The organism is Limnohabitans parvus II-B4, from assembly GCF_003063455.1.
GTDB classification, from domain to species: domain Bacteria; phylum Pseudomonadota; class Gammaproteobacteria; order Burkholderiales; family Burkholderiaceae_C; genus Limnohabitans_A; species Limnohabitans_A parvus.
The window spans coordinates 1-57671 of the sequence record NZ_NESN01000002.1 but is presented as its reverse complement, the minus strand read 5'-3'; the positions used below and the strand labels follow the sequence as shown (position 1 = coordinate 57671).

The 57671-nt window shown below is 58.8% G+C and carries 35 protein-coding genes and 1 tRNA gene (1 of these 36 running past the window's edge); 25 read left to right on the top strand and 11 right to left on the bottom strand.

Annotated elements, in window-relative coordinates; all coding sequences use genetic code 11:
• The 7 genes from B9Z37_RS04840 to B9Z37_RS04810 all read left to right on the top strand — a co-directional run.
• Positions 1 to 34, top strand: partial view of a ribonuclease catalytic domain-containing protein gene (locus tag B9Z37_RS04840; protein ID WP_108311933.1) — the end only. It extends 2021 nt beyond the left edge of the window; the window shows 34 of its 2055 coding nt (coding positions 2022-2055); the start codon falls outside the window, past its left edge; it ends in the stop codon at positions 32 to 34.
• Complete coding sequence (locus B9Z37_RS04835) at positions 6 to 947, top strand: energy transducer TonB (protein WP_240606627.1); 942 nt, start codon at positions 6 to 8, stop codon at positions 945 to 947. Before B9Z37_RS04840 ends, B9Z37_RS04835 begins: the two co-directional genes overlap by 29 nt.
• Before the next feature lie 33 nt (positions 948 to 980).
• On the top strand, positions 981 to 1715 hold the full coding sequence (mtgA, locus tag B9Z37_RS04830; protein ID WP_108311932.1) for a monofunctional biosynthetic peptidoglycan transglycosylase: 735 nt from the start codon (positions 981 to 983) through the stop codon (positions 1713 to 1715).
• A gap of 29 nt (positions 1716 to 1744) precedes the next feature.
• Positions 1745 to 2293, top strand: coding sequence for a crossover junction endodeoxyribonuclease RuvC (gene ruvC, locus B9Z37_RS04825; RefSeq protein ID WP_108312517.1), 549 nt, complete (start codon positions 1745 to 1747; stop codon positions 2291 to 2293).
• Positions 2294 to 2343: 50 nt separating this feature from the next.
• Positions 2344 to 3498 (top strand): rod shape-determining protein RodA, encoded by a 1155-nt coding sequence (gene rodA / locus B9Z37_RS04820; protein ID WP_108311931.1) that lies wholly within the window; start codon positions 2344 to 2346, stop codon positions 3496 to 3498.
• Positions 3499 to 3570: 72 nt separating this feature from the next.
• The gene (gene tldD / locus B9Z37_RS04815; protein ID WP_108312516.1) at positions 3571 to 5031 is read left to right on the top strand and encodes a metalloprotease TldD; all 1461 of its coding nucleotides are present in this window, start codon (positions 3571 to 3573) and stop codon (positions 5029 to 5031) included.
• Positions 5032 to 5274: 243 nt separating this feature from the next.
• Positions 5275 to 6396 carry a 3-deoxy-7-phosphoheptulonate synthase gene (locus B9Z37_RS04810; RefSeq protein WP_108311930.1) on the top strand — a complete coding sequence of 374 codons (1122 nt, stop codon included), beginning with the start codon at positions 5275 to 5277 and terminating at the stop codon, positions 6394 to 6396.
• Between the two features lie 103 nt (positions 6397 to 6499).
• Here B9Z37_RS04810 and mpl read toward each other — a convergent pair whose 3' ends face one another.
• Positions 6500 to 7867 (bottom strand): UDP-N-acetylmuramate:L-alanyl-gamma-D-glutamyl-meso-diaminopimelate ligase, encoded by a 1368-nt coding sequence (mpl, locus tag B9Z37_RS04805; protein WP_108311929.1) that lies wholly within the window; start codon positions 7865 to 7867, stop codon positions 6500 to 6502.
• A 62-nt stretch (positions 7868 to 7929) separates the two neighbouring features.
• Here mpl and B9Z37_RS04800 point away from each other — a divergent pair, with 62 nt between their 5' ends.
• The 6 genes from B9Z37_RS04800 to B9Z37_RS14640 all read left to right on the top strand — a co-directional run bounded on the left by B9Z37_RS04800 (position 7930) and on the right by B9Z37_RS14640 (position 12787).
• Positions 7930 to 8514: a hypothetical protein gene (locus tag B9Z37_RS04800; RefSeq protein WP_108312515.1), complete on the top strand. Its 585-nt coding sequence runs from the start codon at positions 7930 to 7932 to the stop codon at positions 8512 to 8514.
• Between the two features lie 14 nt (positions 8515 to 8528).
• Positions 8529 to 9071, top strand: a complete 543-nt coding sequence (locus B9Z37_RS04795) for a TlpA family protein disulfide reductase (protein ID WP_240606626.1) — start codon at positions 8529 to 8531, stop codon at positions 9069 to 9071.
• A 161-nt stretch (positions 9072 to 9232) separates the two neighbouring features.
• The gene (gene accB / locus B9Z37_RS04790) at positions 9233 to 9685 is read left to right on the top strand and encodes an acetyl-CoA carboxylase biotin carboxyl carrier protein (protein WP_108311927.1); all 453 of its coding nucleotides are present in this window, start codon (positions 9233 to 9235) and stop codon (positions 9683 to 9685) included.
• 15 nt (positions 9686 to 9700) lie between these two features.
• Complete coding sequence (accC, locus tag B9Z37_RS04785) at positions 9701 to 11050, top strand: acetyl-CoA carboxylase biotin carboxylase subunit (RefSeq protein WP_108311926.1); 1350 nt, start codon at positions 9701 to 9703, stop codon at positions 11048 to 11050.
• Between the two features lie 6 nt (positions 11051 to 11056).
• Entirely contained in the window at positions 11057 to 11953 is an 897-nt protein-coding gene (gene prmA, locus B9Z37_RS04780; RefSeq protein ID WP_108311925.1) for a 50S ribosomal protein L11 methyltransferase, read from the top strand.
• Positions 11954 to 11992: 39 nt separating this feature from the next.
• A complete protein-coding gene (locus tag B9Z37_RS14640) occupies positions 11993 to 12787 on the top strand; it encodes a zinc-ribbon and DUF3426 domain-containing protein (protein WP_108311924.1) in 795 nt (264 codons plus the stop codon).
• 103 nt (positions 12788 to 12890) lie between these two features.
• On the opposite strand, the gene B9Z37_RS04770 is transcribed toward B9Z37_RS14640, so the two are convergent.
• From B9Z37_RS04770 to B9Z37_RS04745, 6 genes are all read right to left on the bottom strand, one after another.
• The gene (locus B9Z37_RS04770; RefSeq protein WP_108312514.1) at positions 12891 to 13442 is read right to left on the bottom strand and encodes a histone H1-like repetitive region-containing protein; all 552 of its coding nucleotides are present in this window, start codon (positions 13440 to 13442) and stop codon (positions 12891 to 12893) included.
• A 192-nt stretch (positions 13443 to 13634) separates the two neighbouring features.
• Entirely contained in the window at positions 13635 to 14762 is a 1128-nt protein-coding gene (locus B9Z37_RS04765; protein ID WP_108287785.1) for a ribonucleotide-diphosphate reductase subunit beta, read from the bottom strand.
• A 141-nt stretch (positions 14763 to 14903) separates the two neighbouring features.
• Positions 14904 to 17789, bottom strand: coding sequence for a ribonucleoside-diphosphate reductase subunit alpha (locus tag B9Z37_RS04760; protein ID WP_240606656.1), 2886 nt, complete (start codon positions 17787 to 17789; stop codon positions 14904 to 14906).
• 467 nt (positions 17790 to 18256) lie between these two features.
• Positions 18257 to 18844: a 1,6-anhydro-N-acetylmuramyl-L-alanine amidase AmpD gene (gene ampD / locus B9Z37_RS04755; RefSeq protein ID WP_108311923.1), complete on the bottom strand. Its 588-nt coding sequence runs from the start codon at positions 18842 to 18844 to the stop codon at positions 18257 to 18259.
• A 13-nt stretch (positions 18845 to 18857) separates the two neighbouring features.
• Positions 18858 to 19094, bottom strand: coding sequence for a PP0621 family protein (locus B9Z37_RS04750; protein WP_108311922.1), 237 nt, complete (start codon positions 19092 to 19094; stop codon positions 18858 to 18860).
• The gene (locus B9Z37_RS04745) at positions 19091 to 19894 is read right to left on the bottom strand and encodes a cytochrome C assembly family protein (RefSeq protein ID WP_108311921.1); all 804 of its coding nucleotides are present in this window, start codon (positions 19892 to 19894) and stop codon (positions 19091 to 19093) included. The genes B9Z37_RS04750 and B9Z37_RS04745 overlap by 4 nt, the downstream gene beginning before the upstream one ends.
• 77 nt (positions 19895 to 19971) lie before the next feature.
• On the opposite strand from B9Z37_RS04745, the gene ffh reads away from it, so the two are divergent.
• Together ffh and B9Z37_RS04735 are read left to right on the top strand one after the other, a co-directional pair.
• Positions 19972 to 21357 carry a signal recognition particle protein gene (gene ffh / locus B9Z37_RS04740; protein WP_108311920.1) on the top strand — a complete coding sequence of 462 codons (1386 nt, stop codon included), beginning with the start codon at positions 19972 to 19974 and terminating at the stop codon, positions 21355 to 21357.
• 20 nt (positions 21358 to 21377) lie between these two features.
• The gene (locus B9Z37_RS04735) at positions 21378 to 21782 is read left to right on the top strand and encodes a gamma-glutamylcyclotransferase family protein (RefSeq protein WP_108312512.1); all 405 of its coding nucleotides are present in this window, start codon (positions 21378 to 21380) and stop codon (positions 21780 to 21782) included.
• A gap of 12 nt (positions 21783 to 21794) precedes the next feature.
• Here B9Z37_RS04735 and miaB read toward each other — a convergent pair whose 3' ends face one another.
• Positions 21795 to 23132 (bottom strand): tRNA (N6-isopentenyl adenosine(37)-C2)-methylthiotransferase MiaB, encoded by a 1338-nt coding sequence (gene miaB, locus B9Z37_RS04730; protein ID WP_108311919.1) that lies wholly within the window; start codon positions 23130 to 23132, stop codon positions 21795 to 21797.
• A 162-nt stretch (positions 23133 to 23294) separates the two neighbouring features.
• A complete protein-coding gene (locus tag B9Z37_RS04725; protein WP_240606625.1) occupies positions 23295 to 23879 on the bottom strand; it encodes a DUF2889 domain-containing protein in 585 nt (194 codons plus the stop codon).
• Between the two features lie 60 nt (positions 23880 to 23939).
• Here B9Z37_RS04725 and B9Z37_RS04720 point away from each other — a divergent pair, with 60 nt between their 5' ends.
• On the top strand, positions 23940 to 25499 hold the full coding sequence (locus B9Z37_RS04720; protein WP_205872547.1) for an acyl-CoA synthetase: 1560 nt from the start codon (positions 23940 to 23942) through the stop codon (positions 25497 to 25499).
• A 37-nt stretch (positions 25500 to 25536) separates the two neighbouring features.
• Complete coding sequence (locus B9Z37_RS04715; protein ID WP_108312510.1) at positions 25537 to 26028, top strand: GNAT family N-acetyltransferase; 492 nt, start codon at positions 25537 to 25539, stop codon at positions 26026 to 26028.
• Positions 26029 to 26049: 21 nt separating this feature from the next.
• On the opposite strand, the gene B9Z37_RS04710 is transcribed toward B9Z37_RS04715, so the two are convergent.
• Positions 26050 to 26331, bottom strand: a complete 282-nt coding sequence (locus tag B9Z37_RS04710) for a hypothetical protein (protein ID WP_205872546.1) — start codon at positions 26329 to 26331, stop codon at positions 26050 to 26052.
• 137 nt (positions 26332 to 26468) lie between these two features.
• Between B9Z37_RS04710 and B9Z37_RS04705 the strand changes: the two genes are divergently transcribed.
• The 3 genes from B9Z37_RS04705 to B9Z37_RS04695 all read left to right on the top strand — a co-directional run bounded on the left by B9Z37_RS04705 (position 26469) and on the right by B9Z37_RS04695 (position 29331).
• A tRNA-Met gene (locus tag B9Z37_RS04705) sits at positions 26469 to 26545 on the top strand.
• A 167-nt stretch (positions 26546 to 26712) separates the two neighbouring features.
• On the top strand, positions 26713 to 28578 hold the full coding sequence (locus B9Z37_RS04700; RefSeq protein WP_108311917.1) for a sensor histidine kinase: 1866 nt from the start codon (positions 26713 to 26715) through the stop codon (positions 28576 to 28578).
• A gap of 54 nt (positions 28579 to 28632) precedes the next feature.
• Positions 28633 to 29331 carry a response regulator transcription factor gene (locus B9Z37_RS04695; protein ID WP_167394328.1) on the top strand — a complete coding sequence of 233 codons (699 nt, stop codon included), beginning with the start codon at positions 28633 to 28635 and terminating at the stop codon, positions 29329 to 29331.
• Between the two features lie 78 nt (positions 29332 to 29409).
• Here B9Z37_RS04695 and B9Z37_RS04690 read toward each other — a convergent pair whose 3' ends face one another.
• Positions 29410 to 29994, bottom strand: a complete 585-nt coding sequence (locus B9Z37_RS04690) for a hypothetical protein (RefSeq protein ID WP_108311915.1) — start codon at positions 29992 to 29994, stop codon at positions 29410 to 29412.
• Positions 29995 to 30054: 60 nt separating this feature from the next.
• Between B9Z37_RS04690 and B9Z37_RS04685 the strand changes: the two genes are divergently transcribed.
• From B9Z37_RS04685 to B9Z37_RS04665, 5 genes are all read left to right on the top strand, one after another.
• Positions 30055 to 30810, top strand: coding sequence for an energy transducer TonB (locus B9Z37_RS04685; protein WP_108311914.1), 756 nt, complete (start codon positions 30055 to 30057; stop codon positions 30808 to 30810).
• A 139-nt stretch (positions 30811 to 30949) separates the two neighbouring features.
• The gene (locus B9Z37_RS04680; RefSeq protein WP_240606624.1) at positions 30950 to 31486 is read left to right on the top strand and encodes a MotA/TolQ/ExbB proton channel family protein; all 537 of its coding nucleotides are present in this window, start codon (positions 30950 to 30952) and stop codon (positions 31484 to 31486) included.
• 2 nt (positions 31487 to 31488) lie between these two features.
• Positions 31489 to 31893: an ExbD/TolR family protein gene (locus tag B9Z37_RS04675; RefSeq protein WP_240606623.1), complete on the top strand. Its 405-nt coding sequence runs from the start codon at positions 31489 to 31491 to the stop codon at positions 31891 to 31893.
• 196 nt (positions 31894 to 32089) lie between these two features.
• A complete protein-coding gene (locus B9Z37_RS04670; protein ID WP_167394327.1) occupies positions 32090 to 33769 on the top strand; it encodes a ShlB/FhaC/HecB family hemolysin secretion/activation protein in 1680 nt (559 codons plus the stop codon).
• Positions 33770 to 33781: 12 nt separating this feature from the next.
• Positions 33782 to 57671, top strand: a 23890-nt coding sequence (locus B9Z37_RS04665; protein WP_108311910.1) for an autotransporter-associated beta strand repeat-containing protein, incomplete at its 3' end; no start/stop codon positions are given.

The following is a 57671-nucleotide window of genomic DNA, read 5'->3' as shown; positions in this document are numbered from 1 at the left end:
CCTGAATGACAGCACGCAAAGCGATGGCTCTTGAAGGCAATCAGCCTTCTTTGGCGGGCTTTTTTGCCCACCTGAGCCAGTCGTTCAGGCGTCGCACCTTGGTGTGGGCCTTGGGGTTTTCTGTGGCCCTTCATGCCGCCTTGATCGGCTGGCGTTTTGCCGATCCTGAAAGCTTCAACCGTGTTTTTGAGGATGCATCGCTGGAGGTGATCCTGGTGAACGCCCGCAGTGACTCAGCGCCGGATCGGGCTGAGGCCTTGGCCCAGGTCCGGCTGGCGGGGGGCGGTGACCCCTTGCAAGCGCAACGCGCCAGTTCGCCCTTGCCGCCAGCGGTGCACAACGAGTCCGGCACGGACATCAGCGCCATGCAGCGGCAGATAGAAGCACTCAAGCTGCAGCAAACGCGCTTGCTGACCCAGCTCCAGCAGGAGTTGTCGGCCTTGAGCCAGGACAACGCCGGTGAAAAAGCCCAGGCCCCCGATCGACTGGCCCGACAAGAGCGCCAGCAGCAGCTGACACGGCAATTGGCCCAGATTGAGCAGAGGGTGCAAAAAAGCCAGGGTGCTCCCCGAAAACGGTACATCAGTCCGGCCACGCGAGAAGCTGTCTATGCTTTGTATTACGACAAATTGAGGCGCACCATCGAGATGCGAGGCACGCTCAATTTCCCTCAAGTGGGCGGAAAAAAACTCTATGGCCAACTCACCATGGTGATCACGGTCGATGGCCGTGGACGCCTTGTTCAGACCGAGGTGGCCAAGCCTTCAGGTCAGCCTTTGCTGGACCAGCGGGCCGTGGCGATTGTGCGCAGTGCCGCGCCTTTTGATGCGTTCAGCGCTAACATGCGGCGGCAAGCCGATCAGATGGTGGTGGTCACGCGCTTTCAGTTTTCCAAAGACGGCACGCTGGAAACGCGCATGTTGGCCGCAGAGCCCCAGCGGCCCTGACCTCCCTTCAGATCATTCAGACAAAGGATATTGATGCGCGCTTTCGGTCGTTGGTGTTTGTTGGTGGTGCTGGCCTTGTTGGGTTTGCAGTTGTTTTTTGCTTTGCGCATGGCCAGCATGGCCGTGGTCGCGCCCCAATCCACCAGTTTTGAGCGTTCGCAGATCTGGCAGATCGTGACCCGACAAGGGCGACTGCCTTGGCGGCAAGAGTGGGTGGCGCGTCAAAACATCTCCCCCAGCCTGCTGCGGGCGGTCATCGCCTCTGAAGACGGTGCGTTCACCCAGCACAACGGTGTTTGGTGGGCGTCTCTGGAGAAAGCTTGGGAAAAAAATGCCAAGGCCAAAGCCGTGGCCGAGCAACGCGCCCAGCGGCGGCCCGATGCCAAGATGCCCAACGTCAAAATTGTGGGCGGGTCGACCATCACGCAGCAACTGGCCAAAAACCTCTTTTTGTCCGGTGAACGCACCTTGTTGCGCAAGGGGCAGGAGATGCTGATCACTTTGACGCTGGAGGCCTTCTTGTCCAAGCAGCGCATTCTGGAGATTTACCTCAACAGTGTGGAGTGGGGCGAAGGCGTTTTTGGTGCCGAGGCGGCTGCCCAGCATTACTTCAGGAAAAGTGCCGCCCGACTGAACGATTGGGAGGCCGCTCGCCTGGCCGTCATGTTGCCCCGCCCCCGCTATTTTGAGCAACGTGCGCAATCGGCCTATCTGGCGAGCCGCGCCGAAACCATCATGGCCCGCATGGGCGACGTGGTGCTGCCATGAGCTCATTGACCACGCCTGCCCCGCAAACCCTGCGCATTTTGGGCATTGACCCGGGCTTGCAGACCACGGGCTTTGGGGTTCTGGACATGACCGGTTCGCGATTGCAATACGTGGCGAGCGGCGTGATCGAGACCACCCGCGAAGAAATGGGCAATTTGCCCGCCCGATTGAAGGTGATTTACGACGGCATTCGCGAAATCAATGCCCGTTACCAGCCTGATGTGGCCTCGGTCGAAATCGTGTTTGTCAACATCAACCCGCAAGCCACCCTGCTCTTGGGGCAGGCCAGGGGCTGTTGCGTGACCGCGCTGGTGTCGTGCGATTTGCCGGTGGCCGAGTACACCGCTTTGCAAATGAAGCAATCTGTGACAGGGCATGGGCGCGCTGCGAAGTCGCAGGTTCAGGAAATGGTCAAACGCTTGCTGCAACTGCCGGTGGTGCCGCGTCAGGATGCCGCCGATGCTTTGGGCATGGCCATCACCCATGCCCATGCCAGTCCCTCCATGAACAAGCTGGCCGCCCAAGGCGCGCTCAACCGCAAAACCCATGGCATGTTCCGCAGTGGACGAAGCCATTGACGGCATCGCTGCGGCACATTTCCAAAATTCAGCCTGAGATAATCTGCGCCATGGGTTCAGTCATTCAAAAACCGACGTTGTTTCAGCGCGTGAGGTATCTGCTCAAGGGTTTTGACGGGCCCTTGGCATTTGCCGTGTTCATGCTCGCCTGCGCGGGTTTGTTGATCATGTTTTCTGCTGGCCATGACCATGGCACCCGGTTTGTGGACCACGGTCGCAACATGGTGCTGGCCGGCGCCATCATGTTTGTAGTGGCCCAGGTGCCGCCTCAAAAACTCATGGCCTGGGCTGTGCCGGTTTACACGCTGGGTGTGGTGCTGCTGATTGCCGTGGCGATTTTTGGCATCACCAAAAAAGGGGCCCGACGCTGGGTCAATTTGGGCGTGGTGATCCAGCCCAGTGAAATCCTGAAGATCGCCTTGCCCCTGATGCTGGCGGCCTGGTTCCAAAAGCGCGAAGGCCAACTGAGGCCATTTGATTTTGCCGTGGCACTGCTCATTTTGGGAGTCCCGGTCGGCTTGATCATGAAGCAGCCTGATTTGGGGACCTCCTTGCTCGTGCTGGCTGCGGGCCTGGCGGTGATCTTTTTTGCCGGCCTCAAATGGCGCTGGATATTGCCACCTGTGGTGTTGGGCCTTGTCGGGGTAGTGGTTCTGGTCATCATGGAGCCCACTTTGTGTGCCGACGATGTGGATTGGCGGGTCCTGCACGAATACCAGCGGCAGCGCATTTGCACTTTGCTCGACCCGGCGCGTGACCCCTTGGGCAAAGGCTTTCACATCATCCAGGGCATGATCGCCATTGGCTCGGGTGGTTTCTTGGGCAAAGGTTTCATGCAAGGCACGCAAACCCACCTGGAGTTCATTCCCGAGCGCACCACCGACTTCATTTTTGCCGCCTATGGCGAAGAGTTCGGGTTTGTGGGGGGCTTGTTCCTGATTTTTTGGTTTTTCTTTCTGGTCTACCGCGCCTTGGTCATCGCTGCACAAGCACCCACCCTGTTCAGCCGTTTGCTGGCGGGCAGCATGGCGATGATTTTCTTCACCTACGCTTTTGTGAACATGGGCATGGTCAGTGGCATCTTGCCCGTGGTGGGCGTGCCGCTGCCTTTCATCAGCTACGGCGGCACGGCCATGGTCACCTTGGGTCTGGCGTTGGGCATTCTCATGTCGATTGCCAAAGCCAAACAACTGGTGCAAACATGACACCTGCCGCTTGAGCGGCAAGGCTAAAGAACACACAGGCAAGGGGCTTGATCAGTCTCTACAATGGCTCTCATGATTTCACGCGAACCCACCATCGAACGCTTAGCCACGGCCCGCGCCCTCTTGTTGGAGCCTTTTGGCCTCGACGAAACCCACCTGACGCAAGCCCTGAACGCCATCAAGGCCCATGCGGTCGATGACGCCGACCTGTACTTTCAGTACACCCGCTCCGAAGGCTGGAGCCTGGAGGAGGGCATCGTCAAAACCGGCAGCTTCAGCATCGACCAGGGCGTGGGTGTGCGGGCGGTGTCGGGCGAAAAAACAGCTTTTGCTTACTCGGACGACATCTCCGAAGCCTCTTTGATGGACGCGGCCATGACGGTGCGCTCCATTGCTTCGGTCGCGCAAAACAAGCGCATCAAGGTGCCTGCGCGCAAGGTGTCGGCCAGCCGCTCGCTCTACCCCTCGCTCGACCCGATGTCCACGCTGGACAGCACGGCCAAGGTCAATCTGCTGGGCCGCGTCGAAAAAATGGCCCGCGCCAAGGACCCGCGTGTGGTGCAGGTCATGGCCGGTCTGGCCACCGAGTACGACGTGGTCATGGTCGCCCGCGCCGACGGCACCCTGGCCGCCGATGTGCGCCCTTTGATCCGCCTGTCGGTCACGGTGATCGCCGAGCAAAACGGCCGCCGCGAAGTGGGCAGCGCTGGCGGTGGTGGCCGCTTTGGCCTGGCTTACTTTGACGACGCCATGGTCGAGAGCTATGTGCAGGAAGCCGTGTCGGCCGCGCTCATCAACCTCGAAGCTCGCCCTGCGCCTGCAGGCGAGATGACCGTGGTGCTGGGCAATGGTTGGCCCGGCGTGTTGCTGCACGAAGCTGTTGGCCATGGGTTGGAAGGCGACTTCAATCGCAAGGGCTCCAGCGCCTTCAGCGGCCGTATTGGCCAGCGCGTGGCCGCCAAAGGTGTCACCGTGCTGGACGACGGCACCATCGCCGACCGCCGCGGTTCGCTCAACGTGGACGACGAAGGCCACGCCAGCCAGAAGAACGTGCTGATCGAAGACGGCATTTTGCGTGGCTACATCCAGGACGCGATGAACGCCCGCCTGATGGGCGTCAAGCCCACGGGCAACGGCCGCCGCGAAAGCTACGCCCATGTGCCCATGCCGCGCATGACCAACACCTACATGTTAGGCGGCGACAAGAGTCCCGAGGAAATCGTGGCCAGCATCAAAAAAGGCCTGTACGCCACCAACTTTGCGGGCGGTCAGGTGGACATCACCAGCGGCAAGTTTGTGTTCTCGGCCAGCCAGGCGTATTGGGTGGAAAACGGCAAGATCCAGTACCCCGTCAAGGGCGCGACGCTGATCGGCAGCGGCCCCGAGTCGCTCAAGAAGATCAGCATGATCGGCAACGACATGAAGCTCGACTCGGGCGTGGGCACCTGTGGCAAGGAAGGCCAGAGCGTGCCGGTGGGCGTGGGGCAGCCGACCTTGCGCATTGACGGCCTGACGGTCGGCGGCACGGCCTGAATTTGAAACAAGGGCCTGCGGGTTTGTCCCCGGATCGGCCTGGCAGGAACTGTCATCCAACTGTGCTACATTGAATCCATGTTTTCGCGCATCGCTACCTTTTACTTTTTTTATTTTTGGTTCTCAGTCCCCGGCGGACGAGAGGCGAGCGCATAAGCACCCGAACATCTCGATACACACCGCCGGAGCCCCAAAGCCCGGCGGTTTTTTTTCACCTGTCTTTTTTCAATCTAGGAGTCCACGATGAACGCCAAAACCACCGCCCCAGAAGCTTGGTATCCCCATGCCATCGACCGCACCGGCCAGACCGACGACGAACGCATCAAGGACATCACCGTGCTCCCGCCTCCAGAACATTTGATCCGTTTCTTCCCGATCGCCGGCACGGCCACCGAAACACTGATTTCCCAAACCCGCAAATTGATCGCCAACATCGTGCACGGCCAAGACGACCGCCTGTTGGTCATCATCGGCCCCTGCTCGATCCACGACCCGGCCGCTGCGCTGGACTACGCCCGCCGCCTGAAGCCCTTGCGCGACAAGTACGCCGACAGCCTCGAAATCGTGATGCGGGTGTACTTCGAAAAGCCGCGCACCACGGTGGGCTGGAAGGGCCTGATCAATGACCCCTACCTGGACGAGAGCTACCGCATCGACGAAGGCCTGCGCATTGCCCGCCAGTTGCTGATCGAAATCAACCGCCAGGGCCTGCCCGCAGGCAGCGAGTTCCTCGACGTGATCTCGCCCCAGTACATCGGCGACCTGATCAGCTGGGGCGCCATTGGTGCGCGCACCACCGAGAGCCAAGTTCACCGCGAGCTGGCTTCGGGCCTGTCGGCGCCCATCGGCTTCAAGAACGGCACGGACGGCAACATCAAGATCGCGACCGACGCGATCCAGGCGGCGGCCCGTGGCCACCACTTTCTGTCGGTGCACAAAAACGGCCAGGTCGCCATCGTCCAGACCCAGGGCAACAAGGACTGCCATGTGATTCTGCGCGGCGGCAAAGCGCCCAACTACGACGCCGACAGCGTTGCCGCAGCCTGCAAGGAACTGGAAGCCGCCAAGCTGCCCGCCACCTTGATGGTGGACTGCAGCCATGCCAACAGCAGCAAAAAGCACGAGCGTCAGATCGACGTGGCCAAAGACATTGCGGCCCAAATCAGCGGTGGTTCACGCCAGGTGTTCGGCGTCATGGTCGAAAGCCATCTGGTGGACGGCGCCCAGAAGTTCACGCCCGGCAAGGACGATGTGACGAAACTGGCCTACGGCCAGAGCATCACCGATGCCTGCATCGGCTGGGATGACAGCGTGGGCGTGTTGCAGGTGTTGTCGGATGCGGTGAAGGCGCGTCGGGCACGCTGATGCGTGCTTTTTTGTAGGTCGGAGCTTCAGCTCCGACGATGTGGCCTTTGGTGCAGAGCCAAGTCGAGGCTAAAGCCGCCGACCTACAAATACAAGGCGGAAATCAGCCAGCCAAGGCTTCCAGCAGCTTGGTATGAATCCCGCCAAACCCGCCATTGCTCATGCACAGCAGGTGGTCGCCGGGCTGTACTTGCGCCAGCACTTGGGCGATGACCTCGTCTATGTTGGCCCCCACTTGCGCTTTGGCTCCCATGGGTTCTAGCGCGGATGCGGCGTCCCAACCCAAGCCGCCGGAGTGACAAAACGCGAGGTCGGTCTCTTCCAGGCTCCAGGGCAGCTGGGCTTTCATGGTGCCGAGCTTCATGGTGTTGCTGCGCGGCTCGAAGATGGCCAGGATGCGGGCCTTGCCCACTTGGCGGCGCAATCCGTTGACGGTGGTGCGGATGGCCGTGGGGTGGTGGGCAAAGTCGTCGTAGACGGTGATGCCATTGACCGTACCGCGCACTTCCATGCGCCTTTTGACGTTCTCAAAAGTGGCCAGGGCTTGCGCCGCCACAGCCGGGCTCACCCCGACATGTTCGGCAGCGGCGATGGTGGCCAGCGCGTTGAGCTGGTTGTGCACGCCGCCAATGGACCATTGCACGTCGGCCACAGGTTTGCCTGACTGCTGCACTTTGAAGTGCGAAGGCTCGCCCTCGGCCACAAAGTCGCTGACGGCCGAACCGAAGGTGCGCACTTCGCTCCAGCAGCCTTGACCCAGCACGCGAGTCAGGCTTTCTTCGAGGCCATTGACGACCACGCGGCCGGAGCCAGGCACGGTGCGCACCAAGTGGTGGAACTGGCGCTCAATCGCCGCCAGGTCGTCAAAGATGTCGGCGTGGTCGAATTCCAGGTTGTTCAGGATGGCGGTGCGCGGGCGGTAGTGCACGAACTTGCTGCGCTTGTCGAAGAAGGCGGTGTCGTATTCGTCGGCTTCGATCACGAAATACTTTCCGTTGCCCAGGCGGGCCGACACGCCGAAGTTGAGCGGCACGCCACCGACCAGAAAACCGGGCTCAAGTCCGGCCTGCTCCAACACCCAGCTGAGCATCGAGGTGGTGGTGGTCTTGCCGTGGGTGCCCGCGACAGCCAGCACATGTTTGCCTTGCAGCACGTGTTCGGCCAGCCATTGCGGGCCGCTGGTGTAAGGCGCCCCGGCTTCCAAAATGGCTTCCATCAGCGGGAATTTGGGGCTGCCGTCGGCCAGGCGGCTGCGGCTGACCACGTTGCCGATCACGTACATGTCGGGCTTGAGATCCATTTGATCGGCACTAAAACCTTCAATCAGCTCGATACCCAAAGCCCGCAGCTGGTCGCTCATGGGGGGGTAAACGCCGGCGTCACAACCGGTGACCCGATGACCAGCTTCGCGTGCCAGTGCTGCCAAACCACCCATGAAGGTGCCACAAATGCCCAGAATATGAATATGCATGGGAGGAGATTTTAGGTGGTGCAGGCGTGGGTCATGCAGCCGCCCGGGCACAATCGGCATCCATGAACGATCTTGCCCTCGAAATTGCTGCGACAGCCGCCCGATTGGTGGTGGAAGAAGGCTTGGCTTTTGGTCCGGCCAAGCACCGTGCGCTGAAAGAGTTGGGTTTGCCTGGTCGCACAGCTTTGCCGACCAACGACGTGGTCGAATCAGAGGTGCGGGACTATATCGCCCTGTTTTGTGCCGACACGCAGCCTGGGGAGTTGCAGGCTTTGCGCGAGTTGGCAAGTGTCTGGATGCAGCGACTGGCCGAGTTTCGCCCACACCTGGGCGGTGCGGTCTGGCAGGGGTGGGCCACGCGCTTGTGTGATATTGACCTGGCCTTGTTTTGTGATGACCCGAAGTCGGCCGAAATCGCGTTGATCAACCGGAACGAGCGCTACGAAGTTCAGACCGTTCGTGGCTTGCACGGTGATGATGTGGATGTGCTGAGTTTGCACAGCTTTTGCGCCCCGTTGAACGAGGATGTGGGTGTGCACCTGCGCATTTACGATCTGGACGATTTCCGCGGGGCCTTGTTGCCCGACATGCAAGGCCGCTCGCCCCGGGGGGATTTGACCGCATTGGAGCGCCTGCTGGCGGCATGAAAGACAATCCGGGCATGAAACATCAAAGCTCTGGCGCTTCGCGGCGCAACGTGATTTTGGGGGCTGGCGCGGCGGCTGCGGTGGCGGGCATGGGTTTGGCCTTGTGGCGTTGGGAGCCCAAAGCGGTTATGGATGCGAGCCATCACCCGGTCTGGTCAGGGCAGTTTGAAACCCCTTCGGGCGAAGGTTTGCGCATGTCGACTTTCCACGGCAAACCCTTGCTGCTGAACTTTTGGGCCACCTGGTGCCCGCCATGTGTCGATGAATTGCCCATGATTGATGCTTTTTGGCGTGAACATGCGCTCAATGGTCATCAAGTGGTCGCTTTGGCCATTGACCAACCCAGTGCGGTGCGCCGCTTCCTGGACCGTCACCCCCTTGGTTTTTCGGTCGGTATGGCGGGTTTGGCAGGCACTGAGTTGGCCAAATCTTTGGGCAATGCTGCAGGCGGGTTGCCATTTACCGTGTTTTTCAAGGCAGATGGCAGTATTTGGCGGCAAAAAATGGGGCAATTGACGAAAGATGACTTGATTCAGTGGCGTGCTGCTGCCGTTTGAGTTGGCTGGAAGCTTCCTTGTTTCTGTTTTTGACAGGTGAATTGGCCAAATCGCGGTGAATTTCTGCTTCTGTTGTCTTCAATGGCTGCAGTTTCGGGGTGTTTTACTGAAAATTGGTGTAAATTCGATCCATTACATGTGCTCAACGCGATGGAGGATCTATGGATTTGCGCAAACTCAAAACACTGATTGATCTGGTGTCCGATTCGAATGTTTCTGAACTCGAAATCACCGAGGCAGAAGGCAAGGTTCGCATTGTCAAAAGCATGGGCGTTGCTGCGCCTGTGGTCATGCAGCAGGCGGCACCTGTCGCTGTCGCCAGCGCACCCGTCGCAGCGCCTGCGGTGGCAGAAGCCCCTGCCGCGCCAGTCGCACCTGCTGGCCATGCGGTCAAATCACCGATGGTGGGCACTTTTTACCGCTCGTCCAGTCCAGGCGCTGCACCTTTCGTCCAGATCGGCTCCGTGGTCAAGGAGGGTGACACCCTGTGCATCATTGAAGCCATGAAGATCCTCAACGAGATCGAGTCCGACAAGTCCGGCACCGTCACACAGATCCTGTGTGAAAACGGTCAGGCTGTGGAATACGGTCAGCCTTTGTTCATCGTCGAATAAGCAAACGGGGATTTCATGTTCAAGAAAATCCTGGTGGCCAACCGCGGTGAGATCGCTTTGCGAATCCAGCGCGCATGCCGAGAGTTGGGTGTCAAAGCGGTCATGGTGTATTCCGAGGCTGACAAAGACGCGAAATACGTGAAGCTGGCCGAAGAAGCGGTGTGCATTGGTCCAGCGGCTTCGCCGCTGAGTTACCTCAACATGCCCGCCATCATTTCGGCCGCCGAAGTGACCGATGCCGAGGCGATTCATCCTGGTTATGGCTTTTTGAGTGAGAACGCCGACTTTGCCGAGCGCGTCGAGAAAAGTGGCTTCCAGTTCATTGGCCCGACGCCCGACTCCATCCGCATCATGGGTGACAAGGTCTCGGCCAAGCAGGCCATGATCCGCGCAGGTGTACCTTGCGTGCCTGGCTCCGAAGGTGAATTGCCCGACGACCCGGTGCAAATTCGTCGCATTGCCAAATCGGTGGGTTACCCGGTGATCATCAAGGCCGCTGGTGGTGGTGGTGGTCGTGGCATGCGCGTGGTGCACACCGAAGCGGCGCTGATCAATGCGGTGCAGATGACCAAGGCCGAAGCAGGGGCTGCTTTTGGCAATCCTGCGGTCTACATGGAGAAATTCCTGCAGAACCCACGTCATATTGAAATTCAGATTCTGGCCGACAAGCACAAGAATGCGGTTTACCTGGGTGAGCGCGACTGCTCCATGCAGCGCCGTCATCAAAAAGTGATCGAAGAAGCGCCAGCGCCAGGCATTCCCCGCAAGCTGATCGATAAGATTGGTGAACGCTGCGTGGCTGCCTGCAAGAAGATCAACTATCGTGGTGCTGGGACTTTCGAGTTTTTGTACGAAAACGGTGAGTTTTATTTCATTGAAATGAACACCCGCGTGCAGGTTGAACATCCCGTGACCGAATGGGTGACCGGTGTGGACATCGTGAAGACGCAGATCATGGTCGCTGCGGGTGAGAAATTGCCATTCACGCAGCGACAAATCGAAATTCGTGGCCATGCCATCGAATGCCGCATCAACGCCGAAGACCCGTTCAAGTTCACTCCCTCGCCCGGACGCGTGACGTCTTGGCACATGCCCGGCGGACCCGGTGTGCGGGTGGACTCACACGTCTACAACAACTACTTCGTGCCCCCGAACTACGACTCGATGATCGGCAAGTTGATTGTTCACGGCGATACCCGCGAGCAGGCCTTGGCCCGCATGCAGACGGCCTTGAACGAGACGGTGATCGAAGGCATCAACACCAACATTCCGCTGCACCGCGAGCTGATGGTGGATGCCAAATTCATGCAGGGTGGCACCAACATCCATTACCTGGAACACTGGCTGAGCCAGCACAAACGCTGATACGCCATGTTTGAACTGAGCTTGCTGTGCCCGGAAGACCGGGTCGATGTCCTGAGTGATGCCCTGGATGCCCTGGATGCATTGAGTGTGTCGGTCGAAGACGCCGATGCGCAAACGCCTGCAGAGCAGGCTTTGTTTGGCGAACCCGGCATGCCACCCCCCAAAGACGGTTGGCAGCGTTCGCGCATGGTGGCGTTGTTTGCGCAAGAGACTCAAGCGCAAGAAGCGCTTCAGCTGCTGTCTGCGCAGGATTTTTTTGAGGGCTGTCGCATTTTGGGCGTGCAGTTGCTTGCCGACCAGGACTGGGTTCGTTTGACCCAATCGCAGTTTGCACCGGTAGAAATCACCCCTGATTTCTGGATTGTGCCGACATGGCACGAGCCGCCCGCACAGGCCAAGCAGATCATCCGGCTGGATCCTGGTCTGGCCTTCGGCACGGGCACGCACCCGACCACCCGCATGTGCTTGCGCTGGATCGCGCAGCATGGCGTACAGGGTCAACGCGTGCTGGATTACGGTTGCGGCTCGGGCATTTTGGCCATCGGTGCGGCCAAATACGGTGCATCGTCCATTGATGCGGTGGACATCGACGAGGCGGCGGTCACATCGACCGAACTGAATGCCGAGGCCAACCATGTTCGCTTGCTGGCGGGGTTGCCTGACAAGGCCAAGGGCCAATACCAGACGGTGCTGGCCAATATCCTGGCCACCCCGCTCAAAGTGCTGGCGCCTTTGTTGTGTTCTTACGTGGCGTCAGGCGGCTCATTGGTGCTTGCCGGCATTTTGGAGCGGCAGGCCGATGAACTCAAGGCGGCTTATGCCCCCTGGATTCAGTTGGAAGTCGCTGACAGCGAAGATGGCTGGATTCTGATGACTGCCCAATCGGTCGCTGCTTTGGCCTGATCGGCAAGCAAAGGTGCTGGCCATGACCCTTGCCGCTGCATGACCTGGATTGTCCGCTGCCCTGAATGCGGCACGATCTTCAAGTTGGTGCCCGATCAGCTCAAGATTGCCCAAGGCTGGTTGCGTTGCGGACAGTGCCAGCATGCCTTTGACAGCACGGGTTTGGTGGTCGCGTGGCCTGAGGCATCCCTGATGGAACGCGAGACGGCCGATCCTGTTGGCGAACGGCTGGTCATTGATGAATTGCTCAAGCAAGAAGACAGGTCTGGGCCTGAGATTCAAGCGCTGACACCCGTGTCCGCATTTGAAGAAGCGCTTGCCACTTTCAAACCGGAGCCTTTGACGCCTGAGCAGAGCCCAAACCCCAATGGGCGGCAGCATGCCTGGTTGCCCAAGTTGGGCGTGCTGGTCTTGTTGTTGGCCCTTGCGCTTCAGTGGCTTTGGATTGAGCGCCGCACGCTTGCCGCTGCTGAGCCTGGTGTCGCAAGGGTTTGGCAGACGCTTTGCCGAACATGGGGCTGCGAAATTTCTCTGCTGCAAGTACGCGATGGCATCGTCATTGAGAGCTCCAGTTTGACGCAGCGTGACGGTGGCGGCTTTTTGCTCAGCTGGTCTTGGCGCAATGCCACATCGCAGCCCTTGCAGACCCCCGCTTTGGAGTTGACGCTTTTGAGTCCGCAAGACAAAGCTTTGGTGCGTCGGGTGGTGCCTGTTGCCGAGCTGGGTGCGCCGCTGTCATTGGCGGCCGGGCAAACGTGGGATGGGCAATTGCAGATCACCCCTGAAGAGGGTCTGATGCCATCGGGCTACCGGCTTCTCAGCTTCTACCCCTGACCCGATACGGGTGGCTTCGCACACCCTGCAGATGGGCCATAAAAAAAAGCCCAACACCGTTGCCGGTGTCGGGCCTTAGCGCTACTTGCGTCTAACTTTTGAATCAGGGCTTGGCGGCCGAAGGAAACGGCCATGCAGCTTGTGGATTCAGTGTTGTCTGTGCAGCGGGGGCAGCGGGTGCTTTAGATGCCTTCTTTGCAGCAGGTTTTTTAGCAGCCTTTTTCACAGCCGGCTTTTTGGCGGCTGGCTTTTTAGCAGCAGTTTTCTTGGCGGCTGCTTTTTTAGCTGGAGCAGCTTTTTTGGCTGCAGGCTTTTTGGCGGCTGCTTTTTTAGCTGCAGGCTTTTTAGCGGCAACAGCTTTTTTGGCTGGAGCTGCTTTTTTAGCTGCTGGCTTCTTTGCTGCTACTTTTTTAGCGGCTGGCTTTTTGGCGGCAACAGCTTTTTTGGCTGGAGCTGCTTTTTTAGCTGCTGGCTTCTTCGCTGCTACTTTTTTGGCAGCTGGCTTTTTGGCCGCAACGGCTTTCTTAGCTGGAGCTGCTTTTTTAGCGGCGGGTTTCTTGGCTGCGGCTACTTTTTTAGCAGCAGGTTTCTTGGCCACAGCGGCCTTCTTTGCGGGAGCAGCTTTTTTTGCCGCTACTTTTTTTGCAGTTGCCATGATTTTCTCCTTGATCAAGTTGAGAACTCAACGGAAAGGGAACGCTTGGTGCTTGTTGGATTGCACAAAGCGATCCATGGCGCTGAGGAAACCCCCAACACCATGAACGCGGGAAAGCCACAGCTCCCAACACCCGAAGGCGTTGCGAAGTGTGGCTTGAAGAGGGGTTGCATTGACGGGGTGTTCAGAAGATCAGTCCCAGGACAAGGCCCCGCCGGATTGGTATTCGATGACCCGGGTTTCAAAGAAGTTGCGTTCTTTTTTCAGGTCAATCATCTCGCTCATCCAAGGGAATGGATTTTCCTCGTTCGGGAACAAGGCTTCCAAGCCGATCTGGGTGGCACGGCGGTTGGCGATGTAGCGCAAATAGCCTTTGAACATGGACGCGTTCATACCGAGCACGCCGCGCGGCATGGTGTCTTCGGCGTAGCGGTATTCGAGCTCGACTGCTTTGAGGAACAGTTCCTTGATTTCGGCCTTGAACTCGGCTGTCCACAGCTGTGGGTTTTCGAGTTTGACGGTGTTGATCAGGTCAATGCCGAAGTTGCAGTGCATGGATTCGTCGCGCAGGATGTACTGGTACTGCTCTGCCGCGCCGGTCATCTTGTTTTGGCGACCCAGGGCCAGAATCTGTGTGAAGCCCACGTAGAAGAACAGGCCTTCCATCAGGCAGGCGAACACGATCAGCGACTTGAGCAAGGTCTGGTCGGTTTGCAGCGTGCCGGTATGGAAGTTAGGGTCCATGATCACGTTGATGAAAGGGATCAGGAACTCGTCCTTGTCGCGGATGGACTGGACTTCGTTGTAAGCGTTGAAGATTTCGCTTTCGTCCAGACCCAACGATTCCACAATGTATTGGTAAGCGTGGGTGTGGATGGCTTCTTCGAAGGCTTGACGCAGCAAGAACTGACGGCATTCCGGGGCTGTGATGTGGCGGTAAGTGCCCAGCACGATGTTGTTGGCAGCCAGCGAGTCGGCGGTGACGAAGAATCCAAGGTTGCGCTTGACGATGCGGCGCTCGTCTTCTGTCAGACCATTGGGATCTTTCCACAAGGCGATGTCGCGGTTCATGTTCACTTCCTGCGGCATCCAGTGGTTGGCGCAGGTGGCCAGGTATTTTTCCCAGGCCCATTTGTATTTGAAGGGAACCAGCTGGTTGACGTCGGTCTGGCCGTTGATGATGCGTTTGTCTGCCGCATTCATGCGGCGTGGGCTGGCTGTTGAAGATGCAGCAGCAGGCGCTGTTGTTTCACCAGCGCCGGAAAAAGAGGGCATCACGGGTTGAGATGCGGGTTTGACTTGATCGTCCCAGGACAACATAAAAAATTCCAGTTCTCAAATTATGAAAGCAAGCGCGCGAAATTCAAAGAAGCGATGCACTTTTTCGATCTGCGCAACCGTGAAGTGTTGTTCAATTGCATCGCACTTGGCATATCACAGCCAAGTGCAATGTTTTTCAAATCACTGGCAAGCCTCACAACCTGGATCATCGATCGCGCAAAACTTGACATCGGTGGCTGGTGTCGCGTTCATCTGTGCTTGCGCTGAAGCCGCCGCGGCGTCCAATGCGCTCATGCCTGACGATGGCGCACCCGATGAAGAGACTGCGTTGTGCGAGCCTGCTTGCACGGTTGATTTTTCCACTTGCGTTGCGCTGGATGTGCGCAGGTAGTACGTGGTTTTGAGACCGCGCAACCAAGCCAGTTTGTAGGTGTCGTCCAGCTTCTTGCCCGAAGCACCGGCCATGTAGATGTTGAGCGACTGTGCTTGGTCAATCCACTTCTGACGACGTGCAGCTGCTTCAACCAACCAAGTGGTTTCCACTTCAAACGCAGTGGCGTAAAGCGCTTTCACTTCTTGCGGCACGCGGTCGATCGGGCGCAGTGAGCCGTCGAAGTGTTTGAGGTCCATGACCATCACGTCGTCCCACAGACCCAGGCGCTTCAAGTCACGCACCAGGTAGCCGTTGATCACGGTGAACTCGCCTGACAAGTTGGACTTGACCGACAAGTTGCCAAAGCAAGGCTCGATCGAGGCATCCACACCAATGATGTTGGAGATGGTGGCTGTCGGGGCAATGGCCACGCAGTTGGAGTTGCGCATGCCGTCCGCGGCGATTTTCTTGCGCAGCGTGTCCCAATCCAGGGTGGACGAGCGGTCAACTTCAACATAACCACCGCGCTCGCGTTCTAGCAGGTTGAGGGTGTCCAGAGGCAAGATGCCTTGATCCCAGAGAGAGCCTTTGTAGGTGGCGTACTGGCCGCGTTCTTTGGCCAGCTCGGTCGATGCCCAATAGGCGTAGTAGCAAATCGCTTCCATCGACTGGTCGGCAAATTCCACCGCCGCTTGTGAGGCGTAAGGGATGCGCATTTCGTACAGCGAATCCTGGAAACCCATCAAGCCCAGGCCGACAGGACGGTGGCGCATGTTGGAGTCACGGGCCTTCTTGACGGCGTAGTAGTTGATGTCGATCACGTTGTCCAGCATGCGCATGGCGATCGTGATGGTCTTTTTCAATTTGTCGTGGTCAATGACTTTGCCGGTGGCGCTATCTTTGAGGTGGCGCGACAAGTTGACCGAGCCCAGGTTGCACACAGCGGTTTCGGTGTCGCTGGTGTTGAGCGTGATTTCGGTGCACAGATTGGACGAGTGGACCACGCCGACGTGCTGCTGAGGCGAGCGCACGTTGCAAGGGTCTTTGAATGTGATCCAGGGATGACCTGTTTCAAACAGCATCGACAGCATCTTGCGCCACAGGTCGGTGGCCGGCACGGTCTTGCTGGGTTTGATCTCGCCGCGTTCGGCTTTTTGTTCGTAAGCCACATAGGCTTTTTCGAAGGCCAGTCCGAACAAGTCGTGCAGATCGGGAACATCGGATGGCGAGAACAAGGTCCAGCTGCCTTTTTCCATCACGCGGCGCATGAACAGGTCGGGGATCCAGTTGGCCGTGTTCATGTCGTGGGTGCGGCGGCGGTCATCGCCGGTGTTCTTGCGCAGCTCCAGGAATTCTTCGATGTCCAGGTGCCAGGTTTCCAGATACGTGCAGACTGCGCCCTTGCGCTTGCCGCCCTGGTTCACGGCCACGGCCGTGTCGTTGACGACCTTGAGGAAAGGCACCACGCCTTGTGACTCGCCGTTGGTGCCCTTGATGTGCGAACCCATGGCGCGCACGCGTGTCCAGTCGTTGCCCAGACCGCCCGCAAATTTGGACAGCAAGGCGTTTTCCTTGATCGATTCGTAGATGCCGTCCAGATCGTCGGGCACGGTGGTCAGGTAGCAGCTTGACAGTTGTGAGCGCAAAGTGCCGCTGTTGAACAGGGTCGGTGTCGAGGACATGAAGTCAAACGAAGACAGGATCTCGTAGAACTCAATGGCACGGGCTTCGCGGTTGATTTCATTGAGTGACAGGCCCATGGCCACGCGCATGAAGAAGGCTTGCGGCATCTCGATGCGTTGCTTGCGCACGTGCAGGAAATAGCGGTCATACAGTGTTTGCAAACCGAGGTAGTCAAACTGGAGGTCGCGTTCGGGCTTGAGTGCCGAGGCCAGTTTTTGCAGATCAAACTGCAGCAGTTTTTCGTCGAGCAAGTCGTTGTCAACGCCTTTTTTGATGAATTTCGGGAAGTAGTTGATGTACTCCGCACCCATCTGGTCTTGTGTCACCTCCTTGCCCAGGATCTCCTTGGCAATGGTGTGCATCAACAAGCGGGCGGTCACATAGGTGTAGTCCGGATCCTTCTCGATCAAGGTGCGCGAAGCCAGGATGGATGCTTTGTAAACCTCTTCCATGGGCACGCCGTCATACAGGTTGCGCATGGTTTCGGCCACGATGGGTTCCGGGCTGACGTCTTTGCCAAGGCCTGCACAGGCGTTGACCATCAAGGATTTCAGGTAGTCCAGATCCAGCGCAATGCGCTGACCGCCATCGATCACATGCAGACGAGGCTCTGACGAAGGTGCGGGCGCCGCCTGTTGCTGCTGTTGGGCACGCTCTTGGGTGCGACGCTCGCGGTACAAGACATAAGCACGTGCAACTTCGTGGTTGCTGCTGCGCATCAAGCCCAACTCGACCTGGTCCTGCACATCTTCAATGTGGAAAGTGCCGCCACCAGGGCGTGAGCGAACCAAGGCGCGCACCACGTTTTGGGTCAATTCTTCGACCACTTCGCGAACGCTGGCAGATGCCGCGCCCTGTGTGCCGTGCACGGCCAAAAAGGCTTTCATCAGTGCCACCGCGATCTTGTTCGGCTCGAAAGACACGACAGCGCCGTTGCGGCGAATGATCTGGTAGTGGGCAAGTGCCTGTGTGGCTGGCGTGCTGCCGTGTGCTGCTTCTGGCTGGCGCATCTGGCCGGCAGATGAGGTCGTGATGTTCAGGTCTGTTTGCATGGTCATTTCTTTGATTTTTCGGTGATCTTTGAGTCTGGAATTTGACACTTGAACTGGCGTCAAATTCAATTGTGAGAATTTGTAAGGGACACTATATCTGGTGTCTGGCGTCATGACAAGCCACTACAGGTAGTGTACCGGCCTGTTTTGCCACTCTGGCCGGGGAGGGGTAAATAAATTGATGTCAGGCCGAGTTGGGTTCAACTTTTCACTGGCTGAAAAAGTGCCTTGAAGTGCTTGTCTCCAAGCCCTCGGGATATGTTTTTTCAAGCCTGGAGCGGCTTACCGAAGACTTGTGCTGAAAAAACCTTGATTGGCTTGGATTGCGATGGCTTGGAGAGCGCGCTTTCCATCATCAAAGGATGATTCAAGCGGTTTTCGGATGGTCAAAATATTTTTTGAGCAAGCTGCGCTGCGCATCCCTATCAGGGAAAAACCTGAGGCGATAAATCCAACAGTTTTTGCAGACGTGCCCAGTCGAAGCCTGGACCGGGGTCCTGTTTTCTGCCGGGCGCAATGTGTTCATGTCCAGCCACATGCGCGATGGGGTAGTTCCGTTCCAAGTCCTGGCAAAGAGCAGCCAAGCATCGGTATTGCGCATCTTCAAAGAGATCGCCTTCGAGGCCTTCGAGTTCAATGCCGATCGAGTCGTCATTGCAGTTGGTCCGCCCTCGGTACTGGGACTGCCCTGCATGCCAGGCGCGGTCATCGCAGCTGACAAATTGCCAAAGCACGCCATCGCGGCGGATGTAAAAGTGCGATGAAACTTCCAGCCCCCGGATGGTCTGAAAGTAAGGGTGGGCATCCCAATCGAGCTGGTTGGTGAACAAGCGTTGCACCGCGTCTCCACCGTATTGCCCAGGCGGCAGGCTGATCGAGTGGATCACGATCAGGTCAATGCAGGCACGGAGGGGGCGAGGCCCGAAATTGGGTGACTCGAGCCGCTGAGCTTGAGGATGCCAACCCTGCTTCCAAAGAGGGGGCGGTATTTTTCCGGATGCAGGCTGGTGCATGGTTGCTGTGGTTTCAGCCTGGGTTGCGGTCTTGTGCGTCTGTGCGGTGCTCGGTGCTGCAGTAAAGGCCTTTTTGGCCTGTAACCGCTTCTTCGTGCGGCAGATGGATGCCGCAGTGTGCGCAGGTCACCATTTCTGAGGGCTTGGGTGCTTGTTTTGCTTGGGTCGGGGCGGATGTGTTGACGGCACGGCCTCGTTTGAGGGCCCATATGACCACCAGAACCACCAGCAATAAGAACAGGTACTTCATCCCATACGCCCCAGCAAGACTTCTAAAACAAAGCGGGAGCCTGCATACGACAGCAGCAACAGCCCTGCGCCTATGTAAAGCACCCTGACCGCACGTCGGCCACGCCAGCCCCATTGGCTGCGCCCGATCAGCAAAACGGCAAAGGTGACCCAGGACAGCAAGGCGAAAAGGGTTTTGTGGTCCCAGCGCCAGTGCGCTTGACCTTGGCCGTAAAGTGCATCACCAAATAAAACACCCGCCACCAGCGTGGCGCTCAGCAGCACAAAGCCTGCCGTGACAAAGCGGAAAGTGAGCCGTTCCAGGGTCAGCAGCGGTAAACCGCTCTCTGCATCGTGCGCCAGACGTATCTCGTGCTCGGCGCGCGTCATCATCCAGGCGTGCACCACGGCTGCAGCAAACATGCCGTAAGCCGATAAACCCAAAGCCCAGTGCAGAGGTAGCCAGGCCGACGCTTGGGTGGCCAGTGGGGTCCCTGGAAACCACCAAGCCAGCACGACGGCCACTGTGCCCAAGCCCCCCATGGCCCAGCGAGCCTTGAATTTAGGGAAAAACTGGCTTTCAATCATGTAGGCCGTCACCACCAGCCAAGCCGTCACGGAAATGGCCGGTGCAAATCCGAAACGAACAGGCCCGATCAGCAAACTCAGCAATGCCACTGCATGGGCAACCCAGGCCAGCCAAAGCAGGCGGCGTGCGTGCGCGTCATTCAGGCGTCCACCCGCCAGCGCTGGAAACCCGTAGGCCAGCGCGGCCAGCACGGTGGCGGGCAGCATCCAAAATGGGGGACTCGCTAAAATCATGGGTCCGAGTTTAGCCTTTCAGGTGTGGCCACAGGGGCTTCACCACCACGGTTGACCGGTTATTTCTGGATTCCCCCATGGCCTCCGCCCTGACCGACAAACTCTCGCGCCTCGTCAAGACCCTCAGCGGACAGGCCCGCATCACCGAATCCAACGTGGCCGACATGCTGCGCGAAGTGCGCATGGCCTTGCTGGAAGCCGACGTGGCCCTTCCCGTGGTGCGCGATTTCATTGCCCGGGTGAAAGAAAAAGCCCTGGGGCAGGAAGTCATGGGTTCTTTGAAGCCCGGCCAGGCTTTGGTGGGCGTGGTCAACCGTGAGCTGGCCGCCACCATGGGTGAGGGTGTTTCGGACATCAATCTGGCGGCGCAACCCCCGGCCGTGATCTTGATGGCCGGTTTGCAAGGTGCCGGTAAAACCACCACCACCGCCAAGCTGGCCAAACACCTGATCGAAAAGCGCAAGAAGAAAGTGCTCACGGTCTCGGGCGACGTGTACCGCCCTGCGGCCATCGAACAGCTCAAGACGGTGACCGCTCAGGCCGGGGCCGAATGGTTCCCCAGCACGCCCGACCAAAAGCCGATCGACATCGCGCGTGCGGCCATCGACTACGCCCGCAAGCACTTTTTTGATGTGCTGCTGGTCGATACCGCTGGCCGACTGGCGATTGACGAAGCGTTGATGACCGAAATCAAGGCGCTGCACGCCGAATTGAAGCCGGTTGAAACCTTGTTTGTGGTCGATGCCATGCAGGGCCAAGACGCAGCCAACACCGCCAAGGCGTTCAGCGATGCCTTGCCTTTGACCGGTATCGTGTTGACCAAATTGGATGGCGACTCACGCGGTGGTGCAGCTCTGTCTGTGCGACAGATCACGGGTGTGCCGATCAAGTTTGCGGGCACCAGCGAGAAAATTGATGGTCTTGAAGTGTTCGATGCCGAGCGTCACGCTGGTCGTGTGCTGGGCATGGGCGACATCGTGGCTTTGGTTGAACAGGTCACCGCTGGCGTGGACATGGAGGCGGCGCAAAAGCTGGCCGCCAAGGTCAAGAGCGGTGGTGGGTTTGACCTGAACGACTTTTTGGCTCAGATCCAGCAAATGAAACAAATGGGGGGTTTGTCGAGTTTGATGGACAAATTGCCTTCGCAGTTGTCGGCCAAAGCAGGAGCGATGGACATGGACAAGGTCGAAAAAGACATCGGCCGCAAGCAAGGCATCATCCACAGCATGACGCCCAAAGAGCGCAGCAAGCCTGAATTGATCAAGGCCACCCGCAAGCGCCGCATTGCTGCAGGTGCAGGCGTTCAGGTGCAGGACGTCAACCGCATGCTCAAGGAGTTTGAGCAGATGCAGGACATGATGAAAAAAATGTCCGGCGGCGGCATGATGAAGATGATGAAACGCATGGGGGCCATGAAAGGCATGATGGGCGGCGGCGGGGGCTTTCCCGGCATGCCGCGTTGATCTTCACAGGCCACAAGCCCATGACGCTTCTCTTCATTTACGGCACGTTGATGCCCGGTTTGCGCCTAGAGGCTGAAATGCACGGTGCCGGTTTTGTGGGCACGGCCCAAGTGCCGGGTCGCTTGGTCGATGTGGGGCGTTTTCCCGGCTTGCTGCTGGACTTGTCCACGGGTGATGGCCAGGTCACAGGTGAAGTCTATGAAGTCGATGACGCGCAATTGGCCCGACTGGATGTGGTGGAGGGCATGGTGCGCGGCGACCGCGACGCATCGCAATACTGGCGTGAAGCAGTGTCCGTGCTCAGCGGCCCGCTGCAAGGCCAGCCTGTGCAGACCTATGTGTACAACCGCCCGGTGGATGCTTGTGCGCCCATCCCGCATGGCGACTACCGCCGCTACATCCGCGAAGTCGGGCGTGAGTCCTGAAAACCCAGCGGATCAGTCTTTGATCACCAATTCCCCGCGCAGCGAGTGCGACAGGCCTTGGGTGATGCGCACATCCGCCATCTGACCGATCAGGCGATCCATGTTGGGGCCGCCGGGGAAGTTGACCACCCGGTTGCACTCGGTTCGGCCGGCCAGCTCGGTCGCGTCCTTGCGTGAAGGGCGCTCCACCAGAATGCGTTGCACTGTGCCCACACGGCTGTCGCCAATGCGCTGCACGTTCTCTTCGATGGTCGCTTGCAGGTGGTGCAGGCGGCGCAATTTTTCTGCGTGCGGCGTGTCGTCGTGCAGGTTGGCCGCAGGCGTGCCGGGGCGGGGGCTGAAGATGAAGCTGAAACTCGTGTCAAAACCCACGTCGGTGATCAACTTCATCATCTTGTTGAAGTCGTCCTCGGTCTCGCCGGGGAAGCCCACGATGAAATCGCTGCTGAGCGACATGTCGGGGCGGATCGCCCGCAGCTTGCGGATCGTGCTCTTGTATTCCATGGCGGTGTAGCCGCGCTTCATGGCCATCAAGATGCGGTCTGAACCGTGCTGCACCGGCAGGTGCAAATGGCTCACCAGTTTGGGGATTTTTTCGTAAGCGTCAATCAGGCGCTGCGTGAACTCGTTGGGGTGGCTGGTCACGTAGCGGATGCGCTCGATCCCCGGCATGTCGGCCACGTATTCCAGCAGTAGCGCAAAGTCGGCAATGTCTGACGTGCCACCCATCTTGCCCCGGTAGGCGTTCACGTTCTGGCCCAGCAGGGTGATCTCTTTCACGCCCTGCGCGGCCAGGCCCGCCACCTCGACCAGCACATCGTCAAACGGGCGCGAGACCTCTTCGCCCCGGGTGTAGGGCACCACGCAGTAGCTGCAGTACTTGCTGCAGCCTTCCATGATCGACACAAAAGCGGTGGCGCCTTCCACCTTGGCGGGCGGCAGGTGGTCGAACTTCTCAATCTCGGGGAAGCTGATGTCGACTTGCGGGCGCTGCTTGCGTTCGCGCTCGGCCAACATCTCGGGCAGGCGGTGCAGGGTCTGCGGGCCAAACACCACGTCCACATAAGGCGCACGCTTGATGATCTCGGCGCCTTCCTGGCTGGCCACGCAGCCGCCCACGCCAATCAGCACGCCCTTGGCTTTGAGGTGTTGCACCCGGCCCAGATCGCTGAACACTTTTTCTTGCGCCTTTTCGCGGACCGAGCAGGTGTTGAACAAAATCAAATCGGCCTCGTCCACGTCCAGCGTGGGTTCGTAGCCCTGGGCCGCGCCCAGCACATCGGCCATCTTGTCCGAGTCGTACTCGTTCATCTGGCAGCCAAATGTTTTGATGAAGACCTTCTTGTTCATGCGGCCTCCACGGATTCAAGGGAGGTGATGAAGTCAAGGCAAAGCAAAGCACGCCCGCGAGGGGCCAGAGTGCAGCGGTTCATGGTGTAGATCCAGAGGCTGTGAAAAAGAAAAGCGCGGATGCGCTTTGGAAGCTGCAGATTATCGCAGGCAAGCCCTCGCTCAGTTGCCGGAGCCTTCAACCACCTTCGGCTTGAAAAACATCGGATAAGCCCTTTGCACTGTCGGGCTGTCATAGGCCCAGCTGTGGCACTGGCCCAAGTGGTAGGGCGGTTTCGTCACTTCGGGTTGAGGTTCCCCAGCCTGTACGCGCCGGTGCCATTGGCCTGCGGGCAGGGTCTGGTAGGCGGCGGTTGCCATGTTGAACAACAGTTCGCGCAGGTGGGTGCAGCCTTCGGTGCCGCCCACATGTGCGTTGATGACTTTGCGCCAGCCCGGGCCCATGGTTTGGCCGATGAGTTTGTGCATGCCGTGAGGGGCGCCTGCGCATTCGGGGTGGGGGATGTCATCCATCGCGGTGGCGATGTCCTGGATGACCATTTTGTTGTTCAGTGTGACGCGGATTCTCAGCCCGTGGATCGGCTCATTGGCTGGGAAGGGCCGCTCGTTGGGTACCGAAAACCCATAGGTTTTCACATCGGTCAGTTCGGCTTCGATGTCCCACAAGCCGTCTTCGCGGTCAAAGCCTTGGTACACCACGGTTCGCGTATGTGACAGTTTTCGGGGGGAGGGGGGTGGAAGTGCCAATGGAAATCTCGCGGGTCTGATGTTGAATCACCCAATCATAGCTACGCAGGAGTTCTCAGCATGTCAGCCGTTATCCACCCCGCCGTTCGCCGTCAGACCATTGCCGATGCCCTGCGGCGCACGGCGATCCGCTTGCCCAGCAAAACCGGCATCGTGTGCGGTACCACCACCTGGACCTATGCCGAGTTCGATGCGCTGGTAAGCCGCCTGGCCGCAGGCCTGGCCCGCATCGGCGTGGCCGAGGGCGACAAGGTGGCGGTGCTGGCGCGCAATTCGCATGGTTTTGCGGCGCTGCGCTTTGCGTTGGCCCGTCGGGGTGCGGTCATGGTGCCGATCAACTTCATGCTCAAGTCTGAGGAAGTCGCCTACATCTTGCGCCACGCGGGGGCTAAAACTTTGGCCACCGACAGCGGTCTGGCCGAGCTGGCGCAGGCCGCATCCAAGCTGGACACGCAGGTGCAGCAATTCATCTGGCTGCCATCCGAAGACCCCAGCCAGCCCGTGGCGGGCATGCACAGCTTTGACACGCTGGCCGCTTGCACCGATGCCCTGCCCGATGTGCAACTGGGCAGCTACGACGTGGCGCAGATCGTCTACACCAGCGGCACCGAATCGTCTCCCAAGGGTGCTCAGCTCACGCACGATGCGGTGCTGTGGCAATACGTCAGCTGCGTGATCGACGCCGAAATCGCCGAGGCGGACGTGGCCCTGCACGCGCTGCCGCTGTACCACTGCGCCCAGCTTGATGTGTTCTTTGGCCCGGCCATTTACATGGGCAGCACCAACGTCATCACGTCCAAACCCACGCCCGACAACCTGCTGCCCATGCTCGAAAAGTTCGGCATCACCAGCTTCTTTGCGCCGCCCACGGTGTGGATTGCGCTGCTGCGCTCGCCGCTGATGGATGCGGGCAAACTCGCCCAACTGGCCAAGGGCTACTACGGCGCGTCCATCATGCCGGTGGAGGTGCTCAAAGAGCTGGCGTCGCGCCTGCCCCAAGTGCGGCTGTGGAATCTGTACGGCCAGACCGAAATCGCGCCCTTGGCCACCATGCTGTCTCCCGAAGACCAGCTGCGCAAACCGGGTTCTTGCGGCAAGGCCGTGCGCAACGTCGAAACGCGTGTGGTCAACGACGACATGCAGGACGTGGCCGTGGGTGAGGTGGGCGAGATCGTGCACCGCTCGCCGCATTTGATGCTGGGCTACTTCCATGACGACGAACGCACCCAAGCCTCATTTGAGGGTGACTGGTTCCACAGCGGTGATCTGGGTGTCATCGACGATGAGGGTTACATCACCGTGGTCGACCGCAAGAAGGACATGATCAAGTCCGGTGGCGAAAACGTCGCCAGCCGCGAGGTGGAAGAAATGATTTACCGCCTGCCGCAAGTCAGCGAAGTGGCGGTGATTGGTTTGCCTGACCCCAAGTGGGTGGAGGCGGTGACAGCGGTGATCGTGGTCAAGGCCGGTCAGGCGCTGGACGAGGCGGCGGTGATGGCGCACTGCGCCCAGCACATGGCCGGCTTCAAGACACCCAAGCGCGTGGTCTTCACCGACGCGTTGCCCAAGAACCCGAGCGGCAAATTGCTCAAGCGAGATTTGCGGGTGCGTTATGCGTAATGCAGTTCCCATGCGGCAGCCGTACCAAGAATTCAGCATGAGTGCCCCCATAGTTTTGCGCCCCTTGCAAGTCGGTGACATTGGCTGGGTGGCACACCGCCAGGGCATTTTGTATGCGCAGGAATACGGCTGGGATGGCACATTCGAGGCCTTGGTGGCCGAGATCGCTGCGCAGTTTGTGAAGAACTTTGACCCCGCATGGGAGAACGCCTGGATCGCAGAACGCGAAGGCCAGATCGTGGGCTCGGTCTTTCTGGTCAAGGTGTCTGAGCAAGAAGCCAAGCTGCGTTTGCTGTACGTGGAGCCCGGTGCCCGCGGCGCAGGGCTGGGAAGGCGCTTGACCGAAGCGTGCATCGCGTTTGCCAAAGCCACGGGTTACGTCAAGCTCACTTTGTGGACCAACGACATCCTGCATGCGGCCCGCCGCATTTACCAGCAAGCAGGGTTCGTGTTGGTGTCTGAAGAGCAGCACCATTCTTTTGGACACGATTTGGTCGGGCAATACTGGGCCCTGGACCTTCAGCGCTAGGCCTTGGGTTTTCGGCTCATTTCAAGCCAATGCGCGTAGCCTGGTTTGAAGGGCCAAGCCGTGTACTGCACCGCGTCCTTCGGGCAGCACATGCTCGGTCAGATGGTCCAACGAAGGGCTGATCGCGCCGATTTTCTGCAACCATGCTTGTCCTTCAGGCGTCTCGATGGCCAATCCGGACAAGCTCTGGTGGGCCATGGGCAAAGCGATGCCCTGCACGGCAGGACCGGACATGCGGTCGTGCACGCTGCCCCAAGCCACAGGTTTCAAGGCGTTTTGCAGGCTGCGTAAACGGCGAACCATGGCATCAAGGGGTTCGTTGGTGAATCGGAGTTGCCCCAGCACGTTGCCATGATTTTTGACATCAAAATTTGTGTATAATCTTGTCCTTAAAGAAAATTAATAAGCTTTAACGCAGCTTACTAAAGCAATCGTTTTCCGGTGATATAGCTCAGTTGGTTAGAGCGCAGCATTCATAATGCTGATGTCGGTGGTTCAAATCCACCTATCACCACCATCTAAAAGGGGGCAGACACAGTCTGTCCCCTTTTTCACTTGGGCTTTACTTTTTGACGTCAAGCTTAGTGGGCGTCATGCCGTTAGCAATTGCATACAGGCAAAATACAAAAATGATCGCCCTGAACAGTCGCTCGTTTTTTAGACCACATTCCAAACGAGGCTCCGATGCGGAGTAACGACATTCGTGCCATTTTGGTTTCGGTCCTGTTGGCTCTGGTGGCTTCGACCACATCTGCGCAGGATTGGATTTCGCAGCGGTCTTGGTTGGAAGATGGTGGTGGACGGCAAACTTTGGAACAGGTGCGCCATGCCAATTTTCGAGCCTATGAGGGGGTTCTGAGCCAAGGATTTGGTCAATCGGTTATTTGGGTCAAACTCAAAATAGATGCACCAGAGCAAGAGCGACAGGAGGCCAAAATTTTTTTGCGCTTGCGCCCGGTTTATTTGGACAGCATTGAGGTCTTCGATCCTGCTGTATCGAATGGCATTGCAGGTCATACTGGAGACATTCTTCACCCTGCTTCGCAGCCTGTGCGCAGTTTGGATTTTATGGTTCCTTTGCCCGAAGGGCCCTTGCCGCGTGACATCTTTTTGCGCGTGATTTCCAGCAGTACTCGGCAAATATATGCCGAAGTTGTCTCCGAAAAAAGTCTGCTTCAGCAGATGCCCCAGCAGCATTTGCTGTTTGCACTTTATGTAGGTGTGGTCTCGATCTTCGCCGTTTGGGGTATCAGCTACTGGGGTTTTACCAAAGACAGAATGGTCGGACTCTTTGGTGTCAAACAAACGGCAGCCTTGGTCTACGCGTTGTGCTCTTTGGGCTATATGCGAATGTGGTGGCCAATAAGTTGGTCGGCTGAATGGCTTGATCAATTGGCCTCGTTGTTCAGCATGCTTGCCACCACTACCGCCATATATTTTCATTACGCATTTTTACAGGACTATCAACTCAGGCGTTGGGCTGTTTGGTTTTTGCGAGGCCTGTTGTTATTGCTGCCTATCAACCTGCTGATTTTTGGGGCAGGGCATCCAATGTGGGCTTTGAAAATCAACATGGCGTCGGTTCTGCTGGCCCCCTTCGTGACGTTGGCTGCAGCATGGTCCGCCAAGGGTTGGGGCGTGGAGCCACGAGGGCAGCGCGTCTCGGTTGTCAAGCTTTCCCGATTCCTCGTGGTGGGCTTCTACTCGATCATTGTTGTGATTTTGGGGTTGGCGGCCTTGCCGGGTCTGGGTGTGGCACGAGGTGGTGAGATCGGTCTTTATTTGGTCCAGGCACATGGTTTGGCAAGTGCCTTGATGGTGGTTCTCTTGCTCCAATACCGAACCCATCTGATGCGTAAAGCTCAGTTCGAGAATCAAAGTCTTTTGGCTCGGACGCAGTTGCGTGCAGAGCAAGATCGACGGTTGCGTGATGAGCAGGAAAAGCTCTTGACCATGCTCACACACGAGCTCAAGACGCCGTTAGCCACTATGTACATGCGGCTGGATGAGCATGGTAAGAACGCGCAGGCCCTCAAGAAATCGATACGGGAAATGAACAATGTCATTGACCGTTGTGTAGAAGCCAATAAATTGCAGGATCAAAAACTTCAGTTGCAAAGGGAGGACGTTAACTTGATCCAGGTTCTGGATGATGTGGTGTCTGTTGCCCCGACGCCAGAGCGCATCGATCTGTCACCCAACCTACCGCTTCGATTACAAACAGATCGACAGTTGCTGTCCATCGTGTTGAGTAATTTGGTAGAAAACGCTTGTAAATATTCGGCCAAAGAGACGCCCATTCAAATTGTTCCGAAAGATCTGGGCGATCGGGTTCAATTAAGTATTTTCAATGTGCCCGGACGTGCAGGGTGGCCCCCGGATGCAAAGATGTTTGAAAAATACTATCGAGGTCCGGGTGCGCAGAGTCAGGCAGGAACTGGTCTGGGTCTATTTTTGGTCAGAAGCCTGGTCCAGTCGTTGGGCGGTCATATTGCATACCAACCCACATCGCAGCATGTTTGCTTTGTCTTGACCTTGCCCAAGGTTTAATGGTGATGACTATGCTCGACATTATTTTGTGGCATGTTTGGGAGCATTGATCTCATGAGGGATTCACTTTCATTGCACATTCTCATTGTCGAAGACAACGACAATTTGCGTGAAGCGACGCAAGAACTGCTCGCCCAGAACGGTCACCAGGTCACAGCCATGTCATGCGCCGAAGACGTCGATGACACCCCAACGCGTGATGTACCAGATTTGTATCTGATCGATGTGAACTTGCCTGGTGAAAATGGATTCAGCTTGGCAGAGCGCATCAGAAAAAGTCACCCAGCGGCTGGTGTTGTGCTCATGACGGCGCGAGGTCAATTAGAGGACCGGCTACAGGGATACTCTTGCGGAGCAGACAATTATTTGATCAAACCAGTAGAGCAATCCGAATTGCTTGTTTGCATTCAGAGCTTGGCCAGACGCATTAAATTTGCAAAGTCCAACGAAGAATTTGACCTGGTTCTGGACGTGCAAGCGTTGAATATTCGAGGCCCTCTTGGCAGCGTTTCACTCACGTACCCAGAAAGTTTGTTGCTGGTGGCCATGACCCGTGCTGTCGGGCAAAAGCTTGAACGTTGGCAGGCGATGCAACTGGTCGACGCCAAGGACAAGGGCTTGTCTCCTGCCAACTTGGAGATGCGTATCAGTACCCTGCGGAAAAAGATGGATGCCTGCGGTGCACCTGCTGAAGCCATTCGCACCATACGTGGCTTCGGCTATGCATTGAGCTGCCGTTTCAAAGTCGTGTGAAGTCCTGGGACTGCGATGACGTCGATCTGTTCGATGTCAATCGTTTGAGCTGCCGTGAGCCGATTCAGCCTATCAACATCAATGGGCGCCACTGTCGTCAGGGGACTTTGCTTTTTTGCTGCTGCGCGTTTTTCGGCCCCCGTTGGTGGTCGATGCATCCGTGGTGGTCTCGATGTGCGGTGTGTTTTCAGGCACAGGCGTTGCCGTGCTGGAAGGCTGGGCAATTTTTGAAACTTGAGACAAGCCCGAGTAAACAAACTTTTTGACGTTTTCCAGTGCCTTGCGTCCGACACTTGAGACGGTCTCGGCGTCGAACTCCTCGTCATTGGTCTGAACAGCCGAAGTGGCTACAGTGGTTTGTGGTGAATTTTCTGCCACCATGTCTGTGGGTGCTGCATTGGCTTGTGCTTGCTGCGCGGCTACTTGAGCACCCAAGCGTGCAGCCTGAGAAAAGTGGGCTGAAATCAGGCGCTTGAGTTCATCAACTTGCGTGAAAGCGTATTCCACGTCCGGAAAAATAGCGGGTGCATTCAGCAGCTTGCCATCTTCTGTCAGTAAGGCCGTTTGAACTGCGATGCCAGCTGGCGTTGTTTCCACCAAAAATACGCTGCGCCCTTTGATGACTTGTTCAGACGATTCGGTGTTTGTTGCTTCCTCAGACATGGCTGCATTCTCCTCAAGTTGAACTCATGTATAAACCGTTTGAGTTTACCTACATTCGCAATGCCGTTGTCTATTGAGCGCCCGCAGCCACATTCTGGTTCTCAGTATTTGAGGATTTTGGGGGTGGTGTCGGCTGTTCACTTGGCGTTGGCGTTGCTGTTGCTGGCGGCTCCACATTTCCAGTTGTCTCGCAGACTCCCTCCTATCACGATCGATATCGGGGCGGCTGCTCCCGAACTCCAGCGCGGTCTCGAAGAAGCTGTTACAGCACAGGCCGGGCAGGCCGGGGGGGCAAATCGAACGTCGACACAAAAGACAGCACCTAGCAAAAGCCCGGCGATTGCAAAAACCTCTATCCCCGCTTTGCCCAACAGATCGCCGGATGCGGCCCGGGTGAGCCAACCTGTTGAAAAGCCCGCACCGATTGCGACACCTGAAGAGCCCACTGCATCTGCATTGCCGGGCAGCACAACTATGGCCGTTCCCAAAGGACAGGCACAGGTTTCACAAGAAAAAACAGTCAGGACCGCAGAGCCAGACGTGCAAGCGGCCTACAAAGAAAATCCTAAGCCCCCCTATCCCAAAGCGGCCTTTCGCGTCGGTGCCGAGGGGTCTGTGGAAGTCACTGTTGAGGTCAATCCGGATGGCTCTGTCTCTACCGTCAGCCTCGCGCAAAGCAGTGGCAACGAATGGCTGGATCAATCGGCATTGGATTCCGTCAAAGGCTGGCGTTTCCGGTCTGCTCGCAAGGACGGCGTGCTGATCAAAACTGTGGTGAGGGTGCCCATCACTTTCAAGTTAAGAGCCGACCGATAATCGCGGACAAACAAAAGGAAAGAATATGTTGGATGCACTCATTGTCAATGCCGTGTTGGGTATCTTGGTACTGTTGTCGGTGGTGACTTGGACAGTGGCGTGGGTCAAAGTGCGTCAGAACCAAAAAACCGTACGCGAGATGAAAATTTTCGAGCAAAAATTTTTCAAAGTGCGCGCATGGTCTGAGCTGACAGGGCTGGTCAAAACGTCTCAGTGCGCCTTGGCCAGCATGGCGAGCGTTGGCGTCAACGCTGTTCAGGACTTACAGACCAGTGGCCCCAGTGTTCTGATCGATCCCCAACTTGCGCTTGAGCGTGCATTGCATCAGTCGATGCAGGAGCAACTGCGCACGCAAGAGCGGGGTCTATCGGAGCTGGCAACGATTGGTTCCATTTCACCTTTTGTGGGACTTTTTGGTACGGTCTGGGGCATCATGAATGCACTCAAACACATCGGTGAAACCGGTCAAGCGAGCATAGATGTGGTGGCTGGCCCTGTTGGTGAGGCCTTGATTGCCACCGCTGTAGGCATTGCCGTGGCCGTGCCTGCTGTATTTTTTTACAATCTATTGCTGCGTAAACAAAAGCTGCGAATCACGCAGATGGAGTCTTTTGCCGATGCTTTTGCCCGGTTGGCCATGAAATATTTGTCATCTGACCCCGGGGGGCAAAAATGAGCATGCGCAATTCTGGTGACACGGATGGTGCCATTGCCGAAATCAATGTCACGCCGTTGGTGGATGTGATGCTGGTGCTTTTGATTATTTTTATCGTCACAGCCCCCATGATCACCCCGCAGGCCATGAAGATTTCATTGCCCCAGACGGATGCCTTGGCGCAGCGCGATCAAGTAAAAAATGAGGTACTTGTAATTTTCAAAGATGGATCAATGAAGTACAAAGGATCCAATACTTCGGAGGCTGAGCTCAAGGCTTTCATGGTGGCCGATGGCAAGATGCCGCATTACCAACTGCAAGTTCAAGCCGACGAAGCGGTTCCTTATGGCCGGGTTGCCCAAGTCATGGCGTTGGCGCAAGCTGCTGGATTGCACAAATTGACATTTGTAACAATTCCGCGCCAGTAATTTCGATAAAGTTATTGAAATTGAAATCTTTGGTTTTTTTTGGGTAAGGAGTTGACAATTTCATAATATTCGGAATATGCGAATATTGTGCCTATATTTTTGTCGAAAGTATTTTGCGGTTTTGATTTTGCTGGGGTCTGCTCAAGCTGGAGTCGCGCAAGTACTACAGTACCCGCCTGATCGTGCGGGTCAGCTGATGCAGCAACTGCAAACCGACCCGTCTTTGAGGCCAGAAGCCGCGCCCACTTTGCCCAAGTTGGTGCCGCCAGTCGCCCAACCTGTGCCGCCTTCAGTTGCCACACCAGGAGAAGAAACCTTCCTGTTCAAAGCCATTGTTGTTTCAGGCAACACCTTGGTCAGCACGTCTCAGATTGAGGCCATGTTGGCACCTTGGTTGGGCAAACACGTCAGCCTCGCGCAGTTGCAGCAAGCGGTGGCCCAGATCTCCTTGCTTTATCGCGATCAAGGGTGGCTGGCACAAGCAGTCTTGCCAGACCAAGATGTCTCTGAAGGTCATGTGGCTATCACGGTGATCGAGGGCAAGTTAGGCCGAGTGATCTTGCAGGTTCAAGAGACCCAGGCGCAATTGGGTGACATGGTGCGTCGTCGCGTCCAGTCGTTGATTCAAAACCGCATGCAGCTTGGACAAGCCATTCAGTTCAACGACATGGATTGGGCACTGTTGGTGGCTGGCGATTTGCCTGGTGTGTCCGTATCTGGCAGCTTGCAGGCGGGGGGGCTGCCCGGCACTTCAGATCTGCTTGTGAAGGTCGAGAATACGCCTTTGTTGGTCGGCCAGGGCAGTACCGACAACATGGGCAGCCGATCCACGGGCATCGTACGTTTGAATACGCAGTTGCAAGTCAACTCACCCTTTGGCACGGGAGAGCAATTCTCATTTTCTGCGAGCAAAAATACGGGCAGCACCTATGTGCGAGCGGCCGTTAGCACCCCCGTGGGCATTGAAGAATGGCGAGGCCTGTCCTTCAATGCCGAAGTCAGTCGCATGAATTACCGCATTCTGGATAAGTACAAACCAGATGGAGCACGTCTGCGACCTGAAGGCTTCAGCGATGTGTATGGCCTGCATCTGCTCGGCCCTTGGCTGAGAACAAGCAACACCAATTTGAGTTTGGACTTGGGTTTGGAGTACCGCAATGCGGTGGATAAGTCTGACTTAGAGGTGCCTGGCACATTGGGTGTGGTGCGTCGCACCCAAGTGCACAGCCGCACGATGGCCTTGAACTTAAGTCACATGGATGGCCTATGGGGTGGTGGCAACAACTTAGCGGGCCTTGTGCATACGCGTGGCTCGGTGAACCTGGGGCCTTCTGGCCCAGCTTCAATGGATGCAACAGAGGCGCGAACGCAAGGCGATTTCGAAAAAATGCGCTTAACCGTTTCCCGATTGCAGTTCATTGATGGCAAGCACTCCATTTTCATGGCTGCTTCCAAGCAATGGGCTAGCAAAAATCTGGACTCTTCAGAAAAGCTTTATTTGGGTGGCGCATCGGGTGTGCGTGCCTTCCCCAACAGCGAGGCAGGAGGCAGCACTGGCGTCACTGCCACGCTGGAACTGCGTCGCGACTGGAGTGCACAGTGGCAAACCACATTGTTCTATGACTATGGACGTGTGACCCAGTTCAAGGTCCCAGTCCGTGCAGATGGCACCACGCTGCTCAATGATCAGAGCAATGAGCTCATGCTGCACGGTCGCGGGGTGTCTGTCACGTACCGTTTTGTTTCAGGTGCGGAGGTCAAGGCCACCGTATCACGTCGCGTGTCACCTAATCCGCGGCCCACTTCAGAGGGCAAAGACAACGACGGCACCCTTCGTCTCAACCGTGTTTGGCTGACCGCCAGCATTCCTTTCTAAATAGAAAAGACAGTGAACAAGGTTTACCGCGTCATCTTCAACGAAGTCACCGCCACTTGGACGGTGGTGGCGGAGACCGCCCGTTCGTGCGGAAAACGCAGTTCGCTTGTTAAAAAAATGGCCAAGCTGGCTGCTGTTTTGGGGATGGCCGCGCAGTTGGAGTTGGCCGCCGCCGGACCGCCAGCTCCTGTCGAGTTGCCCGCACAAGGGCAGGTGGCGGCGGGCATTGCACAAATTGGCAGAGCGGGCACAGCCACAGCACCCGTGCTCAACATTGACCAAAGCTCGCAACGTGCGGTGATCAATTGGGGCACCTTCAACGTTGGTTCGGGCGGCACTGTCAACTTCAACCAACCCAACGCACAAGCGGCCACGTTGAACCGTGTGCGCGACGCCAACCCCAGCCAGATTTTTGGCAAGATCAACGCGCCCGGCCAAGTCACGTTAATCAACCCGGCAGGCGTGTATTTTGGCAAGAGCGCTGTGCTGGATGTGGGGGCTGTGACCGCCACCACCATGAGCCAAAGTGACGCCAACTTCATGGCGGGCAAATCCGACTTCTCGCGCAATGGCGCTACTGGTGCTGTGGTCAATGAAGGCACCATTCGCACTGCACTCAATGGTTATGTGGCGCTGTTGGCACCGCAGGTGCGCAACGAAGGCTTGATCGTGGCGCAGCAAGGCACCGTCGTCATGGCGGGGGCAGAAGCTGTGAGCCTTAACTTTGACCCTTCCAGCAAATTGGCCAGCATCACGGTCAGCCCCAGCCTGATCGCGACATTGGTCGAAAACAAAACGGCAGTCCATGCACCCGATGGCCTGATCATCCTCAGCGCCACGGCCATGGATGCTTTGACCGGCCAAATCATCAACAGTGGGCAACTGAATGCCAACAGCCTGACCCGTCAGGGCGGGCGCATCTTGCTGCAAAGCGGCAAGGTGCAATTGACCAGCACCAGCGTGCTCAATGCCAAAGGTGCAACGCAAGGTGGTGAGGTGCACATTCAGGCGCACCGCATTGAAAACGCGGGCGTCATCGATGTCTCCAGCACCCAAGGGCCAGGCGGCAAAGTGCTTCTGCAAGCGAGCAGCGCCGCAATACCAACGTCACCCGCAAGCATGACGCTGGCACCTCTTTCGCAAGTGCTAGCAGATGGTGCTACCCATGGTGGCGAGGTGCGTATCGAGTCAACCCACACCTTGCAAATGGACGGCGCCACAGTCTCGGCCAGCAGCAACGCTGGCGCCGGTGGGTCGACTGTTGTGCAAGGCCGCGATGTGACGGTCACAAGCAGCACCGTACAGGTCGACGGCGACACCCGAGGTGGGCAAGTGCACATACGTGCCACGCCCAGCACACCGGCTACGCCACTGGAGCCGTTGACTCCAGCTCCTGAAGCCCCCAAGGTACTGATCAACGGCAACAGCCTGATCAGCGCCAACAGCCGACGTGGTCGGGGGGGGCTGGTGACCATCACGGGTAACACTCTGCTGTTGCAGGACAGTACACGCATTGATACCACCGGCTACAGCGGCGGCGGTGAGGTGTACGTGGGTGGCGGTTGGCAAGGCACGGGCGACTTGCCCCAGGCCAACACCGTGACCATGGGCCAAGACGTGTTGATCGACGCCAGCGCCACCGACCAAGGCAAAGGCGGCACGGTGGTGCTGTGGAGTGACATTCGCAAAGCCGATTCGGTGACTGCAGCGCAAGGCCGCATCCTGGCCAAAGGCGGTGCGAACGGCGGCGATGGTGGGCAGGTGGAGACCTCTGGCAAATGGCTCGACATAGGCGACAACATTTCTGTCTCAACCAAAGCGGCATCAGGACAAGACGGCTTGTGGCTTTTGGATCCAGAGCATTTGTTGATCATCACCCCAGACTGGGTGGGCTTTAACTATTCAATTACTGGCACCACCACTTACACCGCTAGAACAGCCGATCCATCGGCACCCATCATTGAGAATGGCGTTGACACCCGCTATAGAGGTCCAGTCGTTGATGGTATTTCCTATCCAGGGGTGACCACTCTCAAAACCAGCACGATAGTGACCGCCCTTAATTCAGGGAATGTCAAGGTGTTGGCTACAGGACTTATTGATGTCAACGGTTGGCAAGGCTCAGGAATTACCAATTACTACATTAATTCAACAACAACAAATCAGTTGACGCTTGAAGCTGGAACGTCAATTTTCCTAAATAATTCCACTGGCAATAAGTTGATCAATTTGCCAAATGGAAGGCTCGAGTTATTGGCTGGAACCAGTATCTCTCAGGGGTCTACAGAGAGTGCCAGCCTCAATGTAGGTACATTGATTTTGGGCTCATCTAACGGTGGAACGAGCAAACCCGCTGTCAACCTCACTGCAGCAAACAATTACATCAACAACCTCCAGGCCAGCAACGTCAGCACCCTCTCGCTGTCCAATGCCCAAAACCTGGCCGTCAATGCCAACGGCTTGAGCACCACGGGGGCCGTGTCTTTGAACGTGACCGGCAACCTCAACATCAACGGCAGCATCACCACCAACGGTGGAAGTGCCTCGCTCAAGGCCACCAGCCACATCATCCAGGCAGCCAACACCAGCATCGCAACAGGCGGTGGGGCCGTTACCTACTGGTCGAATGCGGGGGGCGCATCGGGTTACATCCGAATCGGGTCGGGTGTGAGTGTCACCTCTGGCGGTGGAGCCATCACCATGGGGGGAGGCACCACCGATCCGATGGTGGGCTATGCAACCGGTGCGGCCAACGGTTCATTCACCAACGGGATCGACATCAGCAGTGGAACGACGCTGAACTCCGGTGGCGGTAACATCAGTCTGCGGGGTCAGAGCGCCAACTTTGCCAACACCTCCAACCTGGCCGTTTACATCAAGGCCAGCACCATCAACGCAGGCTCGGGAAAGGTGTACATCGAGGGCGTCGGATTTGGCACAGGAACCGCCAACGTCCAAGGCGTCACGATCGAAGCCACGTCCACCATCACATCCTCCAACACGGCTTCAGACGCCATTCGCTTGGTCGGAAATACCGGCAGTTCAAACGCCCACAGTTCTTTGGCGGTCAATCTTGGCGGTACCACGCTTGCTGCAACGGGGGCTGGTGGCGGCATCATCATCGAAGGTACGGCGGGTATCGGCACCATCTTTGACCATGCCATCGATTTGGGGAATGTCTCGCTGCTGTCGGCCTCCGGCCCCATCTTGGTCGTGGCCAACAATGCCGCGCTGTCGGGCACCGACAATGCGCACCTGAATTTCTGGGGGGGCAACGTTTTTGGCTCGCAAGCCGGCAGTAGCATTACCTCATCCACGGCCAACATCACGTTGCGTGCGGACGGGCTTCGGGTGGCGGGCACCAACAACTTCAACTCCTCAGGAGCCGTCACCATCGAGTCGGTGGGCAACAGTTTCACCAGTGCAGTCAGCACAATGGGTTTGAGCTTTGGCACCACCTTGAGTAGTCTGACGATTGGGAAGCCCAACAACACAGCCAACATATTTGTCGATGGCTCGGTCAGCGTGGCTGGCCCCATTTCCATTACAGGCGGCAATTTATTTCTGGCGGGTGACTTGACGTCTACGGCAGGGGGTAATCTTTCTCTGCAGGGCACGGGTGAGGTGACTCTGGTGGGCAATGCAAGCACCACCGGCTCCTTCAGCGTGACTGCTGGATCCGCCAATAGCTTTGTGATGGGTATGAACTACAGCACCGGCGTGGGTTCTACCATCTCGGCTGGTCAGGGTGTGACCATCACCGCAGGGACCACCAACCTTGCAGGCAACGTGACCACTGCAGGCGCCAACATCAGCGTGACCGGTAATCTGCAAGTGGCCAACCTCAGCGCCAGCCCTGTGACGTTCGACTCAGGTGGTGGCAATATTGGCTTCACCAGTGGAGTGGTGTCAGGCTTCAGTGGCACTTTGGCTGACTATGCGATTTTGAGCCTGAACAGGAGCAAATCCTTCACAGGCATGAATGCAACGATCAGCGGTATCACTGGCAGTAACCACGTACTTTATTCATTCACCCAAACAGGCAACAGTGCTTTTTACAGGCCCTACGGCGTCTCTGCCGTTGACTATCTGGTTGTGGGCGGCGGCGGTGGCGGCGGAACCAGTGTATGGGGTTCGACTACTGGCGGCGGCGGTGGCGGCGGCGGTGTCGCGGATGGTGTCAACCTTTCACTGACCGAGTCCAGTCTGGGTGTGCTCGTCGGATCGGGCGGCGCGCTAGGCAACCAAGGTGGGGACTCGGCATTTGGCACCATATTGGTCGGTGGCGGTGGCAGTGGTGGTAACACGGGGGTCAACAATGCGACCGCTGGCACCGGTGGGGCCGGTTATGCCGCAGGCGGCGGCGGCGGCGGCGCCGGATGGAATATCTTTACGACTCGCGCAGGGGGTTCTGGCAGCCAACGCAGTGGCGGATCGGGTCGATCCACCAGCACCGCTGGCTGGGGAGGTGCTGGTGGTGGTGCTACCGGAAACGCCCAAGATGGTTGGAACCAAAACACCGTCGCAGGCGCAGGGTTTGCCTCCAGTATCACAGGCACCAGCGTGACCTACGGAATGGGTGGGCGGCCCATCGATGCCGCTACAGCCAATTCAGGCGGCGGTGGAGGTGCGCAGTCCTACGCCACAACACCGAATGGGGCAAACGGCATCGTGGTTCTTCGTCATTCCATGGCCAACGCCACGCGCGCGGCGGGCAGCGCGCTCAGTGTGGTGTCGGGTGGTGGTGCCATCTCATTGAACTCCAACACCACCAACACCACCCTCAGCAGCAATCTGACCCTCTCTGGTCCTGCCACGATCAGCAGCAATCTGTTCATTGGCGCTGACAATTTAACGATCACCTCGGGCAGTGGCGGTGTCACCTTCTCGGGGGCCATCAACAGCGATGCCGCCAGCACGCCCCGAAACTTGTCGGTCACGGCCACAGGCGGCAGCATCACGCTGGGCGGCTCGGTGGGCACCACCAACGCGCTGGACAGCTTCTTGCTGAGCGCATCCGAAGTCGTTTTGCCCAACGCCAACTCTAGTTGGGTGGCCAGAGAGGACATCGTTGTCAACGCGCCAATCCGCCACACCGGGGCCGCCAACGTCACAGCGACCTTGACTGCGGGGGACGACATCTACCTCAATGGCGCCGTATCGGCCACATCCACAGGCCGGCTAAGTTTGGCTTTGACGGGGGCCCGGTACGGCGGCGTTATTGCTTTGGAAGGCGACGTGACGACGGGCGGTGGCAGCTTGTCGGCCACGGCCGACACCATCAGCTTCCAGGCCACATCGAACCAGACGATTGACACCAGCCTCAGCGGTGGCACTGGTGGCGCCATCACCTTGAACAACGTGAGCAACACAGACACCCAAGTCCTACTGGGCGTGTTGAACGGCGGCTCTGCGGGCACGCTGACGCTCAACACAGGCGGGGGCGCGGTCTCGGTCACGGGGACTGTCAATTCGGCAGCGTCCGTGCAGCGTCAGACCGTTATCGGTGCGGGCTTGGGCGGCTGGAGCTCCACGGCTGCCTACGACACAGGCTACGCGGAATGGGGCACGGTCATAGGACCTTTTGCCAACGGAGGGGCGGTTACCCGAACTCTCGATTTCTCAGGCGCTGGGCGAAACATCACCTTTGACGTTTACCGCCTGGAAAGCTGGGACGGCGAATTGATCCAATTCAGTGTGGGTGCTAGCGTCATTGGTTCACATAGCCTTATCGAGAGCACCACACTGACCGCACCCACCAGCGCCACTACTGTGGCTTCAGGGTATGCCGTCACACTGGCACCCAGCGGCAGCGTTTTGTCTGGCGATTTTGGCAGCGCCCGCACGGACCAGACCTGGCGATCGCAAAAGCTCAATGTCTCGATCAACACGCCCAGCCTCTCTTCATCTACCCTTAGGGTTGACAGTACCCTGAACTCGGGTTGGGCCGACGAAGGCTGGGGCATCCGCAACTTTTTGGTGCGTGACCTGGCCTCAAGCTATGCGGGTAATGCAGCCTTGACGGTCAATGCGGGGGCGGGTGCCGTGGGTTTCTCGGGTGGTGTCGGCCAAACCAAGACCCTGGGCGCGTTGCAGCTCAACAGCACAGGCACCACCACTTTGGGCGCAGCTGTCACGGCAGCCAGCCTGAGCACCAATACCGGCGGATCGCTCCGGCTCAGTGGCCCCTCAGTGACCACCACAGGTGCACAAACTTATGCCGAAGACCTCGTCCTGACGGGCAATGTGACCATGTCGGGCTCGGCCATCACGGCCACAGGCGCCATCAATTTGCAGGCCAACCGCCTCACCCTGAGCACCAACACCAGCCATGAAATCGCGGGTGTGATCAGCGGCACCGGTGGCGCCATCACCAAAGAGGGCAGTGGCGTGTTGACCCTGTCCGGGGATAACACCTTCACGGGTGGCGTGACGGTGTCGGCAGGCACGGTCCGGGCAGGGGCGAATTCGGTGTCCACGACCAGCGGGGCCATGGGCACTGGTGCGGTGACGGTGCAGTCAGGTGCGGTGATTGACCTGAATGGCCGGACCGTGGCGAACGCGCTCAACATCACCGGTACAGGCATTGGCAACACCGGCGTGCTGATCAACTCCAACGCCGATGCCGCGACCGCCAGCGGCGCCGTGACGGTAGCGGCCAACTCGACCTTGGGCGGCACCGGCGCCATGACGCTCAGCGGCGTGGTGAGCGCTAGCACCCACACGGTCACCTTTGCCAACGCTGCCTCGTTCACGGCCAACAACGCCGGCAACAGCATCCAAAACATCGTCATCAGCAACAGCGCGCTGACGCTCAGAACCAACCAGTCTTTGTCGGTGGCAGCCAGCAGCCTGAGTGGGGCGACCACGCTGCAAACCATGGCGGCCAACAGAGACATCACCATCTCAGGCGCCATCACCAACAACCTCGATGGCAACAGCCTGACCTTGATGGCCTCCAAGGACATCGCCTTCAGCAGCAGTGTCACGGGTTCCTCAGGGAAATCGCTCAGCGTCTACGCCTATTCAGACACGGACAACAGCAGCGCCGGGGGCATTCGTTTTGGTTCTTTCATTTCGACCTGGGGCGGCCATGTGGTGCTGGCTGGCGGCACCAACGACACCACATCGAGTTGTGCCGGAACTTTCTCATGCACTGCGGGGTTTGCCAGTCAAGGTATCTCCAACATCGGCATCTTCTTGACAGGTGCAAGCCAGTACATCCAAGCGGGGGGTGGCAACATCACCATGCGCGGGCTGGGTAACCCCACGGGCAGTTCTACTGGCGACGGTATTCTTTTTGAGAATTCGGGTGGCGTAACCACATCCGGCACGGGAACGATCACCTTAACGGCTATCGCGACAGGTGTCTGGAACGGCATTCGAGTCAACAGCACCACGATTTCCACAGGGTCGGGTGACATCTCTATCACCGGCAACAGCAATTCGACCGGTTCTTTCAGCGGCGTGCGCCTGCATGGAAGCACCGCGGTCAGCACCACGGGCAGGGTGAATATTTCGGGTGTCGGCGGAAGTGCCAATTACGGTGTGTGGGTCGTGGACACAGCCTCCATCAGCGCGGGTGGTGACGTCACCATCAACGGCCAGAACGCGACGCGCAATTGGGGCGTGGTCTTGGAGTCCAGCGGTACCATTCAGAGCACTGCGGGCAACATTTCTGTCACGGGTGTGGGCTCGAGTGGTGTTTATCTGAATATCACCTCCCTGGTGGCCGCCAATAACGCGAGCACACCCACCTCGGGGGGCAGCATCAGCATCAACGGCACCGGCTCCTCCGGCTACGGTCTGCAACAAGCCTCAGGCGCAATGACGGCTTTCGGTTCGATCACCGCGACCGTCTCGAGCACTGGGATGCGCGCATCGTATTTTGGGGGCACAGGAGTCAACCGTGCCGTGGGCGATATCTCCATCACCAGCACCAGCACCAGCGGCAATAACTGGGGCATGTATGTTGAAACTAACAAGGTCTTTCAGACCACGGCCGGCAACATCGCCATCACGGCCTCGGGTCAAGCTGGTGCCTATATTTACGGCAAATTGATTGCTGCCAACAGCGAGGCCAACCCCACCTCGGGCGGTACCATCACCATCAATGCCAGCGGCACCAGCAGCTACGCATTGCAACTTTATGGCTCGACTGTGATCGCCCATGGCGCAATCAACATCACAGCAGCCAATACCAGTACACACCACAGCTTCAGACACGAAGGGGCGGCGGGCATCATCAGATCCAATGGCGACATCACCATTCAGGCGGGCAACACTACGGGCAATACAGGAACTTGGGGCTTGGTATTGGACTCTGGTGCATCTATGCAGTCTGTTGGCGGAAACATCGCCATTACTGCCAGGGGTTCCTATGGCGGCTTGTATATTGAAGACAACGGCACCATTGTGGCGGGCAACCACTTCAGTGCGCCCACATCTGGCGGAAACCTGACGATCAATGCTACAGGGGTTACCGGTCACGGAACGCAAATCGTCGCAGGTTCTTTGGTGGCCAACGCCACCATCAACTTCACAAGCACTGGAGGCGATGAGGGCGCAACCATATACGGCACGGGTTTGTTCAGAGCGAATGGCAACATCACGATTGCTTCGACCTCGACATCGACGAGTGACTGGGGGCTTTACTTAGATTCCAGTCGCCTCATTCAATCCACTGGCGGCGATGTCTCGATCACGACCAACGGCGGTTGGGGGCTTTATATCGCTGGCGGAGGCATTGTTGCTGGCAACAGCACCACCGAGCCGACATCCGGCGGCAATATCACGATCAATTCAACAGCAAGCAACGGATACGGTTCGCAGATCATCAATGGTTCGCTGGTGGCCAACGGCACCATCAACCTCACATCCCGCGGTGCCCTTGAAGGCGCCTACATCTATGGCACGGGTTTGTTCAGAGCCAATGGTGACATCACCATCAATGCCACCAGCACGACCACGGGAAATTGGGCCTGGTACCAGGACAACAGTCGCTTTGTCCAGTCAACGGGCGGCAACATCTCCATCACCGCCCGTGGCGGCTACGGCATCTACGTCAATGGTGGCGGAATTGTCGCGGGCAACAGCACCACCGCGCCGACGGCCGGGGGCTCCATCACCATCAACTCGACCACCACGGGCTCTAACGCCGGCGGGGCTGGTTTCCGCATGAACAGCGACAACACAGCCGTCTTGGCCTACGGTGACATTAATGTGTGTGCCAATGGTGCGTCTGCTGGCATGAACAACGCGGCAGGAAATGCCTATGGCGTTGCGATGTGGGGCTATCAGCAGGTCATACGCAGTTTCAATGGCAATTTGACGATGACCGGTTATGCCAACTTCAGCACCGGAATAGATGGACCATCGGGCGGCATCACCGTCCACAACTCCACCAACACCTTGCGCGCTAAAGGCGACATCATGCTCAAAGGCGTGTCCATGCAAGGCATCGGTCTGTATTTGACGGTGGTCGATGGGGGGTCCACCACCCAGGGCGTGCGGTCCGATACCGGCAACATCGTGATGGATGGCCTGAATAACAACACCAGTTTTGGTGCCACTTACATCCGCTTGCCGATCGTCGCGAGCGCCGGTTCCATCTATATCTCTGGCGCGGGTGGCCTGAACGGCATCCGCCAGGACGCATGGCAGGGCGCCATTACGGCATCCGGTGACATCAACCTTGTGGGCTACGCCAGGTCATCGGACGGCTTGTATTTCAGCGTTGGCGGCATCACCTCCACGGGTGGCAATGTCACGATGTCGGGTTACACCCCGGCCACCAACGCGGCCAGTGACTACGGCATTTACTCTGCTGCGTCTTCGGTGTCGGCGGCCAATGGTTCGGTTATTTTCCAGGGCGCCAAAATCAACTCGGCATCTACGGGCAATGGGCTGTTTGCCAACGCAGCTAGCAACACCACCGGCGGCCTGATTGACCCGATTTATGCACTGGCGGATGCGGCCAACCCGGCGTTTGGCCCCTCAAAAGGCATCAAGTGGCTGGGCAACATCACGGCCAACACCTCGACGGGTTACATCCAAATCCACTCCAAGGCGCCCGAGATCACTGGGAATATGACGGCCTATGGTTTGGCCTTGTTGGGCACCAACCAAAGCTATTCGCTCACCGGCACAGGCTCGATCAGCGCCATCACAGCCAGTTTGGGGACCGGGTCGCTCACTTATTCCAATTCAGGCACGCTGACCATTGGCTCTTTCGGTGGCGTCAGCGGCATCACCGCAGGCACAGTCACGCTGACAGCAGGGGGCTTGCTCGGGTCCAACAACATCTCTGCCACAGGCGGCACGATCACGATCAACCCCGCCACAGGGTCGCATGACTATTCGGGCGTGATTTCGGGTGCTGTGGGCCTGACCAAGTCCGGCAATGGCACCCAAATCTTGTCGGGTGCCAACACCTATTCTGGCGCGACCAACATCACCGGCGGGGTTCTGCGGGTGACCCACTCTGACGGACTGGGTTCATCGGCAGGCGGTACGACAATCAGCGGTGGAGCTGCGCTTGAGTTGACGGGCGGCATCACCTTGGCCGATGCCCTCTCACTTTCGGGCACTGGCGTGTCCAATAACGGCGCAGTCCGCAGCGTCTCTGGGGCTAACACCCTCACAGGCAACATCACCCTGGCGGCCGCTGCTGAAATTCAAGTTGATGCTGGCACCTTGTCCATCGCACCCACAGCGGGCAACGCATTCACAGGCGCCTTTGCCCTCACGACGCAAACCGATGGCAACTTGACCATTGCTGGCGTGATGGCGACTGGCACGGGTTCATTGACCAAGACGGGCGCAGCCAATCTGTTTTTAACGGCCAACAACTCTTTCACGGGCAACACCACGGTTTCGACGGGCGCCCTCTATTTGGGTAACAACACAGCTGCTGGCTCGTTGGCCGGGGCGATTGTCAACAACACCAGTGTGTGGATTCACCGCTCAGACAACGTGACCATGGGCAACGCCATCAGCGGTACTGGCAGCTTGACCAAGATGGGCAGCAACACGCTGACACTGACCGCTAGCAACACGTACAGCGGCACGACCACCATCAACGCGGGCACGCTGGTGCTGCAAAACGACGCAGCCAACCCGACCAGCAAGACCATTGCGGGCACCGGGGCCTTGCGCATCGAGTCTGCTGCCAACAGTTTCACCAGCGCCTTCAGCACCTCGGGTTGGAACTTTGGCTCCACCTTGAGCGGCTTGACCATTGGCAAGTCCACCAACACCACCAACATCACCCTGGGCAGTGCCCTCTCGGTGACGGGGCCGATTTCGGTGTTCGGCGGGAAAATCGAACTCTCCAACGACTTGACCGTTAGCACCAACGATCAGCTTAGGCTCATTGCCAGCAAAGACATCGTGGCTTCTTCAGGTGTTGATATCTCCACGCAAGGCGGCAACATCGTATTGAGCAGTAACAGCGATGGTGCTGCAGGCGGTGCCATTTTGATGACTGGCGCGACCTTGCGCAGTTATGGCGGGAGCATCACACTGGGCGGCGGCACAGATGGATCGGGTTACGCCGAGGGATCTGCAGAAGGTGCAGTTGGTCAGCGTTACCGTGGTTTGTGGTTGGATCAAACCACGATTGATGCATCGGGTTCAAGTGCCAATGGCAATGTCGCCATTCGAGGCAGAGGTTGGCAAGGTGCTGATTGGGTAAGTTCAGCGGCAGCAGACTATGCAATCGGAGTCGATGTCGTGACCAATACCGTCATCAAGACGGGTGGTGCGGGTACGGTATTGATAGACGGGATTGGTGGCAAGAACAATCGCGGTGATTCACACGGTGTGGGCATCAATTTCTTCAACGGGCCACAAATTCACACGGATTCAGGCGCCATCACCTTGGGGGGCAGTGCAGGTACTGGTACTGCCCGCGAGCGTGCGGGTATTTTGATGGACGGTGGTGCTACCGCTTCCATCTACTCTTCTTCGGGTGCTATCACTATCACGGGTGTCGCCGCTGTGAATGATCCGGGCATCAAGTTCAATGCTGGCGTTAACTTGGGTTGGAACGGTGTGTCTGGCAACACAACGGGTGCCATCACCCTCAACGCCAATGCCATGTCCTTAGGGTCTGGCTTGAGCCTGAGAACATCTGGTGCTCTGACGATCCAGTCGGTGGGGGATAGTTTCACGAGCGCCTTCAGCACCAGCGGCTGGAGCTTGGGCAACAACTTGGGTAGCTTGACCATTGGCAAGACCACCAACACCAGCGCCATTAGCCTGGCCAATGCCATCACGATGGCTGGCCCGATGACGGTTTACGGTGGTGTCGTCAATGTCAACGCAAACCTGAACACCAGCGCCGGCGCTGGAGCGGGTGATCTGCTCATCAAAGCATCAGGTGACATTTCACTCCAGGCCAGCAGATCCATCACAACCGCGGGTGGCGATGTGGTGTTGTGGGCCAACAGCGACGGTGAAACCACGGGCGGGGGCATTTTTGCGTACTCGGGTGTGAACATTTCCACTGGGGGCGGACATTTGTGGATGGGCGGCGGCTCTGGCAATGCAAGCTGGAACGGTTTGACGGTGGGGGATGGTTATGCAGTCTCAGGCACCACGATCAGTGCGCCACTCACCGCCAATGCAGTCGCCTCAAACTTTGACAGGCCTGCGGTTTTCCTTCAAGGCACCATGCTGTCCACCGCCAATGGCGACGTGTACATTGCCGGTCGAACCACCACATCGCGCGGCTTCCTGACCACGGGTAATGTGTCGATCAACGCGGGGGCTGGCAAGGTCAAGATTGAAGCCATTGCCGTCACGGGTGGCGCCGGTGCAGGCACAGGCTGGCACGATGCCACCAGCACGTTCACGGTGACGTCCACCAACGCCGCTGCCGATGCCATTGTGTGGAGATCTGACGCCTCTGGCAGCAGTACCAGTGGCTTGGGGGGTGAGGGCTTCGGGATGGCGGGCACCAATTCACTGATTGCCAGCAACGGTGGAGGTGTCAGCTTCACATCCAGAGGGTCCTCCACTGGCTCAGATGGTATTCGGCTGGGTTACCTGCAAGATCAAGGTGGAACTTTGAACCTGTTGGCCAATAGCGGTGCCATTTCTCTGAATACCGGCTCGAGTGCCATCAACTTTGCCAACAACTTAACCGACACCTTTATTGGCTTCAGAAGCGGTTCTGCGGTGACCGCCTCTACCAGCAATGTGTCGATCATTTCAGACAATGTCAGCATTGCGGGCAACCTCAACATCAACACCACCGGTGCACTGACCGTGGCGCCCACGGCAGGCAACTCTTTCTCGAGCACATTCAACACCGCATTCCTGCGTTACTCCTCGGGCATCACCGGCTTGACCATCGGTCACGCCAGCAACACCGGCAACATCACCATTGGCTCTGCCGCCACCGTGGCCGGGCCCATAACGCTGTGGGGTGGGGCCGTGGCGCTCAACGGCGTCTTGACCACGACCAACGCCAGCACTGGCGACATCAGCATCCGGACCAGCGGTCTGACAGGTTCGAGCGGCATGTCCCTGGCCAATGGACGCACCCTGACGGTCACCCAATCTGGCACCAGCACCTACAGCGGCGCAGTCGGTGGAACCGGGGTCTCCTTCAGCAAAGCTGGCGCAGGCAACTTGACCCTGTCGGCCGCGCAGACGTTCACCGGCGCCATGTCGGTGGGGGCAGGCACCTTGACCAACGGCGTGGTCAATCTCTTGACCGACGGTACGGCATTGACCGTGGAGAACAACGCGACCTGGAGCCTCAATGGTTTTGCGGACACGGTCGGCTCCATCGCAGGTCCCGGCAACATCAGCCTGGGCAGTGCGACTTTGACGGCCGGTGGCAGCCATGCCAACACCACCTTCGGTGGCGTGATGTCGGGCACCGGCGGCTTCACCAAAACCGGCACCGGTACATTGACCTTGTCTGGCGTCAACACATTCACGGGTGCCACGCGCATCAGTGCGGGCACCCTCAAGAGCGCCGCAATCAATGCGCTGAGCAACAGCACGGCGGTGACAGTGGAGGCCAATGGCACTTGGGACTTGGACGGCTATGCAGACACGGTGGGCTCGATCGCGGGCAGCGGTCAGATCCTGTTGGGCAGCGCAACGCTCACCGCAGGGGGCAACGGCACCAGCACCAGCTTTGGCGGCGTGATTTCCGGCGCCGGTGGTCTGACCAAAGCGGGTTCCGGTGTGTTGACGCTGTCGGGTCAGAACACCTACCAGGGGGGCACCCTGGTGAGCGCCGGCACGCTTGCGGTGGGCCATGCCTTGGCCCTGGGCGACAGCAGCAGCGGCACCAGTGTGGCCAGCGGCGCCGCACTCGACCTGCTGGGCGTGGATGTGCAAGGCGAAGTGCTGACGCTGGCGGGCGGTACCCTCAAAGACGCCACCAGCAGCTGGGCCGGAGCCATCACGCTGACGGCCAACAGCTTCTTCGATGTCGGCAGCGGCGACACGCTGACCGTCAGCGGCGTGATTTCTGAAAGTGGCGGTGCGTTTGGCCTGACCAAATCGGGGGCCGGCACCTTGGTGCTCTCGGGCGACAACACGCTCTCTGGCGCCAGCACGGTTTCGCAGGGGCTGGCGCAGGTGGGCCATGCGCGCGCATGGGGCACAGGGGCCGTCACGGTGAGCAATGCGGCTGCGCTGGATCTGGCCGGCTATTCGATCGCCAACGCGCTGACCGTAGCCGGTACAGGGGTCTCCGACAGCGGCGTGCTCTACAACAGCGCCAGCACCGCGGCCGGGGTGACGGGTGCCATCACGCTGTCGGCCGCCTCTACCTTCAAGAACCAGGGCCAACTCACCCTGGGCGCCATCAATGGTGCTGCGGCGCTGACCCTGCAGAACACGGGCGCCGTGGTGCTGAACGGCGCGGTGGGCGGCAGCACGGCGCTGTCCTCCTTGACGGTCGCCGGCCCGGTCACTGTGGCTGCCGATGTGAGGACCACCGGCACGCAAGCCTACACAGGTGCGGTCACGCTCAGCGGCGGCGCCCGCACTTTGACCGGCTTAACCATCCATACCCAGAGCACCCTGGCGGGCGGCGGCAACGCGCTGACCCTCTCGGGTGCTGCGGATGTGGATGGGGCCTACACCGGCTTAAGCAGTTTGAGCGTTTCGGGGGCCTCCAATTTGGGTGCCGATGTGACGACCACGGGCACGCAGACCTACACCGGTGCGGTGACCTTGAGCGGCGGTGCACGCACACTGACCGGCTCCAGCATCAACAACCGCAGCACACTGGCTGGCGGCAACAATGCCTTGACGATCACGGGCGACGCCGACATCGATGGGGCTTTCAGTGGCATCAGCCAACTGAGCGTTTCGGGCGCTACCAATATCGGTGCCAACGTCACGACCACTGGCACACAGACCTACACCGGAGCCGTGATCCTGAGCGGCGGTGCGCGCACATTAACGGGCTCAACCATCAACACCCAAAGCACGCTGGACGGTGGCACCAACGCCCTGACCATCACGGGTGCGGTGGATGTGGATGGCCATGCCACCAATCTGGCCAGCTTGAGCGTGAGTGGCGCTGCTGATCTGGGGGGCAACATCACCAGCAGCGGTGTGCAAACTTACTCCGGTGCGGTGAATTTGAGTGGTGGCGACCGTACGCTGACGGGCACGACCATCAACACACAGAGCACCTTGGCGGGTGGCGGCAACGCGCTGACCATCACCGGTGCGGCCGACATCGACGGCGCTGTCACAGGTGTGACGAATCTGAGCGTCTCGGGTACTTCGAACATCGGCGCCAATGTCACGACCAGCGGCATCCAGACCTACACAGGTGTGGTGACTTTGAGTGGTGGCGACCGTACGCTGACGGGCTCGACCATCAACACACAGAGCACCTTAGCGGGTGGCGGCAACGCGCTGACCATCACCGGTGCGGCCGACATCGACGGCGCTGTCACAGGTGTGACGAATCTGAGCGTCTCGGGTACTTCGAACATCGGCGCCAATGTCACGACCAGCGGCACCCAGACTTATTCAGGTTCGGTGACGGTCTCGGCCGCTTCAACCTTGGCCACGACCAACAGCAACGTGACTTTGGGCGGCAGCTTAACCTTGGCTGAAAACCTCACCATCAACACCGGCGCTGGCGCGGGTGACATTGTGCTGACGGATACAGTCGATGGTGCCAAGGCGCTGAGCTTGAGCGCAGGCACCGGCGCCATCACCTTGAGTGGGGCGGTGGGGCAAACCACACGCTTGGGAGTCTTGACACTCAACAGCACTGGCAACACCACACTGGCACAAGCCGTGAAGGCCGCCAGCCTTGTCAGCAACGCGGGCGGCACGATGCTCATCAACGGTGGCAGTGTGGACACTACGGGCACACAAAGCTATGGCGATGCGATCACGTTAGGCGCTGACACCACGTTGACCGGCACGACCATCAACACACAGAGCACCTTGGCGGGTGGCGGCAACGCGCTGACCATCACCGGTGCGGCAGATATCGACGGCGCTGTCACAGGTGTGACGAATCTGAGCGTCTCGGGTACTTCGAACATCGGCGCTAACGTCACGACCAGCGGCACGCAGACTTATTCAGGTTCGGTGACGGTCTCGGCCGCTTCAACCTTGGCCACGACCAACAGCAACGTGACTTTGGGCGGCAGCTTGACCTTGGCTGAAAACCTCACCATCAACACCGGCGCTGACGCGGGTGACATTGTGCTGACGGGTGCAGTCGATGGTGCCAAGGCACTGAGCTTGAGCGCAGGCACCGGCGCCATCACCTTGAGTGGGGCGGTGGGGCAAACCACACGCTTGGGAGTCTTGACACTCAACAGCACTGGCACCACCACACTAGCACAAGCCGTGAAGGCCGCCAGCCTTGCCAGCAACGCGGGCGGCACGATGCTCATCAACGGTGGCAGTGTGGACACTACGGGCACACAAAGCTATGGCGATGCGATCACGTTAGGCGCTGACACCACGTTGACCGGCACGACCATCAACACACAGAGCACCTTGGCGGGTGGCGGCAACGCGCTGACCATCACCGGTGCGGCAGACATCGACGGCACTGTCACAGGTGTGACGAATCTGAGCGTCTCGGGTACTTCGAACATCGGCGCCAATGTCACGACCAGCGGAACCCAGACCTACACAGGTGCGGTGACTTTGAGTGGTGGCGACCGTACGCTGAAGGGCTCGACCATCAACACACAGAGCACCTTGGCGGGTGGCGGCAACGCGCTGACCATCACCGGTGCGGCAGACATCGACGGCGCTGTCACAGGTGTGACGAATCTGAGCGTCTCGGGTACTTCGAACATCGGCGCCAATGTCACGACCAGCGGAACCCAGACCTACACAGGTGCGGTGACTTTGAGTGGTGGCGACCGTATGCTGACGGGCACGACCATCAACACACAGAGCACCTTGGCGGGTGGCGGCAACGCGCTGACCATCACCGGTGCGGCCGACATCGATGGCACTTTCTCAGGCGTCACCAACTTGAGCGTGTCAGGCACTTCTAATATTGGTGCCAACGTGACGTCAACCGGCACGCAGATTTATGCGGGAGCCGTAACCCTGAGCGGCGGCGACCGCACCTTAGCGGGCGCGACCGTGAACACGCAAAGCACTTTGGCCGGTGGCAACAATGCCTTGATCATTACAGGGGCAGCAGACATTGACGGCGCGTTAAGTGGCCTCACCAACCTGAGCGTGGCGGGCGCGTCCAACATCGGCGCCAACGTCACGACATCGGGCACGCAGACCTATACCGGTGCGGTGACGGTATCTGCCGCATCAACGCTGAGCACGACCAACAACCATGTGAACTTTGGGAGCAGCCTGAATTTAGGTGATAACCTGACCGTCAACACCGGTGCTGGAGCCGGTGACATTGTGGTGACGGGTGCTGTGGAAGGGGCCAAGGCGCTGACTTTGAACGCTGGCACCGGCGCGATCACCTTGAGTGGTGCTGTTGGACAAACCACACGCCTCGGAGTCTTGGCGCTCAACAGCAGCGGAGTTACCACACTGGCACAAGCCGTCAAAGCCGCCAGCCTGACCAGCAATGCCGGCGGGACGTTGCTCATCAACGGCGGTAGTGTTGACACCACCAGCACACAAAGCTATGGCGATGCGATCACCCTGGGTGCCGACAGCACCCTGACCGGATCGACCGTGAACACGCAGAGCACCTTGGCCGGTGGCGGCAACGCGCTGACCATCACCGGGGCAGCAGACATTGACGGCGTGTTCAGTGGGCTCACCAACTTGAGCGTCTCGGGTACTTCGAATATTGGTGCCAACGTCACGACCACGGGCACGCAGACCTATGCGGGTGCGGTGACCTTGAGCGGTGGCGACCGCACCTTGGCCGGCTCGACCATTAACACGCAAAGCACTGTGGCCGGTGGCGGCAATGCCCTGACCATCACCGGTGCAGCAGACATTGATGGTTCAATCTCTGGCCTCACCAACTTGAGCGTCTCGGGTACTTCGAATATTGGTGCCAACGTCACGACTACGGGCACGCAGACCTATGCGGGCGCGGTGACCCTGAGCGGTGGCGATCGCACCTTGGCCGGCTCGACCGTGAACACGCAGAGCACCCTGGCGGGTGGCGGTAATGCGTTGATCATCACCGGCGATGCGGACATTGATGGTGCAATCTCTGGCATCACGAATCTGAGTGTTTCGGGCACCACCAACATCGGCGCCAACATCACCACCAGCGGCACACAAACCTATACGGGTGCGGCCACCCTGAGCTCCAACGCTGAATTGGCAGGTTCGGGGATCACCTTGGCCGCAGTGGCACTGCAGTCGGGCGCCAACGCTTACACCTTGAGCATCAACAACACTGACGATGACTCCAAGATCGACGGCGTGGTCAGCGGCACAGGTTCTTTGGTGAAGAAGGGCGCGGGCACCTTGAGCCTCAATGGCGACAACACCTACAGCGGCACCACCGACGTGAATGCGGGTACTTTGAAGTTAGGCCACAGCCAGGCTTTGGGCGCAACCGCTTCAGGCAGCGGCACCACGGTGGGGGCCGGCGGCACGCTGGACCTGAACGAATTGAGCGTGCAAGAGTCAGTGACCGTGGCCGGTGGCCGAATTCTCAATGGTGTGTTGGGTGGAGACATGACGCTCACGGCGGACAGCACCATTGAGGCGGGCGCGGGCTCGAGCCTGACGCTGTCGGGGGACATCACGGGCAGTTTTGGCTTGACGTTCAGTGGTGCAGGGGTGATCACCTTGAGCGGAAACAACAGCTTCACGGGCGAGACCACCATCAGCTCGGGCACGGTGGTGGTGGCCAGCAACACGGGCTTGGGCAGCGCAGCGGGGGGCACGACCTTGGCCAGTGGCGCCACGTTGGATCTGGCGGGGGTGACGGTGGCCGGCGAGAGCTTGGTGCTGCAGGGCGGCACGTTGAAGGACGCGACCAGCTCCTGGGGCGGCACCATCTTGATGACGGCAGACAGCACGTTTGACATTGCCCAAGGCGACACGCTGACGGTCACAGGTGCCATCTCAGGCGCAGGCCGTTTGACCAAAACAAGTGCTGGCATTTTGGTGTTGAGCCATGCTGCCAACACCTACGAGGGTGGCACCACGGTGAGCGGCGGTGTATTGAAGGTGTCTGCTGATCGCAATTTGGGTGCTGTGCCTGGAGCGGTTAACGCCCACAACATCACGCTGAATGGCGGCACCTTGCAGGCCACTGTCGACATGACCCTGTCTGCCCTGCGCGGTATCACCATGACGGGCAACAGCACGTTCAGCACCGACGCCAGTGTCAGCGTGAACTATGCCGGAGTGATCGCAGGCTCTGCAGGCTTGACCAAGTCGGGTTCGGGCTCGTTGGTGCTGACCGGTACAAACACCCACACCGGCAGCATGACTGTGGCCGGCGGCGCACTCCAATTGGGCAACGGCACAACCGGTGCTTTGGCGGAGGCCAGCAACATCGTGATCGATGCCGGGGGCAAACTGATCTTGAATCGCAGCAACGATTTCACTTTGGCCAACGTCATCTCTGGCGCAGGTGCATTGCAACAAAGTGGCTCGGGTACCGCCACGTTGACGGGCAATAACAGCAACTTCACGGGCAGCACCACGTTGGCTGCTGGTGTCTTGAATGCGGGGCAGGCCAACGCCTTGGGCAGCAATAGCACAGGCACTGTTTTGTTTGATGGCGGCGCACTGCAATACAGCGCCGACAACCAAGTCGACTACTCGGCACGCATCTCCACTGCGGCCAACCAAAACATCAAGATCGATACGAACGGCCAAGCCGTGACCTTGGCTGCCGGCCTGTCTGGCTCAGGTTCGACGCTGACCAAGCTCGGATCTGGCACCTTGACGCTCTCGGGTGCCAACACCTACTCGGGCGACACCACGGTGTCTGCAGGCACCTTGAAAGTGACGGACACGCTGGCCGATGCCACTGACGTGGTGGTGGCCTCGGGTGCCACTTACCGCGCGGAGGCAACGGACACCATTGCTTCACTCAGCGGAGCCGGAGGCACGGTGCTTGCCAGTGGCGTGACGCTGACCACAGGCAATGCCAACAACCAAAGCATTTCGGGTGTGATCAGCGGTGCAGGCGCATTGACCAAAGTGGGCAGCGGTACGCTGACCCTTAGCGGCGCCAACACCTATGCGGGTGACACCAACATCAGCGCAGGCTCCTTGAAGGTGGCAGGCACCTTGTCCGATGCCACTGATGTGGCGGTGGCTTCTGGTGCCACTTACCGCGCTGAGGCAACGGATACCATTGCCTCACTCAGCGGAGCCGGAGGCACGGTGCTTGCCAGTGGCGTGACGCTGACCACAGGCAATGCCAACAACCAAAGCATTTCGGGTGTGATCAGCGGTGCAGGCGCATTGACCAAAGTGGGTAGCGGTACGCTGAGCTTGACAGGCGCCAACACCATGACGGGGGTGGTGAGCATCGAAGCCGGCACCTTGGTGGCCGACCACAGCGCGGGACAAGCGCTGGAGACCGCTGCCAAAGTGCAGGTGAGTGCTGGCGCGGTGTTGAGCGTCGGCACACCTTCGGCTGGCACCACCACCCTCCAGTCGTTGGCAGGTGCGGGTGATGTGGTGGTCGGGGCAGACCAGCGCTTGAAGGTCACTGCAGGACTGGCGAGCGATGATTTTTCAGGTGTGATCAGCGGCGGCTCGGGCAGCGGTGGGCTGGAAGTTGCAGGTGGCACGCTCACCCTGACGGGCGTCAACACCTACACCGGCAACACCGCCATCACGGGCGGTGCGATTTTGAAGATCATGGGCGCGGGCAGCATCGCTGCGTCGGGTGCAGTGCAGGTGTCGGGCAGCAATGGTGCGGTCTTGGACATGGCTGGCGCATCGGCAGGGGTGACCCTCAACAATTTTTCATCGGCCAGCAGCCTCACCGGTTCTGTGCTATTGGGCAGCAACACGCTCACCTTGAACACCACCGGTTCGCGAGACCTGGCCTTGGTGGTCAGTGGCACCGGTGGCTTGAGCAAAACCGGCGCCGGCACCTTGACGATGAGCGCGGCCAACACCTATTCGGGCGACACCACGGTTGCTGCAGGCACCTTGGTGCTGACGGGGGCTTTGAATAACGCGACCGATGTCACTTTGAGCGGCACCTCGGTGTGGGACTTGCGCGCTTCACAATCGGTGGCCAGCTTGAGCATGGCCAGCGGCAGCAGGATCACGCGCGGGGCGGGCACATCGGCCTTGACGGTGACCGGCCAGTCGACCTTGGCCAACAGCGTGACCACCAGCGGCACACAAACCTATCAAGGCGCGGTCACATTGGCGGCGGCCACCACGTTGGCGGGCTCGACCATCCACACGCAGAGCACCCTGGCGGGCGGCGGCAACGCCTTGATCATCACGGGTGCTGCGGATATTGACGGCGCTTTCTCGGGCATCACCGCTCTGAGCATCAGCGGTACTTCTAACTTGGGCGCCAATGTCACCACCACGGGCACGCAGACTTATGCCGGTGCCGTGACCTTGAGCGGTGGCGACCGCACCTTGGCAGGCTCAGTCATCAACACACAGAGCACCTTGGCTGGTGGTAACAACGCGCTGACCATCACGGGCAATGCGGATATCAATGCTGCATTCACTGGCCTGACCGCTTTGAGCATCAGCGGTACTTCGAACCTGGGTGCCAACGTCACGACCATGGGCACCCAGACCTACACCGGTGCCGTGACCCTGAGCGGTGGTGACCGCACCTTGAGCGGCTCAGTCATCAACACACAGAGCACCTTGGCCGGTGGCAACAATGCCTTGACCATCACAGGGGCAGCCGACATCGATGGTGCGGTAACGGACATCACCAACTTGAGCGTGTCAGGCACTTCTAACTTGGGCGCCAACGTCACCACCACGGGCACGCAGACTTTCGCAGGTGCCGTGACCTTGAGTGGCGGCGATCGCACCTTGGTCGGCTCAGTCATCAACACGCAAAGTACCTTGGCCGGTGGCGGCAACGCATTGACCATTACCGGGGCAGCCGACATCGATGGTGCGGTAACCGGCCTCACCAACTTGAGCGTGTCGGGTACTTCAAATCTCGGTGCCAACGTCACCACCACGGGCACCCAGACCTACACAGGCGCGGTGACCTTGAGCGGCGGCAACCGCACCTTGGCCGGCTCGACTGTGAACACGCAAGGTACGGTGGCTGGTGGCAACAACGCCTTGACCATCACGGGCGACGCAGACATCGACGGTTCCTTCACGGGCCTGACCGCTTTGAGCATCAGCGGCACTACTAACTTGGGCGCCAACGTCACCACCTCTGGCACGCAGACATACGCCGGTGCCGTGACCTTGAGTGGCGGCGATCGCACCTTGGTCGGCTCCACTATCAACACGCAAAGCACTTTGGCTGGTGGCAACAACGCCCTGACGATCACCGGCGCATCGGACATCGATGGCGCGTTCACAGGTATCACGAACTTGAGCGTGTCCGGCACCTCCAATATCGGCGCCAATGTCACCACCACGGGCACCCAGACCTACACAGGCGCGGTGACCCTGAGCGGCGGCGACCGCACCTTGGCCGGCTCGACCATTAACACGCAAAGCACTGTGGCCGGTGGCGGCAATGCCCTGACCATCACCGGCGCTGGGGATATTGACGGCGCCTTCACAGGAATTACCAACCTGAGCGTCTCGGGTACTTCGAATATTGGTGCCAACGTCACGACCACGGGCACGCAGACCTATGCGGGCGCGGTGACCCTGAGCGGTGGCGATCGCACCTTGGCCGGCTCGACCGTGAACACGCAGAGCACCTTGGCTGGTGGCGGTAACGCGCTGACCATCACGGGAGACGCAGACATCGACGGCGCCTTTTCTGGCCTCACCACCTTGAGTGTGTCGGGTACTTCTAACATCGGTGCCAATGTCACGACCACAGTCACACAGACCTACGCCGGCGCGGTGACGCTGAGCGGCGGCGACCGCACCCTGGCTGGCTCCATCATCAACACACAAAGCACTTTGGCCGGTGGCGGCAACGCGCTGACCATCACGGGTGCAGCCGACATCGACGGTGCCTTCTCTGGCCTCACCAACTTGAGCGTCTCGGGAGCTTCCAACATCGGTGCCAACGTGACCACCACGGGCACGCAGACCTACGCCGGCGCGGTGACCTTGAGTGGGGGTGATCGCACTCTCACCGGTTCCACCATTAACACGCAAAGCACTTTGGCCGGTGGCGGCAACGCGCTGACCATCACGGGTGCTGCGGACATTGATGGTGCGTTCACTGGCATCACGAATCTGAGTGTTTCGGGCACCACCAACATCGGTGCCAACATCACCACCAGCGGCACCCAAACTTATGTGGGTGCGGTGACCTTGAGCGGTGGCGACCGTACTTTGA

What these genes read in the sequence shown, in the direction of transcription:
- B9Z37_RS04765 (WP_108287785.1), bottom strand. Translation starts at nt 14,762, where the DNA reads ATGTTGTCCTGGGACGATCAAGTCAAACCCGCATCTCAACCCGTGATG.
- B9Z37_RS04810 (WP_108311930.1), top strand. Translation starts at nt 5,275, where the DNA reads ATGAACGCCAAAACCACCGCCCCAGAAGCTTGGTATCCCCATGCCATC.
- B9Z37_RS04670 (WP_167394327.1), top strand. Translation starts at nt 32,090, where the DNA reads ATGCAGCAACTGCAAACCGACCCGTCTTTGAGGCCAGAAGCCGCGCCC.
- B9Z37_RS04745 (WP_108311921.1), bottom strand. Translation starts at nt 19,894, where the DNA reads ATGATTTTAGCGAGTCCCCCATTTTGGATGCTGCCCGCCACCGTGCTG.
- ffh (WP_108311920.1), top strand. Translation starts at nt 19,972, where the DNA reads ATGGCCTCCGCCCTGACCGACAAACTCTCGCGCCTCGTCAAGACCCTC.
- ampD (WP_108311923.1), bottom strand. Translation starts at nt 18,844, where the DNA reads ATGCACCAGCCTGCATCCGGAAAAATACCGCCCCCTCTTTGGAAGCAG.
- B9Z37_RS04795 (WP_240606626.1), top strand. Translation starts at nt 8,529, where the DNA reads ATGAAACATCAAAGCTCTGGCGCTTCGCGGCGCAACGTGATTTTGGGG.
- accC (WP_108311926.1), top strand. Translation starts at nt 9,701, where the DNA reads ATGTTCAAGAAAATCCTGGTGGCCAACCGCGGTGAGATCGCTTTGCGA.
- B9Z37_RS04770 (WP_108312514.1), bottom strand. Translation starts at nt 13,442, where the DNA reads ATGGCAACTGCAAAAAAAGTAGCGGCAAAAAAAGCTGCTCCCGCAAAG.
- mpl (WP_108311929.1), bottom strand. Translation starts at nt 7,867, where the DNA reads ATGCATATTCATATTCTGGGCATTTGTGGCACCTTCATGGGTGGTTTG.
- accB (WP_108311927.1), top strand. Translation starts at nt 9,233, where the DNA reads ATGGATTTGCGCAAACTCAAAACACTGATTGATCTGGTGTCCGATTCG.
- B9Z37_RS04720 (WP_205872547.1), top strand. Translation starts at nt 23,940, where the DNA reads ATGTCAGCCGTTATCCACCCCGCCGTTCGCCGTCAGACCATTGCCGAT.
- rodA (WP_108311931.1), top strand. Translation starts at nt 2,344, where the DNA reads ATGGGTTCAGTCATTCAAAAACCGACGTTGTTTCAGCGCGTGAGGTAT.
- B9Z37_RS04710 (WP_205872546.1), bottom strand. Translation starts at nt 26,331, where the DNA reads ATGGTTCGCCGTTTACGCAGCCTGCAAAACGCCTTGAAACCTGTGGCT.
- B9Z37_RS04735 (WP_108312512.1), top strand. Translation starts at nt 21,378, where the DNA reads ATGACGCTTCTCTTCATTTACGGCACGTTGATGCCCGGTTTGCGCCTA.
- B9Z37_RS04760 (WP_240606656.1), bottom strand. Translation starts at nt 17,789, where the DNA reads ATGCGCCAGCCAGAAGCAGCACACGGCAGCACGCCAGCCACACAGGCA.
- B9Z37_RS04800 (WP_108312515.1), top strand. Translation starts at nt 7,930, where the DNA reads ATGAACGATCTTGCCCTCGAAATTGCTGCGACAGCCGCCCGATTGGTG.
- B9Z37_RS04690 (WP_108311915.1), bottom strand. Translation starts at nt 29,994, where the DNA reads ATGTCTGAGGAAGCAACAAACACCGAATCGTCTGAACAAGTCATCAAA.
- tldD (WP_108312516.1), top strand. Translation starts at nt 3,571, where the DNA reads ATGATTTCACGCGAACCCACCATCGAACGCTTAGCCACGGCCCGCGCC.
- B9Z37_RS04750 (WP_108311922.1), bottom strand. Translation starts at nt 19,094, where the DNA reads ATGAAGTACCTGTTCTTATTGCTGGTGGTTCTGGTGGTCATATGGGCC.
- B9Z37_RS14640 (WP_108311924.1), top strand. Translation starts at nt 11,993, where the DNA reads ATGACCTGGATTGTCCGCTGCCCTGAATGCGGCACGATCTTCAAGTTG.
- B9Z37_RS04685 (WP_108311914.1), top strand. Translation starts at nt 30,055, where the DNA reads ATGCCGTTGTCTATTGAGCGCCCGCAGCCACATTCTGGTTCTCAGTAT.
- B9Z37_RS04680 (WP_240606624.1), top strand. Translation starts at nt 30,950, where the DNA reads ATGAAAATTTTCGAGCAAAAATTTTTCAAAGTGCGCGCATGGTCTGAG.
- mtgA (WP_108311932.1), top strand. Translation starts at nt 981, where the DNA reads ATGCGCGCTTTCGGTCGTTGGTGTTTGTTGGTGGTGCTGGCCTTGTTG.
- B9Z37_RS04700 (WP_108311917.1), top strand. Translation starts at nt 26,713, where the DNA reads ATGCGGAGTAACGACATTCGTGCCATTTTGGTTTCGGTCCTGTTGGCT.
- miaB (WP_108311919.1), bottom strand. Translation starts at nt 23,132, where the DNA reads ATGAACAAGAAGGTCTTCATCAAAACATTTGGCTGCCAGATGAACGAG.
- B9Z37_RS04675 (WP_240606623.1), top strand. Translation starts at nt 31,489, where the DNA reads ATGCGCAATTCTGGTGACACGGATGGTGCCATTGCCGAAATCAATGTC.
- B9Z37_RS04715 (WP_108312510.1), top strand. Translation starts at nt 25,537, where the DNA reads ATGAGTGCCCCCATAGTTTTGCGCCCCTTGCAAGTCGGTGACATTGGC.
- prmA (WP_108311925.1), top strand. Translation starts at nt 11,057, where the DNA reads ATGTTTGAACTGAGCTTGCTGTGCCCGGAAGACCGGGTCGATGTCCTG.
- B9Z37_RS04695 (WP_167394328.1), top strand. Translation starts at nt 28,633, where the DNA reads ATGAGGGATTCACTTTCATTGCACATTCTCATTGTCGAAGACAACGAC.
- B9Z37_RS04835 (WP_240606627.1), top strand. Translation starts at nt 6, where the DNA reads ATGACAGCACGCAAAGCGATGGCTCTTGAAGGCAATCAGCCTTCTTTG.